The sequence below is a fragment of the Rhizobium sp. ERR 942 genome (assembly GCF_007828395.1).
Taxonomy (GTDB): Bacteria; Pseudomonadota; Alphaproteobacteria; order Rhizobiales; family Rhizobiaceae; genus Rhizobium; species Rhizobium dioscoreae.
In genome coordinates this window covers 1-54,815 of sequence record NZ_VIUA01000003.1, presented here as the reverse complement: position 1 = coordinate 54,815, position 54,815 = coordinate 1, and the positions used below count along the sequence as shown (strand labels likewise).

Sequence of the window (54,815 nt, the reverse complement as noted above, 5' to 3'; positions counted from 1 at the left end):
GCCGCTGCATGGGCATGAGCTTGGCGAGGGCGGCACGGCGCCCCGTTTCGTCCTCCGCTAGGATCATCTCGCGCATCACATGGATACGGTCGCCTTCGAAGAACATATGCTCAGTGCGGCAAAGGCCGATGCCTTCGGCACCGAAGGAACGGGCCGCGCGCGCATCGGCAGGTGTGTCGGCGTTGGTGCGCACCGTCATGCGGCGCGAGCGGTCCGCCCAGGCCATGATGCGCCCGAAATCACCTGACAATTCCGGCTGTATCATCGGCACTTCGCCCTTCAGGACCTGGCCGGTAGAGCCGTCTATCGTGACGATATCGCCCCTCTTCAAGGTGACGCCAATGCCGATCAGCTTCTCATTACGCATGTCGATGCGCATGGTTCCGGCGCCGACGACGCAAGGAATGCCCATGCCTCGGGCAACGACGGCCGCGTGACTGGTCATGCCGCCGCGCGTGGTCAGGATCGCCTCAGCGGCATGCATGCCGTGAATATCTTCGGGGCTCGTTTCGATCCGTACGAGAATGGCTTTGCGGCCTTCTTCCTCGGCAATGATCGCCTCTTCCGCGGTGAAGACGATTTCGCCCGTGGCAGCCCCCGGAGATGCGGGCAGGCCGGAGCCGATGACCTCGCGGTGGACGCGCGGGTCGATCGTCGGATGCAGAAGCTGGTCAAGCGACGTCGGATCGATGCGGGAAACAGCTTCGTCCTCCGTGATCAATCCTTCATCGACCATGTCGACGGCGATCTTCATCGCCGCCTTGGTGGTGCGCTTGGCATTGCGGGTCTGCAGCATCCAAAGCTTGCCGCGCTCGATGGTGAATTCCAGGTCCTGTACGTCGCGGTAATGTGCTTCCAGCTGCGCGCAAATGCTGCGGAACTCGGCAAAGGCTTCCGGCATCAGCTTTTCCATCGACGGCTTGTCATAGCCCGACGCGATCCGGGCGACTTCCGTGATGCTCTGAGGCGTTCGGATGCCGGCAACGACATCCTCACCCTGCGCATTGACGAGGAATTCGCCGTAAAGCTCCTTCTCGCCCGTCGAGGGATTTCGCGTGAAGGCGACGCCTGTCGCGGACGAATTGCCGAGATTGCCGAACACCATCGCCTGGATATTGACGGCGGTACCCCAGGCCTCTGGAATATTATGCAGATTGCGATAGGTGACGGCGCGCGCGTTCATCCAGCTGGCAAAAACGGCACCGACAGCGCCCCAGAGCTGAACTTCCGGCTCCTGTGGGAAGGCCTCGCCCAATTCTTCCTCGATGACTGCCTTGTAGATCGAGACGACATGCTGCCATTCGACGGCGGTCAGATCGGTATCGAACTCATGACCGAACCGGGCCTTCTCATCCTCCAGGATCTCTTCGAAGACCTCGTTGTCGAGACCCATGACGACATCGGCATACATCTGGATGAAGCGGCGGTAGCTGTCCCAGGCGAAACGAGCATCGCCGGCATCGTGGCCGAGCGCCTGCACTGTAGCGTCATTGAGCCCGAGATTGAGAACCGTATCCATCATGCCCGGCATAGAGGCGCGACCGCCGGAGCGCACGGATACCAGCAGCGGTCGTTCCGTATCGCCGAACTTGCGCCCGGTGATGGCCTCCATTCGCTGCAGACCTCGCATGACCTGCGGCTTCAGCTCTTCAGGGATTTTACGGCCGTTCTTGTAATAGAAGCTGCAGACATCGCTGACGATCGTCAGTCCCGGTGGAACCGGCAGGCCGAGATTGCACATTTCAGCAAGATTTGCGCCCTTGCCGCCGAGCCGCTCAAAATCGCCGGCGCCCCCCTCGGCCTTACCGTCGCCGAATGTGTAGACCCAATTCGTCATCGTCTCCGTCCAACTCCTCCGGTTGAACTTAATTCACTGCAGCACAAATGAAAATCGACAAATACGGCGAAATGTTGCGCTGCACAATAAATATGACCCGGAGGCTCCCGATTTCAATCGATTGATCGAAATCGAGAACCTTCCGGTCCATCCAGAGTGATTCGGCGGCTAAGCTTGCGGCTCGCGCTTGGCGAGAATCTTGTCGATGCGCATGCCGTCGAGATCGACGATCTCGAATAGCCAGCCGCCGAAGGAGAAGCTTTCGCCCACTTCTGGCAGATGGCCGAGCTGGTAAAGCGCAAAGCCTGCGAGCGTGTGGAAATTGACGTCCTCGTCGCTGAAGCGCAGCCCCAGCCGCGCGAAGGCGTCATAGACCGGCATCATGCCTTCCATCAGCAGCGATCCATCGGCCCGCTCGACGACATCGGGCGTTTCGTTTTCCATGTCGGGCAGATCGCCGGCAATCGCTTCCAGCAGGTCCGTCTGCGTGACGATTCCCTCCAGGCTGCCATATTCGTCGATAACCATGGCGAGGCGGACGGGCGCGCGCTTGAAGTTTTCAAGCACCTTGAAGACAGCCGTCGATTCATGAACGACCAGCGGCTGGCGGATGACGGCCATGGGGTTCAGCGGCTCGCCGTTCAGAAGCTGATCAAGCAAATCCTTCTTCAGGATCATGCCGATCGGCTCGTCGATCGATCCGCGGCCGACGAGAAGCTGCTCAAACCGACTTTCGCGGATGGTTTTCTGTATTTCCTCCGGTGGGTCTTCGGCATCGATCCATTCGACCTCGAGCCGCGGCGTCATGATGTCGGAGACATCGCGGTCACCGATATTGAAGACGCGTTCGACCAGATCCTGCTGCGCCTGTTCCAACAGACCAGCCTCCTGGCTTTCGGCGATCAGGAGCTTGATCTCGGCCGGCGAATGCAGCGAGCCCTCGCCGGCACCGGGACGCAGGCCGAAAAGGCGGAGCACGAGATTGCCGAGGCCGTTCAGCACGGTAATGGCCGGACGCAGCAAGAAGAGGAACAGGCCGAGCGGACGCACGACACCAAGCGCAGTGCCTTCGCTGCGCTGCAACGCCAGGCTCTTCGGCGCAAGTTCGCCAAGCACGATATGAAGCGCCGTGATGATGATGAAGGAAATGGCGACGGCGATGGCATGCGACCCAGCCGCAGCCCATGTTCCGGGCAGAAAATCGAGCAGCGGCTCGAGCAGATGAGCAAGAGCGGGTTCGCCGACCCAACCGAGGGCAAGCGAGGAAATGGTGATGCCGAGCTGCGTGGCGGCGAGATTGGCATCGAGATTATCGACCGCCTTCTGCAGCGCCTTGGCGTTCATGCGCCCTTCGGCAACGAGCTCCGTCACGCGGCTGCGGCGGACGGACACCAGAGAAAACTCCGCCGCAACGAAAAAGCCGTTGGCGGCGACGAGCAGCAATACGGCAAGTATTCCGAGGATATCGAAAATACCGCCAGTCGAGTCAGACATACTTCCCTTCCGGGCGGATCAACGCCCATGTTGTTGATTTAAAGACGACGCTAGCACGCTTTAGGGCTGTGCGGCAGACGACGGAGCAATTTCTTGTCGAAACGGGAACAGTTTTATCATCGCTCTCAAGCGATTTCGCGCAGCCGTTCGGCGGTCTGCAGGTCGACGGAGACAAGCTGCGAGACGCCCTGCTCCGCCATGGTGACGCCGAAGAGACGATCCATGCGGGCCATGGTGATGGGATTGTGGGTGATGACCACGAAGCGAGTCTCAGTAGAGGCCGCCATCTCGTCCATGAGGTTACAGTAGCGCTCGACATTGTGGTCATCGAGCGGCGCATCCACTTCGTCCAGAACGCAGATCGGCGCGGGATTGGTGAGGAACACCGCAAAGATCAGTGCCATGGCCGTCAGTGCCTGCTCGCCGCCGGAAAGCAGCGTCATGGTCTGCGGCTTCTTGCCGGGCGGCCGGGCAAGAATTTCGAGGCCTGCCTCCAGCGGATCGTCGGATTCGATCAGCTGCAGTTCGGCCGTGCCACCGCCGAAAAGATGGGTGAACAGCCGCTGGAACTGCGCATTGACGATGTCGAAGGCGACAATCAGGCGTTCGCGGCCCTCGCGGTTGAGGCTCTGGATCGCGCCGCGCAGCTTCCGGATGGCGTCGATGACGTCATCGCGTTCCTTGATCAGCGCCTGCAGCCGCTCCGTCAGCTCCTTGCTCTCCTCCTCGGCGCGCAGATTGACGGCACCGAGACGCTCGCGCTCGATCTTCAGCCGCTCCAGCTCGCGCTCGACTTCGCGGAGGTCAGGCACGTTTTGCGATACTGAAAGGCCGGTCAGGCGCATCGCCTCATGCGGCTCGACGTTCAGGGCTTGGCGGATGCGCAATTCGCTTTCCTGACGACGCTCACGCGCCGACACCAGCCGCTCCTCGACGCGGCCGCGCTTTTCCCGGCTTTCGGCGAGCTCGGAGAGTGCCGTCGCCGCATGGCGATCGGCTTCGCGCTGGATGCCTTCAGCTTCGGCAAGACGGTCTGCGGCCTGCCGGCGGGCATCCTCGGCCTTCTGCAGCTCGTTCATCAAGGCGCGGCGCTTGTCATCGAACTCATCGGGTGCCAGATCGAGCTCAGCCGCCTCTTCGCGCGCTTCCTCTTCACGGTCGCGCAGCGTCTGAATGTGCTCCTCGGCGCTGGCGGCGCGCTGATGCCAGGTGTCGCGCTCCTGCTGGATCGCCAGGATACGACGTTGCCGCGCCTCGTTTTCGCGGTTCAAGCCCTCATGGCGGGCGCGTGCTTCGGCCAGCACGCCCCGATCCGTTGCGACTTCGGCCTGCTGGTCGCGCAACTTCAGATCGATGGCGTCGAGATTCGGCGCGTCTTCCAGCTCGATGCGGGCATTTTCATCCTGCATGACAACGTCTTCCAGCTGCTCCTGCAGCCGGCTGACGGCCTCAATGATGACGTCACGGCGGCGGATGAGATCGCCGGAAGCGCGCTCTGCGGCAGCGAGCGCTTCGCGCGCCTCGGCCAGATGACGGGCAGCAAGACGGCTTGCGTCACGGGCGGTCGTGAGATGACCTTCTTCTGCGCGGATCGCATCGGCGGCTGCTGACAGGCGCTCCTCGGCCTCGGCTAGCACATCGCGCGCAAGCTCCGCTTCGGCTTCCAACTCAGAAAGACGGTTCTTCTGGGCAAGCCGCAGGGCAGCCGCACTCGGCGCATCCGCTCCGGTCACGTGACCGTCCCAGCGAAACACGGCGCCATCCCTGGTCACCAGCCGCTGTCCCGGCTTCAGCTCGGGCATCAGCCGCAGCGCGTCTTCCACCGAGACAATGCCGATCTGGCGCAGACGCCGCGTCAATGCCGCCGGCGCGCCGACATGGGTAATCAACGGCGCGGCACCTTCCGGCAAGGCCGGGTCGTTTGCACCGCTGCCATTATCCGACCAATAGACGGGTGCCTCGGAGCTGAGCGAGGATTCCAGATCATCGCCAAGGGCTGCGCCAAGCGCCGTTTCGAAGCCACGGTCGACACGCAGCTCTTCGGCGACAGGGGAAAAGGCACCGGACGTATCGCCCGCCGCCAGCATCTTGGAAATGGTCCGCGCCTCGGTTTCCAGCGCATTCAGACGCGCCCGCGCCTGCTCAACGGGGCCACGCGACAGCGCCTCGGTTTCACGCGCCTTGGCAAGAACGGCTTCGACACGCTGGATCTCGCTTTCCGCATCCGCAACGACGTTTTCCGCCGCCTCGACAATGTCGCGCTTTTCACTCGGGTCGGGCAGATCGGCCATCTTTTCGTCGATGGCGGCAAGCTCGCGGTTCGCTTCATCGGCCTGTCGCTCGAGCCGCATCTTGCGATCGGCCAGATCGCGGATGGCGCGCTCCAGCTGATTGCGAGCGGCGGCAGCTTCAGCACGTTCTGCGGTCAGAACAGTAAATATCCGCTCGCTGTCGGCGAGCTTGGTGGCCGCTTCCTCGAAGGCTAAGCGCGTTTCTTCGGCAAGCCTGCCGGAATCGGCAAGAATATCGGCGAGATCGGCTTCTTCCGCGTCGAGTTTTGCCAAAATAGCAGCGTTGTCGGCGACAAGCCGCTGCTCGCGGCTGATGTCCTCCGCCAGCTGTGCCAGCCGACGAATCAATTCATCCCGCCGGCGGAGGATGCGGTTGACATCTTCCTCCAGCTGGGAGCGGGCGATCTGCAGACGCTGCAAAGCGGCGGCGGCTTTCGCCTCTTCGTCGCGCAGTTCCGGCAGCTTGAAGCTGGCAATGCCCTGTGCCTTTGCCGCTTCCATCTGGATTTGCGCCTTTTCGGCGACGAGCACTGTTGCCTGGTTGAGCGCGCTGTCGGCTTCGGCTTCGGCTTCCTTGGCCTGCACCCAGTGGATATGCAGCAGCATGGCCTCGCGGGCGCGGATATCGGCCGAGAGCATCTTGAAGCGATTGGCCTGCCGCGCCTGCCGCTTCAGGCTCTCGATCTGGCTTTCGAGCTGCGATGTTACATCATCTAGGCGCTCAAGATTGCTTTCGGCCGCACGCAGACGAAGTTCGGCTTCATGACGGCGCGAATGCAGGCCGGAAATGCCGGCTGCTTCTTCAAGCAGCTGGCGCCTCGCCTGCGGCTTGGCTTGAATGAGTTCGCCAATACGCCCCTGCCCGACCATGGAAGGCGAACGGGCACCGGTGGAAGCATCGGCAAACAGCAGCTGCACATCCTTGGCGCGCGCTTCCTTGCCGTTGATACGATAGACCGAGCCCTGTTCGCGCTCGATGCGGCGCGTGACCTGGATTTCGTCGCTGTCATTGAAGGCGGCGGGCGCGGTGCGATCGCTATTGTCGAGGTAGAGGCCGACTTCGGCGGTGTTGCGGGCCGGGCGATTGCCGGATCCGGAGAAGATCACGTCATCCATGCCGGAGGCGCGCATGTTCTTGTAGGAATTCTCGCCCATGACCCAGCGCAGCGCTTCGACAAGATTGGACTTGCCGCAGCCATTCGGGCCGACGACACCGGTCAGGCCACGCTCAATGACGAATTCCGCCGGTTCGACGAAGGATTTGAAGCCGACAAGTCTCAGCCTGTTGAATTTCATCGGCTGATCTCCACCCCCCCCTTGAAGGCAGGGCTATCGCATATGGAGGCGGACGAGCACCATAAGCTCCTTCTCCCCTTGGGGAGAAGGTGGCCCGAAGGGTCGGATGAGGGGGCTATCGATTTGAATTCATGGATTTTCGTGCGTTTGGCAGGCACCCCCTCATCCGCCTGTCGGCACCTTCTCCCCGCTGGGGAGAAGGGGGACAGCGGCGATCTCCACTCATATGCGATAATCCTGCCCTTGAAGGAGAGGCTGGGACCCAAGGTCCGGGGCGGGGTAATCATGCGCTCACCCAGGAAATCACCCCCACCCGCGCGTTCCACGCGACCTCCCCCCTCGAGAGGGAGGTAATGGAAAACAGGCGTGCGATCTCGGCCGCCCGCCTGTGATGTAAAAAGGCGCGGATCAGAGCAGGCTGTCGATAAGCTTCGACATGGCAGCAACAGACATGTCCCCTGCATAGCGCTTGCCATTGATCAGGAAGGTCGGCGTCGCATTGACGCCGAAATCCTTGGCTGCGCGTTCCCGTACGGAATTGACATCATCCAGAAGCTTCTGGTTCGTCAAGCATTTCGTGAAGCTATCCTCAGTAAAACCAGCGAGTTTCGACATCTGGAGCAATGCGGCACGGCCGTCGACATCTGGAGAAGCCCAGGCGATCTGCTGCTTGAAGAGCATTTCGACCATCGGCATGTACTGTTCCTGCGGGGCGCAGCGGGCCAGCATGAAGGCTGCGGCAGCGCGCGGATCGAAGGGGAATTCGCGGATGATGAAGCGAACCTTGCCGGTATCGACATATTTCTGCTTGATCGTGTCGAAGGTCGTGACGGCAAAATGCGCGCAGTGCGGGCAGGTCAGCGACATGTATTCCACGATCTTGACCGGCGCATCTTCCTTGCCGAGTGCGATCTCCGGCAGCGGGCCGGGCTTCAGCACTTCATTCATGTCGACATTGCCGTCCGACGGCGGCACTTCATCTTCTGCAGTTGCGGCGGATGCGGTGCCTGCAACGGCAGAGAACGCCACGGAAAGAGCTGCAACGGCAGAACCGCCCAGCAGGTGGCGTTTGGTCAAGAGCATGTCGGACATCGGCATAGAGTCACCTGTCGTTGAAAGAGGTCTTCGAATGTTTCATGCGATATAACGGCAGCTTGCCGCTAACAAGGCACGGTTGGCCAACTTTCTTCAAAGAATTGTGACCGGGGAAAGACAAAAAGCTAAAATTGTCGCCATAATCGCAACAAGACAATTACCGTATCGAATAGGACGTGGTCGGGATTATTTTCGATAGACTTCGCGCCTGTTGCCGATTCGAACGATCAGTATCCGCACGGCGCTATCTTCTATATGCGCGATAATGCGATAATCCCCTACTCTGTATTTCCAGAAATCGCCGAGTTCCGAGCCCTTCAGCGCCTCTCCGATGGCACGCGGATCATCCAGCTTGGCAACACGGTCGTAAAGAAACTTCAAGATTCGGCGGGAAACCTCATGTCCAAGTTTGTCTAGTTCGCGCTCGGCGGCTCGTTGAAATTCAATCCGCCACGCCATAACGCGCCATCAGTTCGGCCAGCGAAACGGTGTCACTCTCACCACGGCGATGCTCTTCGAGGCGCCTTTCCGCCAGATAGATATCCTCAAGATCATCAAGATGCTCGAGAATTGCTTCGCGCGCATAGAAACTCTTGCTACGCCCCGTACGCTTGGCGAGCTCGTCGAGCCTTGCTTCAATTTCGGGCGGAAGCCTCAGGGCCAGCATAACATTCAACTCCAGTTGCTATACAAATATAGCAACTCGGGAGCGGATATCCAACCGGATTTCGAAATTCAGCTCCGCTATCTTCTAGCGCCGTTTCCAAGCCATGGCCGTTCCTAAACGCTGAACGGCGGCCCTGATCTTCTCATCTTCAATGCCGTCCATCATGTCAGCCAGCTTGCGGGCCGCCTCGCCCTTCAGTGGCGGCGGCGTGCGCGAACGCTTGGACGCGACCGAAACCGGCTTCTGCACGATGCGGATCTGGTTGACGGCATAGAAACCGAAGAAGCTGTTAATGCGCTGGATGAGTTCACCCTGGGCATGGGTCAGGAAGAGCGCGCGGGCGCCCTCGCAGGCGATCGTCAGCACGCCAGGCTGATAGCGGTCGTCCATGCCGGGACCGGTTCGCTTCGCCCACGCGATCTTCTCCGGCCGTGTGCAATCGGCAAAGTCCTCGCCGGCGATCTCGTCCCAGCAGCCGAGCAGCGTTGTATTGATACCTGCGCGCTTTGCCAGCACGGGATCGACAATGCCGTTGGTCAGCTCGGAAATCTGCTTTTCGCCTTTTCGGGGATAACTCATTTCAACTGGGTCTCTACACAGGCTTTATGCGTCCGGCACCTTGATCGCCCGACACAGCTTGGCCAAGTATAGAGCACTTCCCCTCGACGCGGCAAATCATGACGACGACTTTAGAATCCCCCACGGCCGCATCGCTGCTTGCCTGGTACGACCGCCATCATCGCGACCTGCCCTGGCGGGTTTCGCCGCCGATGGCAGCACGCGGCGTCAAGCCGGACCCCTATCGCGTCTGGCTGTCGGAAGTGATGCTGCAGCAGACGACCGTGCCGGCGGTCAAAGCCTATTTCGCGAAATTCCTGGAGCGCTGGCCGACTGTCAATGATCTCGCCGCCGCTGCGAATGAAGACGTCATGGCCGCCTGGGCGGGGCTCGGCTATTACGCGCGCGCCCGCAATCTGAAGAAATGCGCCGAAGCGGTTGCCGCAGACCATGCTGGCCGCTTTCCCGATACCGAGGAAGGGCTGCGAGCGCTTCCAGGCATCGGCGATTATACATCCGCCGCCGTCGCCGCCATCGCGTTCAATCGTCAGGCAGCCGTGATGGACGGTAATGTCGAGCGGGTCATTTCCCGCCTCTACGCGATTTCGGCGCCGCTGCCCGGCGCCAAGCCGCTGATGAAGCACAAGGTAGCCCTGCTGACACCTGCCGACCGACCGGGCGATTTTGCTCAGGCGATGATGGATCTCGGTGCGACGATCTGTACGCCGAAGCGTCCGGTCTGTTCGCTCTGTCCCTTCAACGGCGCCTGTCAGGCGCTGGCTGCACATGATCCCGAACGTTTCCCGGTCAAGGCAGCCAAGAAGGAAAAGCCGGTACGCCAGGGCGCGGTCTTCGTCGCCGTCAATGATGAGGGGGAAATCTTCCTGCGGCGGCGTGTGGAAAGTGGGTTGCTCGGCGGCATGACCGAGGTTCCGACGACCGGCTGGACGGCGCGGATCGACGGCGAGACCGGCATCGAGGCCGCGCCCTTCCCTGCCGACTGGCAGCCGGCAGGCACGGTGACGCATGTCTTCACGCATTTCGAATTGAGATTGTCGATCTGGCGTGCCAAGTCGGTGACGCAGAGTGACAACCATGACGGATGGTGGGCGCCGGTTACAAATCTTGAAGAGCAGGCACTCCCGACAGTCATGAAAAAAGCAATCGCTCAGGCTATTCCCAATGCGTTCGCAAAAATGCCTTTAGAGCAAAAATCAGGAATTCATTCATGACGACGGAAATACGGCACATCGTTTTCGATATTGGCAAGGTTCTCATCCACTATGATCCAAACCTTCCCTACAGCCGGATCATTCCGGACGATGCTGAGCGAGAATGGTTCTTCGCCAATGTCTGCACTCATGAATGGAACCTCGAGCAGGATCGCGGCCGCACCTGGAGCGATGCCGAGGCGCTGCTGATCGCCGATCATCCCGAACGGGAAGAGCAAATCCGCAGCTTTCGCAAATATTGGCACGAGATGGTTCCGCATGCCTATGAAGACAGCGTCGCTATTCTGGAACAGCTCATCGCGGAAGGCCGCGATGTCACCATGCTGACCAATTTCGCCTCTGACACGTTCCGCGAGGCACAGGAGCGCTATCCCTTCCTCAAGAAGCCGCGCGGCGTGACGGTTTCGGGCGATATCGGCCTGATCAAGCCGGATGTCGCGATTTATGATACCCACGCCAAGAGCTTCGGTCTTGACCCGGCCTCGACGATCTTCATCGACGATTCCTATCCGAACGTCGAAGGCGCGCGCGCTGCCGGCTGGCATGCTGTTCACTTCACCGGCGCCGAGAAGCTGCGCAGCGATCTCGCCGCCCATGGCATAAAGGTTTAAGCCGATGACCTTCGATCCCGCAGAACGCATTGAGCTGTTCCATGACGCGATCAACCGCCTCGACTATGAGGCGATCGAAAATTTCTTCGCCGAGGATGCGACCTATGTCTCCAACGGCGTCGGCAGCCTTGCCGGCCGCGCGGCGATCATGGAAGCCTTCCGCGGCTATTTCGACACCTATCCGGATCAGACCGCATCCAACTCGCTGGTGGAGACGCTGACCCCACTGTCCGGCCGTGCCGTCTGGTCTGTCCGCGCAACCAACAGCAAGACGGGCAAGCCGCTGATCCGCGAAGGCGAGGAAACGATTACCTTTAACGAGGACGGCCGCGTCGTGCGCGTCGATGTCACGGATTACCAGGACTTCTAAAATCTGAAGTTAAAGACGCGCAGGGCCTTGCCGGATAGATCGTCCGGCAAGGCCCTGCGCATTTCACCTTCTTCCCTGACTGGAGGTACACGGCGGAAGAAGGCGGATACGTTGGGGAAAATGGCTGAGGCTATTCAACCTTGGCCAGATCGCTGCGGATGATGGCTCTGAGTTCGTCGATCGGACGCAGGGAACGGCCGTCGTCGAAATGCCAGAACATCCACCCATTGCATGCATCAAGGCCCTGAACTTTCGCGCCAAGGCGATGAATGGAACCGGCCTCGCCGCCGGAAGCGACCGTGCCATCAGCCCGCACGATGGCACTATAGCGGCGCTTTGCATCGGTCAGCACCTGGCCGGGTTTGATGAGGCCGCTCTCGATGAGCGTATTGAAGGCGACGCGTACTTCCGCCTTCTTGCCGGTCATGACGGTCAGCTCGGCCTTGCCGAGCGGTTCGACGGCTGCAATGCGGGCGCTGGCCGCATCGATGTAATCCTGCTCGCGCTCGATGCCGACAAAGTGGCGGCCGAGGCGCTTGGCAACCGCGCCCGTCGTGCCCGATCCGAAGAAGGGATCGAGAATGATGTCGCCAGGCTTGGAAGACGCCATGATGACACGGGCCAGCAGCGCTTCCGGCTTCTGCGTCGGATGCACCTTCTTGCCGTCGTCGCCCTTCAGCCGCTCATTGCCGCTGCAGATCGGAAACAGCCAGTCGGAGCGCATCTGCACATCGTCGTTGGCGGCCTTCATCGCATCATAGTTGAAGGTATAGCCCTTCGCCTTGGCGTTCGGGCTCGCCCAGATCATCGTCTCATGCGCGTTCTGGAAGCGGCGACCCTTGAAATTCGGCATCGGGTTGGTCTTGCGCCAGACGATGTCGTTGAGGATCCAGAAGTTCAGATCCTGCAGCGTCGCGCCGACGCGGAAGATGTTGTGATAGGAGCCGATGACCCAGATCGTGCCCGTTGGCTTCAGCACGCGGCGGCAGGCGAGCAGCCAGGCGCGGGTGAAGGCGTCATAGGCTTCGAAAGAGGCGAACTGGTCCCATTCGTCATCGACTGCATCGACAAGCGACTGGTCCGGACGATGCAGCGTGCCGCCAAGCTGGAGGTTGTATGGTGGGTCGGCGAAGATGACGTCGACGGATTGATTGGGCAGTGCCTCAAGAGCGGCCACGCAATCGCCCTTGATGATCGTGTCGATCCAGGACCCCGGAACGGCTGAAGTCCTGAGGTCGGCAAGCGGGAAAACTGACGCCATGTGATACTCGCTGTTACACTTACTCGGTGCTCTTAACTGAGTGTTATGGTTACCTAACTTGGTTACCAAAGGCTAAAGCGGCGTCATATTTTCTGCATTCCCAACGAAACCGCCGGGAATGCAGGCCTCATCGAAAGGCGCTATCGCTTTGAAAGCCCTAGATATCGTGGACTGCGTGACTGTCGACGGGCGCTTCCGCCCGTTCCGTCATACCGTAATCGCGAAGCACCTGCGCGACACGCAAACGATAGTCGGCAAAGACTGTCTTGCGCCCCGCTTTCTGGGCGGCGCGATGGGCCTCGCGGTTTCGCCATTGGCGAACGGCGGCCTTGTCGCGCCAGAAGGACAGCGACAGGATCTTGCCCGGCTGGGTCAGGCTTTCGAAACGTTCGATGGAGACGAAACCGTCGATCGCTTCCAGTTCCGAACGCAGCCTTGCGGCAATATCGAGATAGTGCTGGCGTTCGTCGGGATGGGGAATAACTTCGAAAATGACTGCGATCATGGCGATATCCTCGGAGCATGCGGCAGCGAGACATTCTTCAGGAAAATGCGATCTTCCTGCAAGATGAAACGCTCGCGGCGGGCTAGATCAAGATTGGCCTGCGCCAGCGGATCGGCGGCGAGGCTCTTGCGATAGGCCTCATAGGTGGCGAGATTCTCGATGTTATAGACGCCATAGGCCGTCGTCAGCGAGCCCTCGTGCGGTGCGAAATAGCCGATCAGGTCCGCGCCATTGCGTGGGATGACCTGGCCCCAGGCTTTGCCATATTCCGCGAAGGCTTCCTGCTTGAACGGGTCGATCTGATAACGGATGAGACAGGTAATCATGGGTTTTCTCCTTTGCTGATGCCGCTGTTTTCGCACATTGCAGCACGGAGATGGTTCGGTTACGATCGAAGTATGAAAGAAGGTCCAGACATAGCACAGATCGGCTCGCTGATCGGCGATCCCGCGCGAGCGAACATTTTGACAGCGCTGATGGGCGGCCGGGCGTTGACGGCAACGGAACTGGCGGCGGCTGCCGGCGTGACGTTGCAGACCGCCAGCGCCCATCTTGCCAAACTTGAAGCGGGAGGCCTGCTGGCACAACGCAAGCAGGGCCGCCATCGCTATTTCACGCTGGCAGACGATCGCGTCGGCAAGCTGCTCGAGAGCATCATGGGTTTTGCCGCGACGCGCGGCCATCTGCGCCATCGCCCCGGCCCGAAGGAGCCGGCCTTGCGCAAGGCACGCATCTGCTACGACCATCTAGCCGGCGATTACGGCGTGCGCATGCTTGACAGCCTGATCGAGGCCGGGTCGATCTCCGCGGTGGGCGAAGGTCTGAGCCTGACGGCCGATGGCGAAAGGCATCTTGGAACGATCGGCATCGACGTCTCCGGATTGCGCTCGAGCCGCCGCCCGCTTTGCCGATCCTGCCTGGATTGGAGCGAGCGGCGCGCGCATCTTGCAGGCAGCCTCGGCAAGGCGCTGCTTTCGAATTTTCTCGACAAGGGTTGGGCGCGGCGAACCGAAAACAGCCGCTCGATCTTCTTCACGCCCGAGGGCGAGCGCCGCTTTTTGGCGCTCTTTCCACTTGAGTTGAGCGATGGCGCCCGGCAGTCAGAGGCCTCACAGCCAGAGCTGGATAACACGCCTTAAGCTGCCTTGATCAGGACACCGCTGAAATTGCTGGCAGCAATGCGGCTGCAGAGGTCGCCCCATTCGCAGCCGATGCAGGCATGACGGATTTCACCGCTGGCGAAATTGCGGCGAAGCTTAGAAAGCAGGATGGCATCAGGCACCAGCACCGTGCCTATGCCGATCTCTTCGCCCAGCAAGGCCGCGACATCTGCAAGGGCAGTTGCATCCCGCTCGATGACCGAAGCCTTGAAGCAGTGTGGCTCCTCCCCGTTCAGGAGCGGAGCGCAGATGTCATCGGGGCCGGAGACCAGTTTGATCTTCTCCCCTTCCGACAGCCGCTCGGCGATGCGGCGATAATTGTCGGTGAAGGCCGAGGTATAGCCTTCACCAACGAAGGTCAGCATGCAGAGCAGATGATGGGCGCGAAGCCTGACGGTCAATTCAGACGCGCCTTGCCGCTATAGACCTGAATGGTCTTCAGCACTGCGGCTGCAAGCGCGGACTTGAGGACGGCGCCGAGGATGAAGGGCGCCACGCCAAGCAGCCAGCCTTTTTCCGCACCGATCAGCGCTGCAAGCCATATGCCGCCGATCGCAAGGCAGAGAATGTTAGCCGAGAGATGCGCCAGAAAGCTGCGCACGACGCGGTTGCCGCTCCAACCTCGCTCGGCAAGCCAGCCGACGAGGGCTGCGATGATCGGGAAGGATGCGAGATAACCCGCCGTCGGACCCATGAAGGGCGCAATGCCGCCTGCACCACCGGCGAGCACCGGAAAGCCGATGGCAGCTTCGCCCAGCCAGGCGAGAACCGTAACTGCGCCAAGACGCCAGCCATAAAGAGCACCGATCATGGTAATCGCGAATGTCTGCATGGTGATCGGCACCGGTATCATCGGCACCGAGATTTGCGATGCGAGCGCCAGGATCAGTGTTCCGGCGAGAACGAACACAGTCTTGACAACAAGCGAACGCTGACCAAGGCGAAGCGGATCGAAAGCGACTTCATCGTGATGCTGCAACAGGGACATAGGCTCTCCTTTCAAAATTATAGATAATTTTCTAGTCTCATCTATTTTATGAGAGAGATTGCGAGCTCAGGCAAGTGGCGAGCATTGGATATTTTGAGTAAGCGCGAAATCCCATTGAAAAATAATAGTAATAAATCCGGAAAGCACGGCGAACCGCAGGTGAAATGCCGATCGGGATGCAGCAGCGGCAAAACGAAGAAACTCCGCGCGGAGCACAGCTCGCGAGGCACGCCCTACGAGGTATCTCAAAATTATCTATAATTTTTAGCCGACGATTGCGAAGGCGTCGCGTGTCGATCCCGCAGGTGTGCGCACCGGCGCGCGGCCGATCCATTGCACATGTTTCTGCAGAATAGTAGCCGCCTCGTCGGCCCGCCCTTGGCGCAGCGCCGCCAGAATGGCGCGGTGGTCATGATCCGTGCGTTTTTCCCAGCCGGATTGCCAGGCGGAGAAGAGAAAGCGGGCGCTCGCCGCATGCAAATCATCGATGGCGGCAAGAAGGCGCGCCATACCGCAAGGCGCCAGGATCAGGCGATGGAAACGGCGGTTTGCTTCCTCCCAGGCGTGGACATCACCGGCGGCATCGCCATCACGTGTCGCCTGCTCGGCCTCATCCAGAATGGCTGACGTCAGATGCGGGGCCGCATGCTTGAGCGCAAGGCCTTCAAGGGCTGCGCGCATCTCCGCAACTTCGCGGACCTCCTTGAGATCGAAGGTGGCGACGCGCACACCGCGACGCGGAAGGCTGATCGCCAGCCCCTGCGCCTCGAGCCGCCGGAACGCCTCGCGCACGGGCACATGGCTGGTGCCGAACTCCTCGGCGATGTGATCCTGCCGCAGGCGGGCATCGGGCGCGATCTCGCCGCGGATGATGCGGTCGGCAAGCACCCGGCTGATGCGGCTGGCAATGGTGTCGTCGCGCTCCTTGGCCATGGCCGATCCTTAAAGGCGGGCCAATCCGATGTCGAGGGCCGATATCGAGCGACAAGAAATCGTCATCACCTCTTTTGCGCATTTCGACCTTTTCGCTCACTGCAGCGCAGCCATGCCCGCCAATTGGTTGAGCTTTGCCGACATATCGTGTAAAGCCCGGCGGTCATTTTTCGGAGCATGTCCCGAAACATCAATGGTTTCCTGGAGCGTGCCGAACCCAGCCACATCAAAGGCAGCAATTTCATGAGCAATGGCTTCGACCTTATCATCTTCGACTGTGACGGCGTTCTGGTCGATTCGGAAATCATCGCGGCGCAGGTTGAATCGAAGCTGCTGACCGATGCGGGTTATCCGATCAGCACCGAGGAAATGGGCGAACGCTTCGCCGGCATGACCTGGCGCAACATCCTGTTCGAAGTCGAGCGCGAGGCCAGTATTCCCCTCTCCGCTTCGCTGCTCGACAAATCGGAAAAGCTGCTCGACCTGGCGCTTGCCAGCGACGTTCAGCCTATCCCTGGCGTTCCGCTGGCGCTGTCACGCCTGCCGATACCGCGCTGCATCTGCTCGAATTCCAGCTTCGCCCGCATCGAGATGATGCTGACGAAGGTCGGCTACCTCAAACTGTTTGCTCCGAATATCTTTTCCGCCAAGGATCTCGGCGCCGACCGCGTAAAGCCCAAGCCGGACATTTTCCTGCATGGCGCCAAGCAGATGAATGTCAGCCCAGCCAATACGATCGTCGTCGAAGATTCGGTCCACGGCGTTCAGGCGGCACGTGCCGCCGGCATGCGCGTCATCGGCTTCACCGGCGCATCGCACACCTATCCTTCGCACGCCGATCGGCTGACCGATGCCGGCGCCGAAACCGTCGTCAGCCGCATGGCCGACTTGCCGGGCGTGGTCATGGCGCTCGCCGAATGGGACGGCGTGCTCTGAGGCAATAGGCAATAGGCAATAGATGTTGCGGCCATAGTGCCGGCGGCAGTAAGGACAAGGTGATCTTTTCCTACTGCTCCAACCTTAGTGGCGCTTCTTGCGCGCTGGCTTCTCGCCCTTTGCCGGCTTCTGCGGGCCTTGATCGAAACCGATCTGGACGATGGTGAAGCCGCCCGAGCCACCAGCAACTTGAATATCGTCGTCGGTGAAGAGGAACTGCGCCGTGCTTTCGCCCGGCGGGATTTCCGCCATATACATGATGGTCTTGCTATAGAGCGCGTTGTCATTGTCCATGACCGCAACATGGATCGGCAGGGTTACCTTGCCGGAGCTGCCCATGGGACCGGCAACCAGGCGCCCCTGCGCCACGACGTGAATGCCGAGGCTTGTTCCATCGGTGGTGCACTGGCGGGTCGCCTGCGCCAGCGAAGCCTGATAGACCAGCTGGTTCGGATCGTCCTTGGCGCCCTTGGCGTAGGTGCGATAGACCGAATCCTCGTCGCGGATGACCGCCTGCGGGCACTTGCCGGCAACATAGGTCTGGCCGCCCGTAGGTGCGGCAGTCGTGGCTCCGGTTTGCGGCGCTACCGTTACATCCGTTGCCGGCTGTTTTTCACTGCTGCCGCCGATGCCGAGAGTGCTGCAACCCGTCAGGAATGCCAGAAGCGAAGCGGAGAAAAGACGACGCGAAACCTTGCCAAACACTATAATTCCACCCTCTCCATATATTTCATATAATCGGCCTGCAGCCTGTCAAACGGGCCTTTTATGACACTTGGCGATGGTCTATACCAGCGACGCAGCGAAAAATCGATTGGGTAGACACCGTTTTGGCTCACTTTTCGAGATCGACACATTGCCACAAACAGACGCCACATGGCGCCGATCCCACGCGCCTTGCGCAAACGCGAAAACCACGCGGCTGATCCGACGCAAAAAGACCGGCCGCCGTCGCTTCGTTCCTCTACCCTCTCAATCGATCACTCAGGCAATTTTGCGACCAAAGGAATTCTAGACCGTGGACTACATTTCAACGCGGGGAGAAGCCCCTGCCCTTGGCTTCTGCGACGCTCTTCTGGCCGGCCTTGCTCGTGACGGCGGGCTCTATGTTCCCCGTGAATGGCCGGTCCTGACGAAGAAGGAAATCCGCGCCTTTCGCGGCAAGAGCTATCAGGATGTCGCCTTCGCCGTCCTCTCGCCCTTTACCAATGGCGAGATCCCGGCAGATGTCTTCCGCGGCATGATCGATGATGCCTACGCTACGTTCCGGCATCCGGCAGTGGCGCCGCTCGTCCAGACCGGACCGAACAGCTTCGTCATGGAGCTTTTCCACGGCACCACGCTCGCCTTCAAGGATGTCGCCATGCAGCTGCTGGCGCGGCTGATGGACTATGCGCTGGAGAAGCGCGGCCAGCGGGCGACCATCGTCGGCGCGACCTCGGGCGATACCGGCGGCGCGGCAATCGACGCCTTTGCCGGACGCGAGCGCACCGATATCTTCATTCTCTTCCCGCATGGAAAAGTCTCGTCGGTACAGCAGCGGCAGATGACCACGTCGACGGCAGCGAATGTGCATGCGCTGGCCATCAAGGGCAATTTCGACGATTGCCAGAACCTCGTCAAAGCCATGTTCAACGATGCCCCCTTCCGCGACAAGGTGAGGCTCTCCGGCGTCAATTCCATCAACTGGGCGCGAATCATGGCGCAGGTGGTCTACTATTTCACCACCGCTGTTGCTCTCGGCGGCCCTGACCGAAAGATTTCCTTCACGGTGCCGACGGGCAATTTCGGCGACATTTTCGCCGGCTACGTCGCCAAGCGCATGGGCCTGCCGATCGAAAAGCTGGTCATCGCCACCAACGAGAACGATATTCTGGCGCGCATGCTGAAGTCAGGCCGCTATGAGATGCGCTCGGTAAAAGCCACCACCTCGCCGTCGATGGATATCCAGATCTCCTCCAATTTCGAGCGCCTGCTGTTCGAGGCCAACGGCCGGGATGCCTCCAAGGTGCGCGCTGCCATGGAAAGCCTGAAGCAGTCGAACGGATTTTCAGTCAGCGAAGAAGCCCTGAAGCTTATCAAGAAGGACTTCCGCGCCGGCCGCGCGAGCGAGAAGCAGGTGGCCGAAACGATCCGCAAAACCCTTGCCGACACAGGCTATCTGCTCGACCCGCATACGGCGATCGGCGTCTTCATTGCGGACAAGAACGAGCGCCCCAGCAGCCCTATGGTGACGCTTGCGACGGCCCACCCGGCAAAATTCCCCGCCGCAGTAAAATCCGCATCCGGTATTGACCCGGCGCTTCCGACGTGGCTTGCTGGTCTAATGACCAGGGAGGAGCGTTTCGACATTCTCGATCCGGAACTTAAAGCCGTTGAAAGCTTTATCGGCAAGCATGCCCGGACCGGCGAATAACAGACGCGGAAAGACAGGCGATGACAGTGGAGTGCACCCGGCTAGCGTCCGGGCTGACAGTAGCGACCCAATCGATGCCACACCTCGAAAGCGTGGCACTCGGCGTTTGGATCAAGTCGGGTTCGCGTAACGAAACCGAGGCAGAACACGGTATCGCGCATCTGCTCGAACATATGGCGTTCAAGGGCACAGCGCGGCGCTCCGCCCGGCAGATCGCCGAGGAAATCGAGAATGTCGGCGGCGAAGTCAACGCCGCCACCTCGACGGAAACCACGTCTTATTATGCCCGCGTGCTGAAGGATCATGTGCCGCTCGCCGTCGATATCCTTGCCGATATCCTAACGGAATCCGCTTTCGACGAGGAAGAGCTGGCGCGCGAAAAACAGGTCATCCTGCAGGAAATCAATGCCGCGAACGACACGCCCGACGATGTCGTCTTCGACAAGTTTTCCGAGGTCGCCTATCGCGGCCAGACGCTTGGGCGCGCCATTCTCGGCACACCGGAGACTGTCGTCTCCTTCTCGCCAGAACAGATCCGCCATTATCTCGGCCGCAACTACACGACCGACCGCATGTTCGTCGTGGCGGCCGGCGCAGTCGACCATGAAAGCTTCGTGCGGCAGGTCGAGGAGCGCTTCTCCAGTCTTCCGACGAAACCGTCCGCTCCACCCGTTATCGAGCCGGCGCGTTATATCGGCGGCAACATTCGCGAAACCCGCGATCTGATGGATGCGCAGATCCTGCTCGGCTTCGAAGGCCGCGCCTATCATACCCGCGATTTCTACTGCTCGCAGATCCTCGCCAATATCCTCGGCGGCGGCATGTCCTCGCGGCTATTCCAGGAAGTGCGCGAATTCCGCGGCCTCTGTTATTCGGTCTATGCCTTTCATTGGGGCTTCTCCGACACGGGCATCTTCGGCATCCATGCGGCGACCGGCGGCGAGAACCTGCCGGAACTGCTGCCCGTCATTGTCGACGAGCTGCATAAATCCTCGCATGACATTCAGCAGCAGGAAATCGAGCGCGCCCGCGCCCAGATCCGCGCGCAGCTGCTGATGGGCCAGGAAAGCCCGGCTGCCCGCGCCGGCCAGGTCGCACGACAGATGATGCTTTATGGCCGCCCCATCCCGAACCAGGAGATGCTGGAGCGCCTGGAAGGCATCACGATCGACCGCCTGACGGATCTTGCCGGTCGCTTGTTCTTCGATACAGTACCGACGCTTTCTGCGATCGGGCCGCTGGAGCAGCTCGCGCCGATGGAGGACATCGTAACCTCGCTGTCGGCGCCGGTCCCTGCCTCCAGAAGCGCAAGCGGCTAAGGGCACGCCGCGGGCCTATGGGTGCAATTCTCGGGGGAGTGCTTGGCGGCATGCAAAAATCTGTCTTTCGGTTTCTCTCACATCATACGGACGCGGTTGAACTCGAAAACGACAATTATTTGCTGCGTTTGCCGCGCTATTCCGATTTCAATCAATGGCATAAGCTTCGGGCGGAAAGCCGACGCTTTCTCGAACCCTGGGAGCCTACCTGGCGACATGACGAGCTGACTGAGGGCGCCTATCGGGCACGCATCATCCGCGGAAAGCAGGAATACAGCTCCGGCCAAGCCATACCGCTCTTCATTTTTCTCAGGGAAAACATGACGCTGGTTGGCGGCATCACGATCGGCTATATTCGCCGAGGTGCTGCGCAGAGCTGCATGATCGGATATTGGATGGGCGAGCGCTACTCCGGTCAGGGCCATATGTTCGCCGCACTTCAGTTGGTTATACCCTATATCTTTTCCGGACTTGAGTTGCACCGAATTGAAGCAGCCTGTATTCCGGATAACGAGCGTAGCATGCGGCTTTTGGAAAAAGCCGGTTTCCAGCGGGAAGGTCATTTGCGCGGTTATCTTAAAATCAACGGTCAGTGGCGCGACCATGTGATGTTTTCAAGGTTGGCATCCGACACCAACCCGAACCGAAGCTTCGACCAGCGATGATCGCCGGAATGATGCAGACGTGGCCAACGGCCCGCCGGCTTTGCGCCGTGATCGCAACGCTCGCGGCCGCCATGCTGCTGCTGATTGCCGGCATGGCTGATGCAGCCGAGCCCGTGAAGATCTCGCGCGACGATACTGCTCTCGATCTCACAGCGACAACCGAAATCTACACCAATCAGGGTGAAGCCTTCCAGGTTTCGACGGCGGCCGGCGCCGACGGTATCCGCCGCCGCATCGAGGTTCGCTCCTCTTCGCCCAATCATCAGGGCGACTGGGCGGTTTTCGCGCTCGCCAACGTTTCCGAAGAGCAGCTTGAGCGCGTCATCGTCGCGCCGCATTTCCGTCTCGTGAATTCAAAGGTCTTCTGGCCCGATCTCGGCTCGCAGCGCATCGTCGCGATCACGCCGAGCGAAGGTTTTGCGCTCGATCGTCAGCCGAGCGACGAGGCTGACGTCTTCCGTATCACGTTGAACCCAGGCGCCGTCGTCACCTTCGTTGCCGAACTTTCGTCACCGAACCTGCCGCAGCTCTATCTCTGGGAACCGAACGCCTACAAGGATACGGTCAACGCTTTCACGCTCTATCGCGGCATCGTGCTCGGCATTGCCGGCCTGCTGGCGGTGTTCCTGACCATTCTTTTCGTCGTCAAGGGCACGTCGATGCTGCCGGCGACGGCGGCACTTGCCTGGGCGGTGCTCGGCTATATCTGCGTCGATTTCGGCTTCCTCGGCAAGCTCATCAGCATCACGTCAAGCGACCAGCGAATATGGCGCGCCTGTGCGGAAGTGGCACTCGCGTCGAGCCTGGTGATCTTCCTCTTCACCTATCTCAATCTCAATCGCTGGCACGCCCATCTCGGTTATGTGACACTTGCCTGGGTGCTTGGCCTTGCCCTCCTCTTCGGCGTGGCGATCTACGATCCGTCGATTGCAGCCGGCATTGCGCGGCTGTCGCTGGCGCTGACGGCAACAGCCGGCCTGCTGCTCATCATCTATCTCGGCTTCAGCCGTTATGACCGCGCCATCCTGCTCGTGCCGGCCTGGGCGCTGATCCTCGTCTGGCTGTTCGGCGCCTGGATGACGGTCATGGGCAAGCTCGACAATGACATCATCCAGCCGGCACTCGGCGGCGGCCTCGTTCTCATCGTCCTGCTGATCGGCTTCACCGTCATGCAGCACGCCTTTGCCGGCGGCGCCTTCCAGCAGGGCCTGTTCTCGGATCTGGAGCGGCAGTCCCTGGCGCTGACGGGCTCCGGCGATACCGTATGGGACTGGGACGTGGCGCGCGACCGCGTAGTGACGACGCCCGATATCTCGGTGAAGCTCGGCCTCTCGCCCGGAACCATGCATGGCGCGGCGCGCAACTGGCTGCCGCGGCTGCATCCCGACGACCGCGACCGCTTCCGAGCGACGCTCGACGTCCTTCTGGAGCATCGGCGCGGCCGATTGAACCATGAATTCCGCATCCGCGCGGAGGATGGACATTTCCACTGGCTGTCGATCCGCGCCCGGCCGGTACTGGGGTCGAACGGCGAGATCATTCGCTGCGTCGGTACGATCGTCGACATTACCGAACAGAAGAATTCAGTCGAACGATTGCTCCACGACGCCGTGCACGACAATCTGACCGGGCTCCCGAACCGTCAGGTCTTCCTCGATCGCCTGCAAGCCGTTCTGACGCTGGCTTCCGATGGAAATCAATTGCGGCCGACGGTCATGGTCATCGACATCGATCGCTATAAACTCGTCAACGATACGCTTGGCTTTGCCGCAGGCGACAATATCCTAATCGCATTGACCCGTCGCCTTCGCCGCCTGATGAAGCCGCAGGATACGCTGGCGCGTCTTTCGGGCGACCAGTTCGGCCTCATCCTCGTTTCCGAACGCGATCCCGCCAAGGTCGCCGACTTCGCCGACGCGATCAGCAAGGCGATCATGGTGCCGATCAATTTCGCCAACCGCGAGATCATTTTGACGGCATCGGTCGGGTTGACCTCGTGGGTCGACCAGCAGGAAAATGCGGCCGGGATGCTGAGCGATGCGGAACTCGCCATGTATCGCGCCAAGCGCGCCGGCGGCAACCGCGTCGAACCTTTCCAACCCGCCTTCCGCAGCTTCGGCACCGACCGGCTGCAGCTCGAAACCGATCTGCGCCGCGCCGTCGAACGCAAGGAACTTTCGCTCGTCTATCAGCCGATCGTTCGGCTTGAGGATGCAGAAATCGCAGGTTTCGAGGCGCTGATGCGCTGGGAGCATCCGAAGCGCGGTAACATTCCGCCATCGGAATTCATCCCGATCGCGGAGGCTTCCGACATCATCGGTCCGCTCGGCATGTTCGCATTGGAGCAGGCAACGAACGACCTCAAGGCATGGCAACGACAGACTGGCGACTTGCCGCTGTTCGTCTCCATCAACCTTTCCAGCGTGCAGCTGCTCAACAACGAGCTTTACGACGATATCCGCGCCCTGCTCGCCAAGACCCATTGCGATCCAAGCCGCATCAAGCTGGAGCTGACGGAATCGCAGGTGATGGAGAATCCGGAACAGGCGCGGCTCGTGCTCGACAAGCTACGCGAAGCCGGCATCGGTTTGGCGCTCGATGATTTCGGCACCGGCTATTCCTCGCTCGCCTATCTCACCCGCTTCCCCTTCGATACGATCAAGCTCGACAAGGCGATGGTCCGCGACGATAGCGACAAGAAGGCGGTGCTGCTGCGTTCGGTCATTTCCATGGCGCGCGAACTCAATATGCGCGTCGTCGCCGAGGGCATCGAATCGGAAGAGGATGCGCTGGAGCTCGCCAAGATCGGCTGCAGCTACGGCCAGAGCTTCATCTTCGGTCCGCCGATGGGCTCGGATTCGGTGATCCGTCTGCTCAAGGAACGCTTTCCGCTGACGAAGCGCGCCTAAGGCCTTCGCGAATCGCCTTCGACGATGTGCGGCGCCTCATCAGGCGTTGTCGATCAATTCTCTTATGTAGTCGAGCTTCGCGACCACCGGCGGCGAGAGAATGAAGGGATAGGAATCCGGCTGCCCCATGCTGCGCTGGATGGAATTGATCGCTACGCTCAAAGGGATCCAGGCGCTGACGAGCTGCTCGGCGCTTTCTGCCTTGTAAGGATTGAAATCCACCTCGGCCGCCATGTCGTGATAGCGATGGGGATCGATCGCCAGGCCGAAGGAACGCGCCGTTTCCAGCGTATCGACGATGTGCAGATAATGCGCAAAGCATTCGGCGAAATCCTCCCAGGGATGGGAGCTGGCATAGGCGCTGATGAAACTTTCCTGCCAGCTTGCAGGCGGGCCATGGTCGTAATGGGCCTGGAGTGCGGCGCCATAATCGGCGCGCTCGTCGCCGAAGACGGCGCGAAAGGCATCGAATTGTCCACGATCGCGGACAAGCTTGTTCCAGATGAAATGACCGGTCTCGTGGCGGAAGTGGCCGAGCAAGGTGCGATAGGGCTCGTTCATCAAGGTGCGCGCCTGTTCGCGCGTCACATCGTCGGCCTCGGCGGCCCGAATGGCGATCAGTCCCTCCTCGTGACCGGTCATCGCCGGGACCACGGTATTGCCCTGCACCTCATCCTCCAGGAAATCGAAGACGAGCCCACCTTCGGGGTCCTGCTGCCGATCGGGATGCGGCAGGTTCCACCGCAAGAGCGAATAAAACAAATGCCGCTGCGCCTGGCTGATGCGCCGCCAGCGATCTATACCTTGTTGCGTGCCGGTGTTCGGCACGAGCCGATTGTGCCGACATGCAACGCAATAGGGCTGCGGATCGTCCGCATCAATGAGCCAATTGCAGATATCGAGTTCGGCATTCGCGCAGAAGCGAACATGCCGGGTCTGTTCGGAGACCGGGTACCAGTTCGTCTCAGTTTCTGCTTCCAGGGCATATATCGCCAAGCGATCCGGGACGAAACCGAGCTGATGACCACATCGAATGCATTGCCTGTTATCGAAATGAACAGGCTGTCCGCAATGATCGCACGTGAAAAGCCGCATGCTCCCCCTCGGAAAACTTATTGGCAGGCAATAAAGAGCCTGCCACGTTTCCGTAACAGGCTCCTCCTCCCAACATCGCCGCTTCGACGTCAATTCAGACGGAGCAGCGACCATGGATTGACAAACAAGCAGCCGGTCACATCCGGTCCACCGCTCCCTTGACCCTATCCTTGGCCTTGCCAACGGCGGTTTGCACCTTACCCTTGGCTTCCTGTGCAGCGCCCTTGGCGCGCATTTCCTTGTCATTCGTCGCCTTGCCGGCCATCTGCTTGGCCTTGCCGGCAATTTCATTCGCCTTACCGGACACCTTGTCGGTCGTGCTGCTCATGTCTGACGCCTCCTTGGCTGCGACAGCGGAATTGCCGTCGCTCTATCGGGAAAACGTCACGCACGCTATTTCGTTCCAAAACAACGCAAATCGGCTCAGCTATGACCGGCATGCGGTGACAGCATGACCGGATTGATACCCATGAGAGCCAGCGCACGATCATACTTGTTCTCGAGGCTGCGATCGAAGATCAATTCTTCGTTTGCAGGGCAGTTTAGCCAGCCATTGTTGCCAATCTCCGCCTCGAGCTGACCAGCGCCCCAGCCGGCATAGCCGAGCAACATCGTCGCGCGCTTCGGACCGCTTCCCTTGGAAATGGCCCTGACGATGTCGAGCGTCGCCGTCAGGCTGATATCGTCACTGACCGGAATGCTGCTGTCGCTGATGTAATCGTCGGAATGCAGGACGAAACCTCGGCCGCTTTCGACTGGACCGCCGGTCTGGATCGGGAAATCGCGCGCCATCTGCGGAAGCACGATAGCATCGTCGTCCTTGATCATTTCGAGATGCAAGAGGACGTCGGTGAATGTCAGCTTCTGAGCCCGGTTGATGACGAAGCCCATGGCACCGGCATCGGAATGGGCACAGATATAAACAACCGTGCGATGAAAGTTCCGATCCTCCATGCCGGGCATGGCGATCAGGAACTGACCGTCGAGAAAACCTCTTTCGCGTCTATTCTTCAGCGTCGATAGGGACATCGTGCCTCCTGACCGCAGTTCGCAACTGCGCCGCCTCATACCAAGATGGGGCAATGTCATAAATCAATCAACTGAAAATGATCATTTACCTCTTCGGTCGTGCTGGCTCCCGGCGACCCAATCCGCTAAATCCTTGTTCCATGATCGAAATAAGTACCGTTGCCCGCCTGTCGGCGCTTCTCACCACTTTGTTTTTCAGCACCGCGGCGGCTCATGCCGCAACGAGTGAGTGGATAGACAATCAGGGCGGCAGAATGCGTCTGATCGCACTGGCACCGGACGCAGAAGGGCATATCCGCGCCGCCTTGCAGATCGAGCCGGAGCCGGGCTGGATCACCTATTGGCGCGAGCCGGGTCAGGGCGGAATTCCGCCGCAAATAACGCCGGCAGCCGGCAGCGGCGTAACACTGGAAAGGGCGGACTATCCCGCGCCGAAGCCGATCCGCGTCGGCCCCATCCAGGAAATCGGCTACGACGCGCCGGTCACGTTTCCGCTCGATCTGCGCGTCACCGGCAAGGCGCCGGCAAAGCTTGAGCTGACGGCCTTCATCGGCCTCTGCAAGGATATCTGCATCCCTTTCCAGGCCGAATATTCCCTGCCGTTGCCGGCAGATGTGCAGCCAACCTCGCATGAACTGGCTTTGCTCGATGCGGCAAAGGCCGTGCTACCGCAGCCTCCCTCCCCGGATTTCGCCGTCCGGAGCCATAAGTTCTCCAACGACGGCAAGGGCCTTTCCCTGCATCTGACACTGCCGGAAGCGAGCGGAAATGCACCTGAGATCTATGTCACGGGGCCATCCGGCTATGTGTTCTTTCAGCAAGCGAATGCGAAGCGGGAGGGAATTTCCTTCTCGGCCGATATGGTAATCGGCAAACTACCGAAGGATTATGATCCGAAGGGCCAAAGCTGGGGTATTCTGGTCGTCGATGGCGATCGGGCGATGGAAACCACCCTTGCGCTCGAATAGGCCGGATCTATAGTTCTCTGAACCGTCTTCAAACCATCGGCGGCCGTTCGAGCGCCCCGAAACAACGACCCAAGGAGAGAGCCATGACTATCGCCATCGGCGACACGCTGCCTGCCGCCACCTTCAAGGAAAAGACCGCCGACGGCCCGGTCGAGATCAGCACCGAGCAGCTGTTTGCCGGCAAGCGCGTCGTCCTCTTCGCTGTTCCCGGTGCGTTTACGCCCACCTGCTCGCTCAATCACCTGCCGGGCTTCCTCGAAAACCGCGACGCCATTCTCGCCAAGGGCGTCGATGACATCGCCGTCGTTTCCATCAACGACTGGCACGTCATGGGCGCCTGGGCGCAATCGTCCGGTGGCCTCGGCAAGATCCACTTCCTCGCCGATTGGGACGGCTCCTTCACCAAGGCACTCGGTCTCGAGGCCGACCTTTCTGCCGGCGGGCTTGGCATTCGTTCCAAGCGTTATTCCATGCTGGTGGAAAACGGCGTGGTGAAGACGCTCAATATCGAGGAAAGCCCCGGTCAGGCCACGGTTTCGGGCGCCGCTGCCATGATGGAGCAGCTTTAGGATTTTGATGGAAGAAACAGGGCGCCTTGAAGAGGCGCCCTTTGTTTTACTCTTCCTCGTTGAAATGAGTATCGAAATCTCGATGTCCTTCGAATACATTCAAAACCTCGAAGGCATCGTCGACATAGCGGAAAAAGATCACGTACCCACGAAATGCGAAGCTACGCATGTCGTCCCTCAGTTCTGGCCGCAAACGGCCCATCTGACCGGGTAAGGCCGCAAGACTTGCGCATTTGCGGCGTAACTCCGCTGTGAAGTTCAAAGCGACCGTTGGGCTGCCGCTTTCACGGGTTATAAATGCAAGAATATCCAGGATGTTATCCTGGGCAGCGGCCGTATAACGAAGCCGCGGCACTCAAAGGCCTTCCTTCGCCAGCTCGGCAGCCTTGGCTTCCAAAGCGGCACCAAGCTCCTCGTCAGATATATCGCCCCCGCGATCGATCGATGCGTCCAGAGTACGCCGTAGCGCTGCGATTTTCGCCTCCCGCTCCTCTACGAGCCGGAGACCTTCGCGCACAACTTCGCTGGCGGAGCTGTAACGGCCCTCTTCAACGGTTTTCTCAACGAATTTTTCCCAGCGTTCACCGATAGAAACATTCATATGTCACCTCCCGCAGGCTCAATGAATCGTCGAATAACGGATAATGCGCTATATATAGCATCAACAGTGGTGAGCACCAATTGCCGGTAATCAAAACCCTCAATTCACTCTTTGCCTCTTTTTCGCCGCATTTCATCGGCTACAACACGTAATGTTATTACATAATGAAAGCCCTGAAATGCCTTTTGACCGTGATCCCTTCGCTTCGTCCCTCATGGGGCGCTCGGCTTTGATGCGCCTTGCCTATGTGGCGGTGGGCATTGCAGTGCTTTGGGCTGCTATCGGCTGGGCGGTGGCTTTGGCATGAATGATCTGATCCGCTTCAATAATCTCACCGTTACCTATGAACGTCACCCAGCCGTACACCATCTCTCTGGCGGCTTTGCTGCCGGCAGCCTGACGGCGATTGCCGGGCCGAACGGTGCCGGCAAGTCGACCTTGCTCAAGGCAATCGTCGGAGAGCTGCGGCCGGCGGAAGGGTCGATCGATCGTGGCAAGCTGACGCGCAACGATTTTGGCTATCTGCCCCAAGTGGCCGATATCGCCAGGCGCTTTCCGATTTCGGTTGCCGATACCGTCATGCTCGGTGCCTGGAAGAATGCCGGCGCCTTTGGGCGGTTCTCGCGGAAAGACGCCGAGCGGGCGCGCGAGGCGCTCGGCATCGTCGGGCTTTCGGGCTTCGAAAAAAGGCATATCGGCTCGCTTTCGGCCGGACAGTTCCAGCGCGTGCTGTTTGCGCGGCTGCTGCTGCAGGATGCTCGTGTCATCTTGCTGGACGAACCCTTCACGGCGATCGACCAGCGCACGACGCGCGATCTTCTCGACCTCGTGCTGCGATGGAACCGGGAGGGACGCACGGTCATCGCCGTACTGCACGATTTCGAGCAGGTGCGAAGCTATTTCCCCGAAACGCTGCTGATCGCCCGCAAACTCGTGGGATGGGGCAGGACGGAAGATGTCATGAGTCCAACGAACCTCATCAAAGCGCGCGCCATGGCCGAGCGCTGGGATGAGGAGGCCGCGACATGCCTCCCCGAAGAAGAGCACGACGAAGGCGGCCTCGTGAAGCGGGAGCCGGCCGAATGACCGTCTACGATATCTTCCTCGCACCCTTTGCGGACTATGGTTTCATGCGGCGCGCGCTGATTGCCTGCGTCTGCCTCGGCCTCGGCTCCGGCCCGATCGGCGTCTTCCTGATGCTCAGGCGCATGAGCCTGATGGGTGATGCCATGAGCCATGCCGTTCTGCCTGGCGCCGCTATCGGCTACCTCATTGCCGGCTCGCTGTCGCTGACCGCGATGGGGCTTGGCGGTCTGGTGGCCGGCCTTTCGGTGGCGCTGCTCTCCGGGCTCGTCAGCCGCGCAACCGTGCTGCAGGAGGATGCGAGCTTTGCCAGCTTCTATCTGACCTCGCTGGCGCTCGGCGTCCTCATCGTGTCACTACGCGGCTCCAACATCGATCTGCTGCATGTGCTCTTCGGCACTATTCTGGCAATCGATGCGCCGGCTCTCTACCAGATCGGTGCGATTACGACGGTGACGCTGCTGGCTCTCGCCGTCATCTACCGGCCGCTTGTCATGGAATGCTTCGATCCGGGCTTCCTGCGTGCCGTAGGCGGGCGCGGACCGCTCTATCACTTCCTGTTTCTGCTGCTGGTCGTGCTCAATCTCGTCGCGAGCTTTCAGGCGCTCGGTACGCTGATGGCCGTCGGGCTGATGATGCTGCCGGCGGCCGTGGCGCAGCTCTGGTCGCGCAGCCTACCCGCCATGATGATGATTGCGACGGGAACGGCGATAGTGGCAGGCTATCTCGGCCTCATCGCATCATACCATCTCGAATTTGCATCAGGCCCGACCATCATCATCACCGCCAGCCTGATCTACGGCTTCTCCATTCTCTTCGCACCTTCGGGCCTTGCCCGGCGGCTCTTCCCCCGTCCCCATCTCCGGGGCTAATCTGAACAAGGAGACCCACATGAACAAACAGAGACTGCTTCTCTCAGCCGCCGCGGCAGCCTTCGTCGCCTTCGGCGTCGCTGCACCAGCCTCCGCCGAGACACTCAATGTCGTTGCGTCCTTCACCGTGCTTGCCGATGTCGTCAAGCAGGTCGGCGGCAATCATGTGAAGGTGTCGAGCCTCGTCGGCCCGAATGGCGACCCCCATGAATTCGAGCCCTCGCCAGCCGATGCCAAGACGTTGAATGCCGCCAAGGTCGTCTTCGTCAGCGGCGAAGGCCTGGAAGGCTGGATGGACCGGCTGATTACCGCGTCCGGCTACAAGGGAACGCCCGTTGTCACCTCCGAAGGCGTCAACACCCGCACCATGGTCGACGATGGCAAGACCGTCACCGATCCGCATGTCTGGAATAGCCCGGTCAATGTGAAGGTCTGGGTCGCCAATATCGAAAAGGCTCTTTCCGCCGCCGATCCGGCTGACGCCGCCGACTTCAAGGCCAATGCCGAGCGCTATACGAAGGTGCTGACGGAGCTTGACGCCTATGCGCACGGCAAGTTCGACAAGATCCCGGACGATCGCCGCAAGGTGCTGACCAGCCATGACGCCTTTGGCTATTTCGGCCGCGAATACAAGGTCAACTTCCTCTCGCCGCTCGGCGTTTCGACGGAGACGGAAGCGTCGGCCGCCGACGTCGCCAAGCTGATCGAGCAGATCAAGACCGAGCATGTGAAGACCTATTTCTTCGAGAATTCGAACGATCCGCGCCTCGTCAAGCAGGTCGCCAAGGCAACCGGCGCCGAGCCGGGCGGCGAGCTCTATGTCGAATCGCTTTCAAAGGCCAACGGGCCGGCTTCGACTTACGAAAAAATGTTCCGTTATAACGTTGACCAGCTCGCCGCTGCGATGGCGAAATCGAGCTGATCGACCGGATCCGGTCGCAGGCTTACCCCGTCTGCGGCCGGATCCTGGCGGCTATTTCAAAGATTGAAATCAAAAACCATTAGGCCGGCCAGACCGCCGTCGGTGGAGGAAACGATGCGTTCGCCGACAGCCACATGTTCGGGATGGATGAGATAGGCATCACGCGCCTCCACACTCTCGAAGGTGACGGCAAATCCATCGGCGAAGCCGCCATGCAAGCCTTCGGGCGATACGTTTGGCCCATATTTCACATCGACAATGCCCGGAATGACCTTCTGCAAGGCGACGACAGAGTCGAAGAGCGCGGTCTTCTCATCCTGTGTCAGGGCGGCTTTTAGTCTAAGAAAAACGCAATGCAGGATCATAAAACAATCTCCCTGGAAGTCGGGGGCAGCATAGAGGGAAAGGACAGCCGGGCAAGGCACCAATTCGCGAACATTGCGTTCCGGCAGCGAGGCGAATGGCAAGGTGTTTAGAAGCATTGCTCATGCTGACAGATGAGCTTTGGCTGCCGCTGTGATCTCGCGCGTCAGCTCGGCAAGCCGGTCGGCTGCGAGACGATTCACCTGCCAATATAATGGAATGTCCAGCGGCGTGTCGGGGATCAGTTCCACCAAGCGCCCAGCCTCCAGATGCTCCCGCACAAGCTGAATGGGATTCATGCCCCATCCCATGCCTGTAAGGCTGGCATCGACGAAGCCCTGCGTCGACGGCAGCCAATGGCTCGGATAGGCAAAATCCTCTCCGAAAGTCTGGCGTAACCACCGGCTTTGAAGCCTGTCCTTCTGGTTGAAGGTCAGGGCCGGCGCATTCCGGATCGCTTGCGGGGTAACGCCCTGTGCAAAATGCCGGGCAACGAAATCCGGGCTTGCCGTCGCATGGTAGCGGAGGGCGCCGAGGGACATGCGCCGGCATCCCTGGATCGGCTTCTCCAGGCCGGTGACGGCGGCGATGACTCGGCCGCGCTGCAGCCATTCGGCAGTATGATCCTGGTCGTCGATGGCGATATTCAGCAGATAGGGGGAGCGTCTGGCAAAACCCGATATGGCTTCCACGAACCACGTCCCGAGGCTATCGGCATTCGTGGCGATGTGAAGCGTAACCCTTTGCTTGGGCTCCTCGGGATCGATAAGTGCCGGCAAACGTCCAAAAAGCTCGTCTTCGAGCATGCCGACATTCTCCATATGGCGGCAGAGCCATTCGCCCTTCTCCGTTGCGGTGCAGGGATTACCCCTGACGATCAGGACGATGCCCAGGCGTTCTTCCAGCTGCTTCACCCGCTGCGAGACGGCCGAAGGCGTGACATTGAGAAGGGCCGCCGCCTTTTCGAAGCTGCCTGTCTGGACGACCATGGAGACGGCACGGAGAGCAGAATAATCGAGCATGGATTAGTTTTTCTTAATCAGGATTAGCAACATTAACTAGCCTAAATCTTCTTGTGCCGATACCGGAAATGCTCATTGGTTTTGGAGCATTTCGGCTAGGATGAATTTTTCGATCTATATGACGGGCCTGATGATGGGGCTCAGCCTGATTGTCGCGATCGGCGCGCAAAATGCCTTCGTCTTGCGTCAGGGCCTCCGCAACGAGCATGTGTTAGCCGTATGCCTTGTATGCGCGCTCTCCGATGCAGCGCTCATCATCCTCGGGGTAACGAGCTTCCGCCAGATCTCGGCGCTGTTGCCCTGGCTCGATCCTGTCATGCGCTATGCCGGGGCAGCCTTCCTCATCTGGTACGGAGCCAGGAGCCTCTACTCCGCCTTTCGTTCGTCGGCGGTGCTGGCTGCCGGAGAAGCGAAATCATCGAGCTTCCGGCAGACGCTTGCCATGTGCCTGGCGCTCACCTGGCTCAACCCGCATGTCTATCTCGACACTGTCGCGCTGCTCGGCACGATCTCGACCCGATTTCCAGGTAACGAGGCTTCATTTGCGGCGGGGGCCATGACAGGCTCTTTCCTGTTCTTCTTTTCACTCGGCTTTGGCGCGCGGTGGCTGAGACCGATCTTCGCGAAGCCCGCCTCCTGGTGCGTTCTGGAAACGCTCATCGCGCTTACCATGTGGATGATCGCCACAAAGTTGCTGAGCGGAGTATGATTTTACAACATATTCCATCGACAGCTACACGGTACTCAGCATAGGACGATTTCAGGTTCTGTTTTTCGACCGCTACCGCTGCTCATGGCCTGACAGAGAAGGAAAACAATTGTGACGCTCTTTACCGGACTTTCGGCTTTTCCAATTACTCCGACCGACGCTTCCGGACGCGTGGATGTTGCAACTCTCGCCCACCTGCTTGAACGCATTCAACGGGCGGGCGCTGATTCCATCGGGTTGCTCGGCAGTACGGGCGGTTACGCCTTTCTGTCACGCGACGAGCGCCGGCGGGCAGTACAGGCGGCGATGACAAGTGTCGGCGGCAAGATCCCGGTCATCGTCGGTGTCGGAGCGCTACGGACCGACGAAGCGCAGGCATTGGCGCGTGATGCCAAGTCGGCCGGCGCGGATGGGCTACTGCTGGCCCCCGTATCCTATACTCCACTCACAGAGGAAGAGGTCTACCAGCACTTCGCAGCCGTCGCGGAGGCCGGCGAGCTGCCGCTCTGCATCTACAACAATCCCGGCACAACGAAATTCACATTCAGCAATCGACTGATTGTACGGCTGGCAAAGGTGGCGAACATCGTGGCGGTGAAGATGCCTCTGCCGCAAGATGGCGATTTCAAGGGAGAGATAGAGCGTCTGCGCCACGAAACGCCAAAGGATTTCTCCATCGGCTATAGCGGCGATTGGGGAGCCGCAGCCGGGCTACTGGCCGGCGCCGACGCTTGGTACAGCGTGATTGCCGGCCTCCTGCCCGCCGAGGCGCTGGCGCTCACGCGAGCTGCCCAAGCCGGCGACACCGCCGAAGCGGAGCGGCTTGATCAAAAGTTCCAGCCGCTATGGAGCCTGTTCAAGGAGTTCGGCAGCTTCCGCGTCATGTACGCGATTGCGGAAGCGCTCGATCTTTGCCTGATCGATCCGCCGCGCCCGATCCTGCCGCTCTCCGCAGCCGAAAAGCCGCGCGTGAGAAGCGCGCTCGATCACATCTTGGCGTGATCGAGCTCTATGTGACGCGGCTAGTCCGAGTTTATTGCCGACGAGCTACTTCCTCTTGAAAGGCTCCATGCCGTTGCGCGCCAGCTCGTCGGCCCGCTCGTTCTCCGGATGCCCGGCATGGCCCTTGACCCAGTGCAGCGTCACCTTGTGCCTGTTATAGGCCTCGTCCAGAGCCTGCCAGAGCTCGGCATTCTTCACCGGCTTCTTGTCGGCGGTCTTCCAGCCGTTCTTCTTCCAGCCGAAGATCCACTTTGTAATACCGTCCTTGACGTAGACGCTGTCGGTATAGAGATCGACCTCGCAGGGGCTTTTCAAGGCGCCGAGTGCCGAGATCGCGGCCATCAGCTCCATGCGATTGTTGGTCGTCTCTGCCTCGCCGCCGGAGAGTTCCTTTTCCACCTCGCCATAGCGAAGCACGGCGCCCCAGCCGCCGGGGCCGGGATTGCCGGAGCAGGCGCCGTCGGTAAAAATATCGACATGCTTCATGCCTTCAGCCCATATTCGGCGGCCGCGGCAATCTGGCGGTGGAAGCGCAGCTTGCGCAGATATTCGATCGGATCTTTCTTGGTGACGAGAGCGCCGGCGGGGGTCGTCAGCCAGTCGTAGAGACGTGTCAGGAAGAAGCGCAACGCCGAGCCGCGGGCCAGCGTCGGCAGGGCGGCGATTTCAGCCTCGCTCAACGGCCGCACGCTCTGATATCCCTCAAGCAGCGCCATTCCCTTGGTGATGTTGTAGGCGTGATCCTTCTCGAAGCACCAGGCATTGAGGCAAATCGAGACGTCATAGGCGAGCTGATCGTTGCAGGCGAAATAGAAATCGATCAAGCCGGACAGGGTGTCGCCGAGGAAGAAGACATTGTCCGGGAAAAGATCGGCATGGATGACGCCTTCGGGCAGATTCTTCGGCCAATGCTTTCCAAGGAAATCGAGTTCGCCGCGGATCTCACCCTGCAGGCCGGCCTCGACTTCGTCGGCGCGGGCCTCTGATTTTTCCCAGAGCGCTTGCCAGCCCTCAAGCGACAGCGCGTTCGGGCGGCGGATCTCGAAACCCTCACCGGCAATATGCATAGCGGCCAGCGCTTTGCCGACTTCGCGGCAGTGATGTGCCTCGGGCTTGCGCAGCCACATGCCCTCGAGGAAGGAGATCAGGGCGGCAGGACGCCCGGAGAGATGACCGAGCAAGGCGCCGTCACGGCGCGGCAAGGGCAGAGGGCAGGACAGGCCGCGGCTCGCCAGATGCTGCATCAGCCCCAGGAAGAACGGCAGATCGCCCTTGTCGACGCGCTTTTCATAGAGCGTCAGGATCAGCGGATCGCGGCTCGTATGCAGCAGGAAGTTCGAATTCTCGACGCCTTCGGCAATGCCCTTGTAGGAGAGCAATTCACCGACATCATATTCGGTCAGGAACCACTTCAAATCGTCTTCGGTAATATCGGTATAAACGGCCACGAAACAGTCCCGAACTTGAGCGCCTTAGGTCGGCTATTCGCCGTTGACGAAAGCCATGTCTGCTGTCGTCAGCTCTATACTGCGAAGCTCGCGATTGACGAGGAAATTCTCGGTTTCCTTCACAGTTTCAGCGAGTTCCACCACAGCATTATAGCGGGCGCGGAAAGCTTCGATGATCTCGTTGACGATGACTTCTGGCGCAGATGCACCAGCCGAGAGGCCAACGGTCTTGATATCGCCGATATCGTCCCAATCGATCTCGGCGGCGCGCTGCACGAGAACGGATTTCTTCGCCCCTGCCCTCAGCGCCACTTCGACGAGGCGCTTGGAATTCGACGAATTCGGCGCACCGACGACGATGAAGAGATCGCAGCCCGGCGCCGCCTCCTTTACCACTTCCTGGCGGTTGGTTGTGGCATAGCAGATCGAATCGGCGGCCGGTGCAGTGAGATTGGGGAAGCGCTCCTGCAGCCGCGCGATGACGCCGGCGGTATCGTCAACAGAGAGCGTCGTCTGCGTGACGAAGCCGAGATTGTCCGGGTCGGCCGGCTGGTACACGTCGGCATCCTCCACTGTCTCGATCAGAGACACGGCACCCTCCGGCAGCTGGCCCATGGTGCCGATCACTTCCGGGTGGCCGGCATGGCCGATCAGGACGACGTGGCGGCCAAGGCGATTGTGGCGCATGGCCTGCTTGTGCACCTTGGAGACAAGCGGACAGGTGGCATCGAGATAGAAGAGATTGCGCGCATCGGCATCGGCTGGCACGGATTTCGGCACGCCATGCGCCGAGAAGACGACGGGCTGGGCGCGATGCTCGGCCGGGATTTCATCTAGCTCCTCGACGAAGATGGCGCCCTTGGCTTCCAGACCTTCAACGACATAGCGATTGTGAACGATCTCGTGACGGACATACACAGGCGCGCCATAGGCCTTCAGCGCCAGAACGACGATCTGGATGGCGCGATCGACGCCGGCGCAGAAGCCGCGCGGCCCGCAAAGCCGGATGGTCAGGTCAGGTTTGGAAACGGCTATGTTCATATCTCTTCCGAAATGCGACAGAGGCTCGAGCCATAGATAGGGCTGTCCTGCCGCCTGCTTTATTGAGTCCGCATGATCTTATTCAAAAACCGCTGCGCACTTTTTGGGATCATGCTCTAGCGGAATATTCCATCGAAATGAAGCTATTCTATTGCATGTCTCTATTGTGGGGCCTCTACTGTGAGGGCGCGTCCGGATGGCGTTTGCGCCACCAGGATATGGCGACGATCGCTGCCAGCGCCACCGCTAAGCCATACCAGGTCACCGCATATTGCAGGTGATTGTTCGGCAGATCGATGATGGTGACGCCGCCGATGGGCAAACCTGCCGGATTGGACGTCTTGTCGGCGTCGATGAAGAAGGGCAGCACCTTGTCCTTCGGCAGGCCGACGCTGGCAGCCATGGCATCCAGATCCTTCCAGAAGAAGATGTTCTTGCCGAGATCATTGTCCGGCATGCCGTCTGGCCGCTCGGCAAGTTTGGCGCGGGCAAGACCGGTGACAGTCTGTTCGCCCGTCAATTCACCCTGTTTGCGCTTTTCGGGGTCCTTCGCCTCTGTAGGAACGAAGCCTCGATTGACGAAGAGAAAGCGACCGTCGCCCAGCTGCAGCGGCGTATAGATGTGATAGCCGGGATCGCCATCGTAGGTGGCGAGGAAATGCCGCTCCTTGTCGTTGAGGTAATGGCCGGTGGCGGTTACGACGCGATATTCGATATCGCCGCCGGATGCCGCCATCGTCTCGATCGCCGACAAGGGCATAGCCGGTGCGTCCTTGCGGGCCGCGATGTCGGCCAGCAGGCGCTCTTTCCATTGCAGCCGCTCGACCTGCCATGTTCCAAGCCCGATGAGGATGACGAGCGCCGCGAGAAGAAGCAGTGCCTTGGCGATCTGCCACAAGGGATTGGCGCGACGCACAGGCACTGCGGACTCAGTCACGATGGACGCGCCCTTCGGCGGCGTTGTTGCGATATTGCAGGGCGATCAGGATGCCCTTGCACCAGCGTAAAGATAGAAGCGAAAGGATGATCGTCAGCGGCGCGAACAACACGATATAGACCCAGATCGGCGGCGCATAGTTGATCTGCATCCACAGGACCGAGCCGATAATGATGAAGCCGACGATCAGGATGACGAAGACCGCCGGGCCATCGCCCGCATCCGCGAAGGCGTAATCGAGATCGCAGGCCGCACAGCGTGGTTTCAGCGACAATAATCCATCGAAGAGCTTGCCTTGGCCGCAACGCGGGCAACATCCCTGTATGCCGACCTTAAAGGGATCGACGGGCGCAAAGAGGGCGCTGTCGCTGTGGGATGCCTCGTTTGGCGTCTTGTCTTGCTCTGAGCTCAAAGTTCTGTCTCGATAAGCCTAAAATAGCGGGCGATCACATGAACCTCGCCCCTATCATTATAACTAACTGCGAAGCATGCATCCGTCCAATCGAAAAGCTCTCAGCTCCTCCTCATCAGCCTCAAAACAAGCAAAGGGGATCGAATTCATGCCATTCAGCGAAAGCCGGCCGGCTGGCCAGATCGTCATTCTCAACGGTGCGCCGCGATCCGGAAAAAGCAGCATCGTCGAGGCGATACAGGCCGATTTTGAAGGCGTGTGGGTGAATCTCGGCGTCGACGCCTATGTGCGGCATATCACGCCTCCACGCTACCGTCCGGGCATCGGCTTGCGTCCCGGTGGCGAGCGGCCTGATCTCGAGCCGCTGGTTGCGCGCCTTTATGCCGCACTCTATGCCTCGATCGCCGCACATAGCCGCATGGGATTGAATGTCGTCGCCGAATTCGGTCATCATGACAGCTATTCGCGACCGTTGGGCATTCTCGCTGATTGCGCCCGGCTGCTGACGGGGCTGCCCGTTCTGTTCGTCGGCGTGCGCTGCCCACTCGATGTCGTGATGGGGCGGCGGCTGGCCGAAGGGCCGGAAAGACGAGACACTTACGTCAAGCTCGAGGCTGGCATGCCTGTCCCTGCGCCGGTCATTGCCTGGCAGGAACAGGTACATCGGCCCGGAATCTATGATCTGGAGGTCGATACGTCGGTGAAAAGCCCCAAGGCATGCGCCGAGCAAATCCGGCAGTTGCTCGCTGAAGGTCTGCCTCATCCGACGGCATTCGAGAGGATTGCCTCAAGGGATTGAGGCCAAAAAATAAAAGGCGGTCGTCCAGCGCCCGCCTTTTGTTTTCAGAGATCGATACCGATCAGCCCGCCGCAAGCGGTGCGCCCCAGCTGCCCCAGACATAGATGCAGAAGAACAGAAACAGCCAGACGACGTCGACGAAATGCCAGTACCAGGCGGCCGCTTCGAAGCCGAAATGCTGCTTGGGCGTGAAGTCACCCCTGATGGCGCGAACGAGGCAGACCAGCAGGAAGATCGTGCCGACCAGAACGTGGAAGCCGTGGAAGCCGGTCGCCATGAAGAAGGTGGCGCCATAGATTGAGTTTCTGAACTCGAACGGCGCATGGGCATATTCATAGGCCTGGACGCAGGAGAACAAAGCGCCGAGCAGAACGGTGAGCGTCAGGCCCTGGATCAGGCCCTTCCGGTCGCCATGCAGCAACGCATGGTGAGCCCAGGTGACGGTCGTGCCCGACAGCAGCAGGATGATGGTGTTGTAGATCGGCAGGTGCCAGGGGTCGAGAACCTCAACGCCTTTCGGCGGGAACTGGCCGCCAAGGAAGGCCGTGCGCGACGCCTGGATCGCCTCGTTCGGGAACAGGCTGACATCGAAATAGGCCCAGAACCAGGCGACGAAGAACATCACTTCGGAAGCGATGAACATGATCATGCCGTAGCGCAGATGCAGCGACACGACGCGGGTATGCGCGCCCTCATGCGCCTCCTTGATCGTGTCGGCCCACCAGCCGTACATGACGTAGAGGATCACGGCGAGGCCGATGAAGAACAGCCAGGGCTGCGCGAAATTGATCCCGAACAGATGCACCGCGCCGCCATTCAGGTAGCGCATGAAGCAGACGCCGCCGAAGGTGATCACGAAGGCCCCAAGGGCCGCAATGATCGGCCACGGGCTGGGATCGATAATGTGATAATCGTGTTTTCTCTGATGCGCCTCGGCCATATCAGCAATCCCCGAATAACTTTTTCCCATATTGCTTCCGGTCAAACCGAGAAGCACTCTCCATCAAAGTTTCTTTTCCACCGGCTTCGTACTGCCGTCATTGGAAGCCACGGGCTTTACGCCTTCCCGTGGGTAATAGGTATAGGACAGTGTCAGCGCATTGATCGTCTTGGTTTCCACAGCCTTGGTGATCTCAGGATCGACATAGAAAACCACCGACATCTCGCGCTTTTCGCCGGGCGCAAGATCCGTCTCGTTGAAACAGAAACACTGGACCTTGTTGAAATAGACCCCGGCTTCCAGCGGCGTGACATTGAAGATCGCCTGGCCGCGCTCCATCTTGTCCGACTTGTTTTCGATCTGGAACTTGACCTCGACCGTCTCGCCGATCTTCGGGTTCACCGACTTCTGCAGCGGCTTGAAATCCCACGGCAGGCCCGGCGCGACATTGGCGTCGAACGAAACCTGGATCTGCTTGTCGAGGATGACGTTCGAGACCTGCTCCACGCGCTGCGTCGTGCCGTTATAGCCCGTCACCTGGCAGAACATGCGATAGAGCGGCACGGCAGCGGCGCACATGGCGCTCATGCCGACGACGAAGCTCAGGCACATGGCAACGATCATGCCGTTGTTACGGCCGCCGCTTCTCGTGCTCTTTGTGACCTCCCCCTCCATGACGCCTCCTCAAACGTGTCCGGAACCGACTTTGATGATGGTGATTGCGTAAAACAGCACCACCAGACCGGCAAGCACCAGCCCGAGCGCGATATTGCGCCCTCGCCGCGATTTCTTCTGCGCCTCGGTCAGCTTGACGAGTTCGATCATAGCCAGCCTCCGGCACCGCCCGACATCAGCACAGCAACGAGCCGGTCGATCAGCAGCGCGGAAAAGATCGCGAAAAGATAGAAAATGGAGAAGCCGAAGAGCTTCTTTGCCGGCACCATCTTCATGTCGCCATCGACCATGCGCCAGACGGCGATGGAACAGTGCACGAAGATCACGCCGAGGATCGCGGCAACAACGCCATAGCCAAGGCTCGCAAAGCCCATGAAGGCCGGCACGACGCCGACGATCGCGGTCAACACCGCATAGACAACGATCTGATTCTTGGTTGTCTGGATGCCTGAGACATTCGGCAGCATCGGCACGTCGACGGCCTCGTAATCACCCATCTTGAAGAGCGCCAACGCCCAGAAATGGGCCGGCGTCCAAAGGAAAATGATGAGGAAGAGCACGATGCTCTCGACCGGCACGCTGCCGGTGACGCAGGCCCAGCCGATCACGGGCGGGAAAGCGCCGGCTGCGCCGCCGATGACGATGTTTTGCGGCGTCGAGCGCTTCAGCCACATCGTGTAGACGACGGCATAGAAGAAAATGGTGAAGGCAAGAATGCCGGCGGAAAGCCAATTGACCGCAAGACCGAGGATCGTCACCGAGAAGCCTGACAGCACCAGGCCGAAGGCCAGGGCTTCCGACGGATTGATACGGCCTGAAGGTATCGGCCGGCTCTTGGTGCGGGTCATGACGACATCGATATCGGCGTCGTACCACATATTCAAAGCACCGGATGCACCGGCACCGACCGCAATGCAGAGGATAGCAATGAAGCCGAGAACGGGGTTGATATGACCGGGGGCCAGCACCAGGCCGGTGAAGGCAGTGAAGACGACCAGCGACATCACGCGCGGCTTCAGAAGCTCGAAATAATCGCGCGCACCCGCTTCCGACAGGCCGGTTTCGCCTTGCTTTGCGAGCGCTTCGTGATTGTCGATGACCGTCATTCTCTCTTCCAATTATCCGTTGAGCCGGACGCCGCTGATCACGGCGTCCGGAAATGAGCTACTTGATGCGCGGCAGCTCTTCCCACTGGTGGTGCGGCGGCGGCGACGACAGCTGCCATTCCAGCGTGGTCGCACCATCGCCCCACGGATTATCGCCTGCGACGCGCTTCTTTACGAAGGCATCTATAACGCCCCAGAAGAAGAAGCAAAGGCCTACGGCTGCGACATAGGAGCCGATGGAGGATACGAAGTTCCAGCCGGCATAGGCATCCGGATAGTCGATATAGCGGCGCGGCATGCCCGCACGGCCCAGGAAGTGCTGCGGGAAGAACACCATGTTGACACCGATGAAGGTGATCCAGAAGTGCCAGTTGCCGATCCGCTCATTGTACATGTAGCCGGTCATCTTCGGGAACCAGTAGTACCAGGCGGCGAAGATGGCAAAGACGGCGCCGAGCGACAGAACGTAGTGGAAGTGAGCCACCACGTAATAGGTCGCATGCAGTTCGCGGTCGAGGCCGGCATTGGCGAGCTGGACGCCAGTGACGCCGCCGAGCGTGAACAGGAAGATGAAGCCGAGCGCCCAGATCATCGGCGTGCGGAACTGGATCGAACCGCCCCACATGGTCGCGATCCACGAGAAGACCTTCACGCCTGTCGGAACCGCGATGACCATCGTCGCGAAGACGAAGTAGCGCTGGGTGTCGAGCGAGAGGCCGGTCACGTACATGTGGTGGGCCCAGACGACGAAGCCGACGGCGCCGATCGCGACCATGGCGTAGGCCATGCCGAGATAGCCGAAGATCGGCTTGCGCGAGAAGGTCGAGATGATGTGGCTGATCATGCCGAAACCGGGCAGGATCAGGATGTAGACTTCCGGATGGCCGAAGAACCAGAAGAGGTGCTGATAGAGCAGCGGGTCGCCGCCGCCTTCCGGCGCGAAGAAGGTCGTGCCGAAGTTGCGGTCCGTCAGAACCATGGTGATGGCGCCGGCCAGAACAGGGAGCGACAGCAGCAGCAGGAAGGCGGTGATCAGAACCGACCAGGCAAACAGCGGCATCTTGTGCAGCGTCATGCCGGGAGCGCGCATGTTCAGGATCGTGGTGATGAAGTTGATCGCACCAAGAATCGATGAGGCACCGGCAATGTGCAGCGCGAAGATGACCAGATCGATCGCCGGGCCGGGATGGCCGACCGTGCCGGACAAGGGCACATACATCGTCCAGCCACCGCCTGCGCCGTAGGCGCCTGCCGGGCCTTCGACGAACATCGAGAGGATGAGCAGCAGGAAGGCCGGAACGAGCAGCCAGAACGAAATGTTGTTCAGGCGCGGGAACGCCATATCGGGCGCGCCGATCATGATCGGCACCATCCAGTTGGCAAAGCCGCCGATCATCGCCGGCATGACCATGAAGAAGATCATGATCAGCGCGTGGGCGGTGACGAAGACGTTGTACATCTGCTTGCCGCCATCAATGGCAGCATCGCCCGAAAAGCCGTAGACCATCGACGCCAGACCGCTGAAGATCTGGATGCCGGGCTCCTGCAATTCCATGCGAATGGCAACGGAGAGGAGGAAGCCGATCACACCCGCGAAGATCGCGAAGATCAGATAGAGCGTGCCGATGTCCTTGTGATTCGTCGAAAACAGCCAACGTTCGGCGAAGGTCTGCTTGTGTGCGTGATGATCGTCATGCGCGTGAGCGTCGTGAAGCTCATTCGAGTGATCGTCGTGTGCCTTGGATCCAGCCATTGTTCCTACCCTCTTACTTCGCCGTGTTTTCCGCGACCTTGACGGTCGTCGGCTGATCGACGGCGGCCATCAGAGCCTTGTTCGCCTTGCCGACGTCGGTTGCAGCAGCGGCAAGCCACTGCTTGTACTGATCATCGGAGACGACGCGGATGGCGATCGGCATGAAAGAGTGATCCTTGCCGCAGAGCTCGGAACACTGTCCATAATACAGGCCTTCGCGGTCGGCATTGAACCAGGTTTCGTTCAGACGGCCCGGAATGGCATCGATCCTGATGCCGAAGGCGGGCATGGCGAAGGAATGGATGACGTCGGCCGGTGCGGCGGTGACAAGAAGGCGAACGTTCTTGCCGACAGGCACGACCATTTCATTGTCGACAGCAAGCAGCCGCGGATATTTCGACTTGTCGTCCTTGCCGGCGGCGGTGCGATCCTGCTCCTTCAGCATGAAGGAATCGAAGGCAACAGGCGTCGCGCCGCTGCCCTCATATTCATAATTCCACTGCCATTGCGTCGCTGTCGCCTTGACGGTGACATCCGTCTTCTCCGGGAAGGTCAGCTGATCGGTCAGTAGATTGAAGGAGGGAATGGCCAGGAAGAGAAGAATGAGGACCGGTCCGATGGTCCAGATGACTTCGATCAGCGTGTTGTGACTCGTCTTCGACGGAACCGGGTTCTTGGAGGCCCGGAACTTGACCATGACCACCACCAGGAGGGCCAGAACAAGCAGCGTGATCGGAATGATAAACCAAAGCGTGTATGCCTCAAACCAGCGGATTTGATGCATGTTGCCGGTTGCCGCCTGCTGCATACCGGTTTCCCAAGGTCTCGGCTGATCGGCGTAGCTACCTGTCGCAAAAAGCAGACAGATCATAGCTGCCAGAGCCGCGTAAGCTCTCTTAATCACGATGTCTCTCCCTCCAGCGTTTGATCCCAGATCTTCCTCAAACGCAGTATCCCTACAATCCATTGCGCTTCAAACCACAGTTTGGGGTACTCCGCAACAACTCAAGACATTTGTTAGTGCGGCATTTTTGCGCGAATATCCCCCCATGCTTGTCCCGGACATGGCAAGCATTTCATCATCATACGAAAAATTGCATCGCGGTCCATGGCGCCGCCGGGACAAAATGGAGTAGACGTCGTATTTCCGCCGTAGTCGGTTGGAATCCAGCAGCCGGGGCTTTTCATTTGCCGGCCTGGGCTTCAACAATAGCGGCACTGATTCGAATCTAGAGGTTTCCATGGGTTTTCGTTCCCTCGCCCGGCTTTTGCTTGTTACCGGCAGCGTCGCTGCCGCAGTTGCCGCACCCGCATGGGCGCAACAGGCACAGCAGACTCAGCCGCCGGCGCAGCAGACCCAGCAGTTGCAGCCGGACCAGCCGGGCCAACAGCAGCCGCATACGCAGCAGGTGCCAACGAGCCAGGTTCCGCAACCGCCGGGTACGGTTCGCTCCAGCCATGGCGCATGGTCCGTCGTCTGCGACAAGCCGGCAGGCGCGGCAACCGAGCAATGCGCGCTGATGCAGAACGTGATTGCGGAGGATCGTCCCGAAATCGGTTTGTCCGTCGTCGTGCTGAAGACGGCTGACCGCAAATCCAAGATCCTGCGCGTGCTGGCGCCGCTCGGCGTGCTGCTGCCCAACGGTCTCGGCCTCAATATCGATGGTAAGGATATCGGCCGCGCCTATTTCGTGCGCTGCTTCTCCGACGGCTGCTACGCCGAAGTCGTGCTGGAGGATCAATTGCTGAAGACGCTGCGCAGCGGCGCCACGGCAACTTTCATCGTCTTCCAGTCACCGGAAGAAGGGATCGGCATCCCTGTGGACTTGAAGGGCTTCGCGGACGGCTACGACGCCCTTCCCTGACCGGATGGGCTTGCTCTTGCGCGGTGCGAAGCCTACATCGGCTCTGAACGGAGCACCTGACCCATGAATACCGATCTCCTTACCCTTTTCGATGCCGATGAAGCCAAGCTGCGCGGCATCGTGGCCGAGGCGCTGTCCGGCGCCGACGACGGCGAACTCTTCGTCGAGCATGTCCAGGCGGAATCGCTGACCTTCGACAATGGCCGTATGAAGGGCGGCAGCTTCAACACCGAGCAGGGCTTCGGCCTTCGCGCCGTTGCCGGCGAAGCGGTGGGCTATGCCCATGCGGGCGACCTGTCCGAAGCCGCCCTGAAGCGCGCCGCCGATGCGGTACGTGCGGTGACATCGGGCTATGCCGGCTCCTATGCAGCAGCGCCACAGCGTACCAACAAGGTGCTCTATGGCGACGAGAACCCGATCGGCACGCCGAGCTTCGAGGAAAAGGCAAAGCTCCTGCAGCGGATCGACAGCTATCTGCGCGACAAGAACGACAAGGTGCGCCAGGTGACGGCATCCATCGCCGCAAGCTGGCAGGTGGTCGACATTTTGCGCGCCGACGGTCATCGCGTCCGCGATGTCAGGCCGATGACGCGCGTCAATATCTCTGTCATCGTGGGTGACGGCGACCGGCAGGAATCCGGCTCCTTCGGCACGGGCGGCCGCATCGGCTTCGGCGATTTCGTCACAGAAGACAATTGGCATTACGGCGCCGACGAGGCGCTTCGCCAGGCGCTCGTCAATCTCGAGGCAATCGAGGCACCCGCCGGCACGATGGATGTCGTGCTCGGCTCCGGCTGGCCGGGCGTCATGCTGCACGAAGCCGTCGGACACGGGCTGGAAGGCGATTTCAACCGCAAGAAGACATCGGCTTTCGCGGGGCTGCTCGGCCAGATGGTCGCCGCTCCCGGCGTTACCGTCGTCGATGACGGCACGATCGAGAACCGCCGTGGTTCGATCACCGTCGACGACGAAGGCACGCCTTCGGCCTACAACGTGCTGATCGAAAACGGCAAACTGGTCGGCTATATGCAGGACCGACAGAATGCCCGGCTGATGGGCATGAAGGCGACCGGCAACGGCCGCCGCCAGGGCTATGCCCATACGCCGATGCCGCGCATGACCAACACCTATATGCTTGGCGGCGACAAGACGCCGGACGAAATCATCGCTTCGGTGAAGAAGGGCATCTACGCCGTTTCCTTCGGCGGCGGTCAGGTGGATATCACCTCAGGCAAATTCGTCTTCGGCTGCACCGAAGCCTACCTCATCGAGGATGGCAAGGTCGGCGCTCCTATCAAGGGAGCCATGCTGATCGGCAACGGGCCGGATGCGATGAAGCGCGTTTCGATGATCGGCAACGACATGAAACTCGATACCGGCATCGGCAATTGCGGCAAAGCCGGCCAATGGGTTCCCGTCGGCGTCGGTCAGCCGCATCTGCGCATGGACCAGATCACGGTGGGCGGCACCAAGGCTTAACCGCCCCGGCCTGCTACGCCTGAGGGCGAAAGAGCCACTTGCGCTCGACGGCAGCCGGCAGATCGAGGCCGTTGCGATGCGCGAATAGAAGAATATGGCCGAGCACATCGGCCGTTTCATCGGCAAGCGCCGTCGCAAGATCCGCGTCGCTCATGCCCTTGCGCCGCCCGCGGCCGGTGACCTTGTTCCAGATCTGGACCAACTCGCCCATTTCTTCCTGGAGTTTCAACACGAACCAGTCGTCGTCGCGCTCCATGCCGTTGTCGGCGGCGTAGCGTGCCGAAGCCGTTTCGAATTGCTCCATCAGATCTTTCAGCATCGAAATCGTTCCCTTTATGTTCCATTCATCAATGAACGATTCCCGCAAAAAAGTCGAGCCGGCGGAGATTTGCTCCGCCGGCTCGCTTCTATCCAATCAAGATTATGTTCAGCCCTTGCTCGGCAGGAGCATGCAATCGAAGTCCTTGCGCTTCAGAGCGGAGCAGGCCGAACTTGCATCGTCGCGGCTTGCAAAGCCGGTGAAGCGGGCGCGATAGACCGTGCTGGCGCCCTTGCCGACGGCTTCGGTATAGGGCGAGGCATTGGCGAGCGCATTGCCGGCCTTGGACTTCGCTTCCGAGAGCAAATCCTTGGCAGCCTGAGCGGTTGGCGTCGCCGCGATCTGCACCTGCCAGCTTCCGGATACCATCGGCTTGCTGGCGGCTGCCGCCTGCTTGTTGTCGACGAGGATCTCGTCCATCGCAGCCGGGCGATCCATCGGCACGGTGACGTTCGAGGCGGCGGCGAATGCCATTGGGACAACCTCGGTACGCTTGCGCGCCGGCGCAGGTGTCGTCGTGGCAGTGGTTTGGGCATCGACATCGACGGCAACATCGTCCGATGCAGACGCCACTTCAACCTGCTTCTCCATCTTGCCGCCGACGCTCGCCATGAGACGCGATGTCACGACGGAGGCTGCCTTGGGCACATAGCGGTCCAGCAGCGACGCCATCATCGCGTCGCGACCGCGCGCCGTGGCGCCGCCCATGACGACGCCGATCACGCGACGATTGCCCTGACGCACGGCGCTGACGAGGTTGAAGCCGGAGGCATTCGTATAGCCGGTCTTGATACCGTCCATGCCCTCATAGCGATACATCAGGTTGTTATGGCCGCGCACGTAGTGGCCGCGGTAGTTGAAGCTCGTCTGCGAGAAGAGCCGGTACTCCTGGGGATAGTTGTTGATGAGCGCGACGGCGAGCGTCGACATATCTCGCGCCGTCGTCCACTGCTGCATGTTCGGAAGACCGGATGCATTCAGGAAGGTGGTGCGGCGCATGCCGAGTTCGCGTGCTTTCTGCGTCATCATCCGCGCAAAACCGCTCTCGCTGCCGCCGAGCGCTTCCGCCATGGCGGTTGCGGCATCGTTGGCGGACTTGATGATCATGCCATCGACGGCTTCGCGGACAGTCACCGTACCGCCGGGCTTGAGGCCCAGCTTGGTTGGCGGCTTGGCGGCGGCGAAACGCGAAACCGGGATCCGGGTATTCCAGCTCAGCTTGCCGCGATGGATCGCCTCGAAGGTCATGTATAGGGTCATCATCTTGGTCAGCGATGCCGGATGGTTGAGGTCATCCGCATTGCTCGATGCCAGCACTTTGCCGGTCTTCGCATCCATGATGAAATAGGCGCTGCCGGCGAAGCTCGCTACAGGAGCGCTCAACAGCAAGACGGCCACAGACAAAGCCATCAGAAGTCGTTTCATAATTGTCCCCAACCGAAAGAATGCCAACACACCGCATCAATCCCTGTATGATTTTGCGACAAAAAGCCTGATACCGGTGCGATATTGAGGCAACAGCCTCGATAGTTCTTCAATTTTGCCTTTCCTGGTAAAATAAGCATTAACGCATTGGAAATTATGACGAAGATTCAGTAAGGTTTAACGGGGATGCGCTACAGCGTTGACATTGGTCAACCGGGTCGAGCCGCATGGAACAGGGCATCAAGGTCCGCCTCAAGCGCACGATGATCTCAAGCGGGCTTGAGGCTGCCGCGCTTTTGAAGGGTGCGGGACTGATGCGCGATGTTGCCGGCCTCGGCACGATCTTCACCCTTCATCACGTCCGCCCTGCCCTTCCCTGCCGTTTTGCGCCCAATGCGCATCTGGAGGTCTCACCCGATTTTCTCGATCGCGCCATCGCTCGGCTCAAGCAAGACGGTTACAAGTTCATTGCACTCGACGCTCTTCCATCCCGGGCAAAAGAGGCCGGCAAGCCGCCCTTCGTCGCCGTGACGCTCGACGACGGCAATCGGGACAATCTTGAACACGCCCTGCCAATCTTCGCACGCCACGATGTGCCCTTCACAATCTTCGTTACCCAGGGGCTTTCAGAGCGGAGCCATACTTTATGGTGGGAGACGCTGGGCGAACTGCTTGGCCGGCTTGATCGCCTGACATTCGATTTCGGGTCGGGAGAAGAGTTTCTGCCGCTCGGCAAAGACAGCAAGAAGCATGCCGCATTTGCCCGCTTCGCCGCCTTTGTCCACAGTCATGAGGAAAGTGAAGCTGTCGGCCGGATCGATGAGCTTGCCCGGCGTCATGGTCTGGAACCGCTCGATATCGTCCGTGCATCTATCATGGATCGGGATGAATTGCGGCAGCTCGCCCGCCATCCCCTTGCCTCGCTCGGCGCCCATACGGTGAGCCATCGGGCCTTGGCAAGGCTCCCCGAAGCGGAGGCTGTCGCGGAGATGGCGCTTTCGGCCGATTATGTCGCCGACATCACCGGAAAGCGGCCAACCACGATCGCCTACCCCTATGGCACGAACGAGGCAGTCTCGGCGCGCGAGGGACGGCTTGCGGCTGAACTCGGCTTCTCCGTCGGCGTCACCACCCGCCCCGGCACGATCACGACAGCAAACGGCAACTCGCCACTATTGCTGCCGCGGCTATCGCTGAACGGCCATTACCAGAAGCCCCGCTATGCGTCGGCGCTTGCATCCGGCATCCCCATGCGGCTGATGGGGCGCCGGGAAACAGCATAGGATTTACGGATACATCCGCACCTTTTGCCAGGCACCCTCCGGTACATCACGGCGAAATTCGATGCGATCGTGCAGGCGGAATTGGCGATCGTGCCAGAATTCAATCGACAGCGGCCGGATGCGGAAGCCGGACCAGTAAGGCGGGCGCGGAATATCGCCGATCGCGTAACGGGCGGTATATTCGGCGACGGCCTTTTCCAGCGCGAAGCGGCCTTCCAGTGGTCGCGACTGCTTTGAGGCCCAAGCACCGATGCGGCTGCCGCGAGGCCTTGTCTTATAATATTCGTCGGCTTCCTTATCGCTCACCACTTCAACCAGGCCACGCAGGCGCACCTGGCGACGCAACGACTTCCAGTGGAAGCACATGGCCGCTTTCTTCTGGGAAAGAATTTCTTGGCCTTTCTGGCTCTCGAAATTTGTATAGAATACGAATCCGTCGCTATCGAAACCTTTCAGAAGAACCATGCGGACATTTGGCAGGCCATCCTTATCCACCGTTGCCAGCGCTACCGCATTCGGATCGTTCGGTTCGGTGGTCTCCGCCTCACGCAGCCAGGACGCAAAGAGACTGAAAGGTTCATTCTGCTCGGTGAAGTCACCGCTTGTTAACTCGTTTTCCGACATATTAATTCAAAAGCTCCGCAATTCCTAATAACCGCCGGCCCCTCTGGCTGGCCAAGAAGTTCGGGTGGAAGTCATAGCAAAGTCGATCGTTCATACAAAGCGCAAGCTTGCAAAAGGCGTGACGATGGCTGTCGCCCTAGTCTCCCTTTTCACCCTTGGCGGCTGCGTCGGCGGCGGCATGGACTATCTGAGCTCGGCCAAAGTGGATCGCAGCGTATCGACGGGCACCGTGCCGACGGCCCCCGTAACGACGGACAGCATCTCCGACGAGACCACGGTGCGCAATGCCGTTACCTCGGCGGATCTCCACAAACTCAACGGCCAGCCCATACCCTGGGCAAACACCTCAACCGGCAGTGCCGGTGTCATCGACACGATTGTCGAAAGCAATGCGTCCGGCGTGGTCTGCCGCCAATTCCGCACCAGCCGGCACTCTTATCAGGGCGTTGCCAATTTCTCGGGCAGGACTTGCCTTGTCGGCCTTGGCGAATGGCAGTTGCTCAGCTTCCAGCAGGCGGGCTGAGCGCCTTTCTCCCTTTTCGTCCCGCCCTCAAATCAGTTCACGCTGATAGGCATTCTATTATCATCGGCGATCCGGCTCCGACTGCAAATCCCAAGCATCGGCCGTTAGCGATCGGCTAACCATGCCTTGAAATGCAGGCCTTCAGGTTCCATCCGCCGTAACGCCTGATTAGCAACTTTTCCCGCAGGATCGGCTCATCGGCGCATCAGCCTTGCCTCCCATGACAGGAAGCAGGATGGCGAAGCGCTAACTGGTTCTTTGCGTGGGGTGCTGCGATGGGGCTCGGCACACCCATGAATGATGGCGGGAAAGATGCGCGATCCGTATAAGGTGCTAGGCGTTCGGAGAGATGCGGGGGCGGAGGAAATCAAATCCGCCTGGCGCAGTCTGGCGAAGACCGCCCATCCCGATCACAATCTGGGCGATCCGACCGCGTCGGAACGGTTTGCCGAAATTGGCCGGGCTTACGAGACGCTGAAGGATCCGCAAAAGCGCAGCCGCTACGACCAGATCGCACGTATGGCCGAGGCAAAGGGTCAGAGCCAGGAACAGACGATCATGCAGCAGCGGCAGGCGGCTCGCGAGGCTGCCGAGCGGGCCAAGGCCGCGCGCGCCAATGCCGACAAGATCATGGAAGAGCTCGCGCGGGCCAACGCCCGCAAAGCAGCAGCCTCCGCTGCATCCAGCCAACAGGGCAAAGCCACCGAATCTCCGGAAGACATGGTCGAACGCATTTTCGGAGTGAAGACCGGCCAGGCGCAGCAGGCACAGGCCACGGCGGCAACAGGCGTAAAGCAGGCGGAAAAGCCGCAGGAGCAACCCGATACCGCGGCACCGGAAGAGCCGCAGGTGGAAGAGGAGCAGCTTGCCACGGTTTCAGCAGCTGCCGGCTCGCGCTCCGCCTTCGGCATCCTCGGCTCTCTGGTACGACGCATCACGGGCGGCAGTGCGCCCGAAAAGCCGCCGGAGAAAACCCCGGAGGTCGCCGCCGAAGCTACGGTAACGCTCGACGACATGCTGAAGAGCCGCTGGATTGCCGTTCCGCTGCCCGACAACCGGGAGGCGCGCTTCCAGGCGACGACTGATATTTCCAATGGCCAGGTGCTTCACCTCAAGGGCCAGGGACTGAAACTGCAGGGCATGTTGCGCGGCGATGTCGCCGTCACCGTTCACCTATCGACCGACGGACGCTTCACACTCGACGGCAGCAATGTGCGTACAATATTACCCATTACGATAGAGAATGCCGTTCTCGGTTGCGAAACCACGGTCGAGGGATTGAACGGACCGGTCAGGATCACGGTGCCGGCCTGGTCCGGTTCGGATCAGGTCGTGCGCATTTCCGGCGAGGGATTGCCCGACGGCAATGGCGGAAAAGGCGATCTCATCGTTGAATTGCGGCTGATGCTGTGGGAAAAACCCGACGATAAGGTCACGGATCTCATGCGCAGCATGCGCGAGGGGCTTTTCCTGTGAAATTTTGGTGACAACAGCACCCTTTGTTACGATCCCTAACAGTTGATGATCTTTACGATGCTTGAACAGGGGAACGGCCTATGCCATAGGCAGGGTCATTCGAAAGTTCAAGGGAGCAGAATATGGCTCAATCCACTGGCCTCATGGCAGGCAAACGCGGCGTCATCCTCGGCGTAGCAAACAACCGTTCGATAGCGTGGGGTATTGCCAAGGCCTGTTCGGATGCCGGAGCCGAAATCGCATTGACGTGGCAGGGCGATGCCCTGAAGAAGCGCGTCGAGCCGCTTGCTCAGGAACTCGGCGCATTTATGGCTGGCCATTGCGACGTAACCGAGCCGGCAACGATCGATGTCGTTATGGACACGCTTGAGGCGAAATGGGGCAAGATCGATTTCGTCGTGCATGCCATCGCGTTTTCCGACAAGGACGAGCTGACCGGCCGTTACCTCGATACCAGCCGCGACAACTTCACGAAGACGATGGATATCTCCGTCTATTCCTTCACGGCGGTTGCACAGCGCGCCGAGCGAATCATGAATGACGGCGGCTCGATGATCACTCTCACCTATTACGGTGCGGAAAAGGTCATGCCGCACTACAACGTCATGGGTGTCGCGAAGGCTGCTTTGGAAGCCAGCGTGCGCTACCTCGCAGTCGACCTCGGCAGCCGCGGTATTCGCGTCAACGCGATCTCGGCAGGCCCGATCAAGACGCTCGCTGCGTCCGGTATCGGCGACTTCCGCTACATCCTGAAGTGGAATGAGTACAACGCGCCGCTGAAGCGGACTGTCACGATCGACGAAGTCGGCAATTCCGCCCTCTATCTGCTGTCCGATCTGTCGACGGCCGTGACCGGCGAAATCCATCACGTCGATTCGGGCTATCATACGGTCGGCATGAAGGCCGTGGACGCGCCCGACATTTCCGTCGCGAAGGACTGACCAACAGGAAGCTGACCGTGTCGCCCATCCTCTATGTGATACGTCACGGTCAGACCGACTGGAATGCCGAGCGTCGCCTGCAGGGGCAGAAAGACATCGATCTCAACGCCATCGGCCGCGAACAGGCGCGGCAGAACGGCATCGATCTCGCCGAAATCCTCGCATTCGAAAACCGGCCCTTCGATTTCGTCGCCAGCCCCTTGCGGCGCACGCGCGAAACCATGGAAATCGCCAGAGATGCCATGGGCCTGCCGCCCAAGGACTATGCGACCGACGACAGGCTCGTCGAACTGTCCTTCGGAGCCTGGGAAGGCTTTACACTCAAGGAATTGAAGGCAACAGCGCCCGACCGGCTCGCGGAGCGCAAGGCGAATAAATGGGACTTCATCCCGCCTGGCGAAGATGCCGAAAGCTATGAAATCCTCTCCTGGCGCGTCGGCTCATGGCTGGCATCCGTCGACCGCCCGACGGTCTGCGTCACGCATGGCGGCGTCATCCGTACGCTGTTCCGTCTGATCGGCGATGTCGAAAAGGAAGAGGCGGCGGAAATCCCGATCCATCAGGACCAGATCCTGAAGGTCGATCCGCAGATGAAGATCATCGGTTGGATGTAGACGGTTCCCGATTAAAGTATCCGTTTCAATCAAGCGGGTTTTGGTGTCCATTTTTGCTGTTTTCGCAGGAGTGCGTTTGCAAGGACAACGAGCTTTCGCATGATAGCGGTGATGGCGACTTTGGGCGGTTTCCCAGCTTTTCTGAGCGTGTCGTATTTGGCCTTGAGATCAGGATTGAAGCGAGTGGCGACAAGGGCCGGCATGTAAAGAGCCTGCCGGACGATGGCGCGGCCACCAACGATGAAGGCGCGGCCGGTCCACACTCCGGACTGCCTGTCGCTCGGCGCGAGGCCCGCAAGCTTGCCGGCTGCCTTCTCATCGAGTTTCCCCAGTTCCGGCATTTCGATGAGAAGGGTAAAGGCTGTGATCTTCGACAG

The 54,815-nt window shown here is 60.1% G+C and carries 60 protein-coding genes (1 of these 60 running past the window's edge); 24 read left to right on the top strand and 36 right to left on the bottom strand.

The window, feature by feature from the left end:
* The 7 genes from ppdK to FBZ97_RS12825 all read right to left on the bottom strand — a co-directional run.
* Positions 1-1,837, bottom strand: partial view of a pyruvate, phosphate dikinase gene (gene ppdK, locus FBZ97_RS12855; protein ID WP_145320857.1) — the 5' portion only. It extends 830 nt beyond the left edge of the window; the window shows 1,837 of its 2,667 coding nt (coding positions 1-1,837); it begins with the start codon at positions 1,835-1,837; its stop codon lies off the left edge, out of view.
* Between the two features lie 168 nt (positions 1,838-2,005).
* Positions 2,006-3,331, bottom strand: coding sequence for a hemolysin family protein (locus FBZ97_RS12850; protein ID WP_145320859.1), 1,326 nt, complete (start codon positions 3,329-3,331; stop codon positions 2,006-2,008).
* Positions 3,332-3,456: 125 nt separating this feature from the next.
* A complete protein-coding gene (gene smc, locus FBZ97_RS12845; RefSeq protein WP_145320861.1) occupies positions 3,457-6,918 on the bottom strand; it encodes a chromosome segregation protein SMC in 3,462 nt (1,153 codons plus the stop codon).
* 408 nt (positions 6,919-7,326) lie between these two features.
* Complete coding sequence (locus FBZ97_RS12840; RefSeq protein WP_069613791.1) at positions 7,327-8,016, bottom strand: DsbA family protein; 690 nt, start codon at positions 8,014-8,016, stop codon at positions 7,327-7,329.
* A 183-nt stretch (positions 8,017-8,199) separates the two neighbouring features.
* The gene (locus FBZ97_RS12835; RefSeq protein WP_145320863.1) at positions 8,200-8,472 is read right to left on the bottom strand and encodes a type II toxin-antitoxin system RelE/ParE family toxin; all 273 of its coding nucleotides are present in this window, start codon (positions 8,470-8,472) and stop codon (positions 8,200-8,202) included.
* The gene (locus FBZ97_RS12830; RefSeq protein ID WP_145320865.1) at positions 8,456-8,680 is read right to left on the bottom strand and encodes a DUF6290 family protein; all 225 of its coding nucleotides are present in this window, start codon (positions 8,678-8,680) and stop codon (positions 8,456-8,458) included. Before FBZ97_RS12830 ends, FBZ97_RS12835 begins: the two co-directional genes overlap by 17 nt.
* A gap of 84 nt (positions 8,681-8,764) precedes the next feature.
* Positions 8,765-9,259, bottom strand: coding sequence for a DUF721 domain-containing protein (locus tag FBZ97_RS12825; RefSeq protein ID WP_095434185.1), 495 nt, complete (start codon positions 9,257-9,259; stop codon positions 8,765-8,767).
* A gap of 95 nt (positions 9,260-9,354) precedes the next feature.
* Here FBZ97_RS12825 and mutY point away from each other — a divergent pair, with 95 nt between their 5' ends.
* The 3 genes from mutY to FBZ97_RS12810 are packed head-to-tail and all read left to right on the top strand — an operon-like array spanning position 9,355 to position 11,451.
* Positions 9,355-10,470, top strand: a complete 1,116-nt coding sequence (gene mutY, locus FBZ97_RS12820; protein WP_145320867.1) for an A/G-specific adenine glycosylase — start codon at positions 9,355-9,357, stop codon at positions 10,468-10,470.
* Positions 10,467-11,081, top strand: a complete 615-nt coding sequence (locus tag FBZ97_RS12815) for an HAD family phosphatase (RefSeq protein ID WP_145320869.1) — start codon at positions 10,467-10,469, stop codon at positions 11,079-11,081. Before mutY ends, FBZ97_RS12815 begins: the two co-directional genes overlap by 4 nt.
* Before the next feature lie 4 nt (positions 11,082-11,085).
* Positions 11,086-11,451, top strand: a complete 366-nt coding sequence (locus tag FBZ97_RS12810; RefSeq protein ID WP_113331945.1) for a nuclear transport factor 2 family protein — start codon at positions 11,086-11,088, stop codon at positions 11,449-11,451.
* A 130-nt stretch (positions 11,452-11,581) separates the two neighbouring features.
* On the opposite strand, the gene FBZ97_RS12805 is transcribed toward FBZ97_RS12810, so the two are convergent.
* The 3 genes from FBZ97_RS12805 to FBZ97_RS12795 all read right to left on the bottom strand — a co-directional run bounded on the left by FBZ97_RS12805 (position 11,582) and on the right by FBZ97_RS12795 (position 13,543).
* Positions 11,582-12,712, bottom strand: a complete 1,131-nt coding sequence (locus FBZ97_RS12805) for a site-specific DNA-methyltransferase (protein ID WP_113353930.1) — start codon at positions 12,710-12,712, stop codon at positions 11,582-11,584.
* A 157-nt stretch (positions 12,713-12,869) separates the two neighbouring features.
* Positions 12,870-13,217, bottom strand: a complete 348-nt coding sequence (locus FBZ97_RS12800; protein WP_145320871.1) for an antibiotic biosynthesis monooxygenase — start codon at positions 13,215-13,217, stop codon at positions 12,870-12,872.
* The gene (locus FBZ97_RS12795) at positions 13,214-13,543 is read right to left on the bottom strand and encodes an NIPSNAP family protein (protein ID WP_145320873.1); all 330 of its coding nucleotides are present in this window, start codon (positions 13,541-13,543) and stop codon (positions 13,214-13,216) included. Before FBZ97_RS12795 ends, FBZ97_RS12800 begins: the two co-directional genes overlap by 4 nt.
* Positions 13,544-13,615: 72 nt before the next feature.
* Between FBZ97_RS12795 and FBZ97_RS12790 the strand changes: the two genes are divergently transcribed.
* Entirely contained in the window at positions 13,616-14,356 is a 741-nt protein-coding gene (locus FBZ97_RS12790; protein ID WP_145320875.1) for a helix-turn-helix transcriptional regulator, read from the top strand.
* Here FBZ97_RS12790 and FBZ97_RS12785 read toward each other — a convergent pair.
* The 3 genes from FBZ97_RS12785 to FBZ97_RS12775 all read right to left on the bottom strand — a co-directional run bounded on the left by FBZ97_RS12785 (position 14,353) and on the right by FBZ97_RS12775 (position 16,298).
* Positions 14,353-14,778 carry a DUF1284 domain-containing protein gene (locus FBZ97_RS12785; RefSeq protein WP_113331949.1) on the bottom strand — a complete coding sequence of 142 codons (426 nt, stop codon included), beginning with the start codon at positions 14,776-14,778 and terminating at the stop codon, positions 14,353-14,355. The two genes, FBZ97_RS12790 and FBZ97_RS12785, sit on opposite strands and share 4 nt — an antisense overlap.
* Positions 14,775-15,365 (bottom strand): biotin transporter BioY, encoded by a 591-nt coding sequence (locus FBZ97_RS12780; protein ID WP_145320877.1) that lies wholly within the window; start codon positions 15,363-15,365, stop codon positions 14,775-14,777. The genes FBZ97_RS12785 and FBZ97_RS12780 overlap by 4 nt, the downstream gene beginning before the upstream one ends.
* A 264-nt stretch (positions 15,366-15,629) precedes the next feature.
* Positions 15,630-16,298, bottom strand: a complete 669-nt coding sequence (locus FBZ97_RS12775; RefSeq protein ID WP_145320878.1) for a GntR family transcriptional regulator — start codon at positions 16,296-16,298, stop codon at positions 15,630-15,632.
* Between the two features lie 243 nt (positions 16,299-16,541).
* On the opposite strand from FBZ97_RS12775, the gene FBZ97_RS12770 reads away from it, so the two are divergent.
* Positions 16,542-17,234 (top strand): HAD family phosphatase, encoded by a 693-nt coding sequence (locus FBZ97_RS12770; protein ID WP_113331986.1) that lies wholly within the window; start codon positions 16,542-16,544, stop codon positions 17,232-17,234.
* A gap of 84 nt (positions 17,235-17,318) precedes the next feature.
* Here FBZ97_RS12770 and FBZ97_RS12765 read toward each other — a convergent pair whose 3' ends face one another.
* A complete protein-coding gene (locus FBZ97_RS12765) occupies positions 17,319-17,939 on the bottom strand; it encodes a hypothetical protein (protein WP_145320880.1) in 621 nt (206 codons plus the stop codon).
* A gap of 313 nt (positions 17,940-18,252) precedes the next feature.
* Here FBZ97_RS12765 and thrC point away from each other — a divergent pair, with 313 nt between their 5' ends.
* The 4 genes from thrC to FBZ97_RS12745 are packed head-to-tail and all read left to right on the top strand — an operon-like array spanning position 18,253 to position 24,543.
* The gene (thrC, locus tag FBZ97_RS12760; RefSeq protein ID WP_145320882.1) at positions 18,253-19,650 is read left to right on the top strand and encodes a threonine synthase; all 1,398 of its coding nucleotides are present in this window, start codon (positions 18,253-18,255) and stop codon (positions 19,648-19,650) included.
* 20 nt (positions 19,651-19,670) lie between these two features.
* The gene (locus tag FBZ97_RS12755) at positions 19,671-20,969 is read left to right on the top strand and encodes a pitrilysin family protein (RefSeq protein WP_113353923.1); all 1,299 of its coding nucleotides are present in this window, start codon (positions 19,671-19,673) and stop codon (positions 20,967-20,969) included.
* Positions 20,970-21,019: 50 nt separating this feature from the next.
* Positions 21,020-21,634 (top strand): GNAT family protein, encoded by a 615-nt coding sequence (locus tag FBZ97_RS12750; protein ID WP_145320978.1) that lies wholly within the window; start codon positions 21,020-21,022, stop codon positions 21,632-21,634.
* Between the two features lie 8 nt (positions 21,635-21,642).
* A complete protein-coding gene (locus FBZ97_RS12745) occupies positions 21,643-24,543 on the top strand; it encodes an EAL domain-containing protein (protein ID WP_113354079.1) in 2,901 nt (966 codons plus the stop codon).
* A 39-nt stretch (positions 24,544-24,582) separates the two neighbouring features.
* On the opposite strand, the gene FBZ97_RS12740 is transcribed toward FBZ97_RS12745, so the two are convergent.
* The 3 genes from FBZ97_RS12740 to FBZ97_RS12730 form a co-directional block, all read right to left on the bottom strand.
* The gene (locus FBZ97_RS12740) at positions 24,583-25,638 is read right to left on the bottom strand and encodes a putative zinc-binding metallopeptidase (protein WP_145320884.1); all 1,056 of its coding nucleotides are present in this window, start codon (positions 25,636-25,638) and stop codon (positions 24,583-24,585) included.
* 136 nt (positions 25,639-25,774) lie between these two features.
* Positions 25,775-25,966: a CsbD family protein gene (locus tag FBZ97_RS12735; protein WP_145320886.1), complete on the bottom strand. Its 192-nt coding sequence runs from the start codon at positions 25,964-25,966 to the stop codon at positions 25,775-25,777.
* Positions 25,967-26,061: 95 nt separating this feature from the next.
* Complete coding sequence (locus FBZ97_RS12730) at positions 26,062-26,667, bottom strand: YqgE/AlgH family protein (RefSeq protein WP_069613770.1); 606 nt, start codon at positions 26,665-26,667, stop codon at positions 26,062-26,064.
* A 140-nt stretch (positions 26,668-26,807) separates the two neighbouring features.
* On the opposite strand from FBZ97_RS12730, the gene FBZ97_RS12725 reads away from it, so the two are divergent.
* Both FBZ97_RS12725 and FBZ97_RS12720 read left to right on the top strand, forming a co-directional pair.
* Positions 26,808-27,635, top strand: a complete 828-nt coding sequence (locus FBZ97_RS12725) for a protein-disulfide reductase DsbD domain-containing protein (RefSeq protein ID WP_113331956.1) — start codon at positions 26,808-26,810, stop codon at positions 27,633-27,635.
* Between the two features lie 83 nt (positions 27,636-27,718).
* Positions 27,719-28,204, top strand: a complete 486-nt coding sequence (locus FBZ97_RS12720; protein ID WP_145320887.1) for a peroxiredoxin — start codon at positions 27,719-27,721, stop codon at positions 28,202-28,204.
* 46 nt (positions 28,205-28,250) lie between these two features.
* On the opposite strand, the gene FBZ97_RS12715 is transcribed toward FBZ97_RS12720, so the two are convergent.
* Positions 28,251-28,559: a type II toxin-antitoxin system RelE/ParE family toxin gene (locus FBZ97_RS12715; protein WP_145320889.1), complete on the bottom strand. Its 309-nt coding sequence runs from the start codon at positions 28,557-28,559 to the stop codon at positions 28,251-28,253.
* Positions 28,560-28,805 carry a type II toxin-antitoxin system ParD family antitoxin gene (locus FBZ97_RS12710; protein WP_113331959.1) on the bottom strand — a complete coding sequence of 82 codons (246 nt, stop codon included), beginning with the start codon at positions 28,803-28,805 and terminating at the stop codon, positions 28,560-28,562.
* Positions 28,806-29,108: 303 nt separating this feature from the next.
* Between FBZ97_RS12710 and FBZ97_RS12705 the strand changes: the two genes are divergently transcribed.
* From FBZ97_RS12705 to FBZ97_RS12695, 3 genes are read left to right on the top strand one after another with little or no spacing between them, the layout of a single operon-like run.
* Complete coding sequence (locus FBZ97_RS12705; protein WP_145320891.1) at positions 29,109-29,891, top strand: ABC transporter ATP-binding protein; 783 nt, start codon at positions 29,109-29,111, stop codon at positions 29,889-29,891.
* On the top strand, positions 29,888-30,760 hold the full coding sequence (locus FBZ97_RS12700) for a metal ABC transporter permease (RefSeq protein WP_145320893.1): 873 nt from the start codon (positions 29,888-29,890) through the stop codon (positions 30,758-30,760). Before FBZ97_RS12705 ends, FBZ97_RS12700 begins: the two co-directional genes overlap by 4 nt.
* Before the next feature lie 19 nt (positions 30,761-30,779).
* Complete coding sequence (locus tag FBZ97_RS12695) at positions 30,780-31,682, top strand: zinc ABC transporter substrate-binding protein (protein WP_113353915.1); 903 nt, start codon at positions 30,780-30,782, stop codon at positions 31,680-31,682.
* A gap of 56 nt (positions 31,683-31,738) precedes the next feature.
* Here FBZ97_RS12695 and FBZ97_RS12690 read toward each other — a convergent pair whose 3' ends face one another.
* Both FBZ97_RS12690 and FBZ97_RS12685 read right to left on the bottom strand, forming a co-directional pair.
* Positions 31,739-32,047, bottom strand: coding sequence for a Dabb family protein (locus tag FBZ97_RS12690; protein WP_145320895.1), 309 nt, complete (start codon positions 32,045-32,047; stop codon positions 31,739-31,741).
* A 120-nt stretch (positions 32,048-32,167) separates the two neighbouring features.
* The gene (locus FBZ97_RS12685; RefSeq protein ID WP_145320897.1) at positions 32,168-33,067 is read right to left on the bottom strand and encodes a LysR family transcriptional regulator ArgP; all 900 of its coding nucleotides are present in this window, start codon (positions 33,065-33,067) and stop codon (positions 32,168-32,170) included.
* Positions 33,068-33,167: 100 nt separating this feature from the next.
* On the opposite strand from FBZ97_RS12685, the gene FBZ97_RS12680 reads away from it, so the two are divergent.
* Complete coding sequence (locus FBZ97_RS12680; RefSeq protein WP_145320899.1) at positions 33,168-33,776, top strand: LysE/ArgO family amino acid transporter; 609 nt, start codon at positions 33,168-33,170, stop codon at positions 33,774-33,776.
* A gap of 111 nt (positions 33,777-33,887) precedes the next feature.
* Positions 33,888-34,778 carry a dihydrodipicolinate synthase family protein gene (locus tag FBZ97_RS12675; protein ID WP_145320901.1) on the top strand — a complete coding sequence of 297 codons (891 nt, stop codon included), beginning with the start codon at positions 33,888-33,890 and terminating at the stop codon, positions 34,776-34,778.
* 45 nt (positions 34,779-34,823) lie between these two features.
* Here FBZ97_RS12675 and rnhA read toward each other — a convergent pair whose 3' ends face one another.
* The 5 genes from rnhA to FBZ97_RS12650 all read right to left on the bottom strand — a co-directional run bounded on the left by rnhA (position 34,824) and on the right by FBZ97_RS12650 (position 38,616).
* Positions 34,824-35,264, bottom strand: a complete 441-nt coding sequence (gene rnhA / locus FBZ97_RS12670; protein WP_145320903.1) for a ribonuclease HI — start codon at positions 35,262-35,264, stop codon at positions 34,824-34,826.
* On the bottom strand, positions 35,261-36,226 hold the full coding sequence (locus FBZ97_RS12665) for a homoserine kinase (protein WP_145320905.1): 966 nt from the start codon (positions 36,224-36,226) through the stop codon (positions 35,261-35,263). Before FBZ97_RS12665 ends, rnhA begins: the two co-directional genes overlap by 4 nt.
* A gap of 33 nt (positions 36,227-36,259) precedes the next feature.
* Positions 36,260-37,267, bottom strand: a complete 1,008-nt coding sequence (gene ispH / locus FBZ97_RS12660) for a 4-hydroxy-3-methylbut-2-enyl diphosphate reductase (RefSeq protein WP_145320907.1) — start codon at positions 37,265-37,267, stop codon at positions 36,260-36,262.
* A 175-nt stretch (positions 37,268-37,442) separates the two neighbouring features.
* A complete protein-coding gene (locus FBZ97_RS12655; protein WP_145320909.1) occupies positions 37,443-38,204 on the bottom strand; it encodes an SURF1 family protein in 762 nt (253 codons plus the stop codon).
* Positions 38,197-38,616: a DUF983 domain-containing protein gene (locus FBZ97_RS12650; protein ID WP_069613871.1), complete on the bottom strand. Its 420-nt coding sequence runs from the start codon at positions 38,614-38,616 to the stop codon at positions 38,197-38,199. The genes FBZ97_RS12655 and FBZ97_RS12650 overlap by 8 nt, the downstream gene beginning before the upstream one ends.
* A 148-nt stretch (positions 38,617-38,764) precedes the next feature.
* Here FBZ97_RS12650 and FBZ97_RS12645 point away from each other — a divergent pair, with 148 nt between their 5' ends.
* Positions 38,765-39,415, top strand: a complete 651-nt coding sequence (locus FBZ97_RS12645) for a chloramphenicol phosphotransferase (protein ID WP_113353908.1) — start codon at positions 38,765-38,767, stop codon at positions 39,413-39,415.
* Between the two features lie 61 nt (positions 39,416-39,476).
* Here the strand turns inward: FBZ97_RS12645 and FBZ97_RS12640 are convergent, their stop codons facing one another.
* The 6 genes from FBZ97_RS12640 to coxB all read right to left on the bottom strand — a co-directional run bounded on the left by FBZ97_RS12640 (position 39,477) and on the right by coxB (position 44,793).
* The gene (locus FBZ97_RS12640) at positions 39,477-40,355 is read right to left on the bottom strand and encodes a cytochrome c oxidase subunit 3 (protein WP_145320911.1); all 879 of its coding nucleotides are present in this window, start codon (positions 40,353-40,355) and stop codon (positions 39,477-39,479) included.
* A 63-nt stretch (positions 40,356-40,418) separates the two neighbouring features.
* Positions 40,419-41,030, bottom strand: a complete 612-nt coding sequence (locus FBZ97_RS12635) for a cytochrome c oxidase assembly protein (protein WP_113331972.1) — start codon at positions 41,028-41,030, stop codon at positions 40,419-40,421.
* 9 nt (positions 41,031-41,039) lie between these two features.
* On the bottom strand, positions 41,040-41,180 hold the full coding sequence (locus FBZ97_RS12630) for a hypothetical protein (protein ID WP_015339051.1): 141 nt from the start codon (positions 41,178-41,180) through the stop codon (positions 41,040-41,042).
* Entirely contained in the window at positions 41,177-42,136 is a 960-nt protein-coding gene (locus tag FBZ97_RS12625) for a heme o synthase (RefSeq protein ID WP_145320913.1), read from the bottom strand. The genes FBZ97_RS12630 and FBZ97_RS12625 overlap by 4 nt, the downstream gene beginning before the upstream one ends.
* A 58-nt stretch (positions 42,137-42,194) precedes the next feature.
* A complete protein-coding gene (ctaD, locus tag FBZ97_RS12620) occupies positions 42,195-43,889 on the bottom strand; it encodes a cytochrome c oxidase subunit I (protein WP_113353906.1) in 1,695 nt (564 codons plus the stop codon).
* Between the two features lie 13 nt (positions 43,890-43,902).
* Positions 43,903-44,793 (bottom strand): cytochrome c oxidase subunit II, encoded by an 891-nt coding sequence (gene coxB / locus FBZ97_RS12615; RefSeq protein ID WP_145320915.1) that lies wholly within the window; start codon positions 44,791-44,793, stop codon positions 43,903-43,905.
* Positions 44,794-45,130: 337 nt separating this feature from the next.
* Between coxB and FBZ97_RS12610 the strand changes: the two genes are divergently transcribed.
* Positions 45,131-45,754: an invasion associated locus B family protein gene (locus FBZ97_RS12610; RefSeq protein WP_095436197.1), complete on the top strand. Its 624-nt coding sequence runs from the start codon at positions 45,131-45,133 to the stop codon at positions 45,752-45,754.
* 63 nt (positions 45,755-45,817) lie between these two features.
* On the top strand, positions 45,818-47,233 hold the full coding sequence (tldD, locus tag FBZ97_RS12605; protein WP_145320917.1) for a metalloprotease TldD: 1,416 nt from the start codon (positions 45,818-45,820) through the stop codon (positions 47,231-47,233).
* 13 nt (positions 47,234-47,246) lie between these two features.
* On the opposite strand, the gene FBZ97_RS12600 is transcribed toward tldD, so the two are convergent.
* Together FBZ97_RS12600 and FBZ97_RS12595 are read right to left on the bottom strand one after the other, a co-directional pair.
* Positions 47,247-47,552 (bottom strand): pyrophosphatase, encoded by a 306-nt coding sequence (locus FBZ97_RS12600; protein ID WP_113331988.1) that lies wholly within the window; start codon positions 47,550-47,552, stop codon positions 47,247-47,249.
* Between the two features lie 108 nt (positions 47,553-47,660).
* Complete coding sequence (locus FBZ97_RS12595; protein ID WP_145320919.1) at positions 47,661-48,977, bottom strand: D-alanyl-D-alanine carboxypeptidase family protein; 1,317 nt, start codon at positions 48,975-48,977, stop codon at positions 47,661-47,663.
* A 227-nt stretch (positions 48,978-49,204) separates the two neighbouring features.
* Here FBZ97_RS12595 and FBZ97_RS12590 point away from each other — a divergent pair, with 227 nt between their 5' ends.
* The gene (locus tag FBZ97_RS12590) at positions 49,205-50,260 is read left to right on the top strand and encodes a polysaccharide deacetylase family protein (RefSeq protein ID WP_145320921.1); all 1,056 of its coding nucleotides are present in this window, start codon (positions 49,205-49,207) and stop codon (positions 50,258-50,260) included.
* Positions 50,261-50,263: 3 nt separating this feature from the next.
* Here the strand turns inward: FBZ97_RS12590 and pdxH are convergent, their stop codons facing one another.
* A complete protein-coding gene (gene pdxH, locus FBZ97_RS12585) occupies positions 50,264-50,884 on the bottom strand; it encodes a pyridoxamine 5'-phosphate oxidase (protein ID WP_112605952.1) in 621 nt (206 codons plus the stop codon).
* Positions 50,885-51,008: 124 nt separating this feature from the next.
* Between pdxH and FBZ97_RS12580 the strand changes: the two genes are divergently transcribed.
* The 4 genes from FBZ97_RS12580 (at position 51,009) to FBZ97_RS12565 (ending at position 54,438) form a co-directional block, all read left to right on the top strand.
* Positions 51,009-51,407 carry an RT0821/Lpp0805 family surface protein gene (locus tag FBZ97_RS12580; RefSeq protein ID WP_229002100.1) on the top strand — a complete coding sequence of 133 codons (399 nt, stop codon included), beginning with the start codon at positions 51,009-51,011 and terminating at the stop codon, positions 51,405-51,407.
* A gap of 312 nt (positions 51,408-51,719) precedes the next feature.
* Positions 51,720-52,883 carry a DnaJ domain-containing protein gene (locus tag FBZ97_RS12575; protein WP_145320923.1) on the top strand — a complete coding sequence of 388 codons (1,164 nt, stop codon included), beginning with the start codon at positions 51,720-51,722 and terminating at the stop codon, positions 52,881-52,883.
* Between the two features lie 122 nt (positions 52,884-53,005).
* Positions 53,006-53,824, top strand: coding sequence for an enoyl-ACP reductase FabI (fabI, locus tag FBZ97_RS12570; RefSeq protein WP_145320925.1), 819 nt, complete (start codon positions 53,006-53,008; stop codon positions 53,822-53,824).
* Between the two features lie 17 nt (positions 53,825-53,841).
* Positions 53,842-54,438, top strand: coding sequence for a histidine phosphatase family protein (locus FBZ97_RS12565; RefSeq protein WP_069613740.1), 597 nt, complete (start codon positions 53,842-53,844; stop codon positions 54,436-54,438).
* Between the two features lie 29 nt (positions 54,439-54,467).
* Here the strand turns inward: FBZ97_RS12565 and FBZ97_RS12560 are convergent.
* On the bottom strand, positions 54,468-54,815 hold a 348-nt coding region (locus FBZ97_RS12560; protein WP_145320926.1), incomplete at its 5' end, for a transposase.

Excerpts from the sequence above, each read along its gene's own strand:
- FBZ97_RS12640 (WP_145320911.1), bottom strand. The coding sequence starts at position 40,355 with ATGGCCGAGGCGCATCAGAGAAAACACGATTATCACATTATCGATCCC.
- FBZ97_RS12800 (WP_145320871.1), bottom strand. The coding sequence starts at position 13,217 with ATGATCGCAGTCATTTTCGAAGTTATTCCCCATCCCGACGAACGCCAG.
- FBZ97_RS12690 (WP_145320895.1), bottom strand. The coding sequence starts at position 32,047 with ATGATCCTGCATTGCGTTTTTCTTAGACTAAAAGCCGCCCTGACACAG.
- FBZ97_RS12630 (WP_015339051.1), bottom strand. The coding sequence starts at position 41,180 with ATGATCGAACTCGTCAAGCTGACCGAGGCGCAGAAGAAATCGCGGCGA.
- FBZ97_RS12850 (WP_145320859.1), bottom strand. The coding sequence starts at position 3,331 with ATGTCTGACTCGACTGGCGGTATTTTCGATATCCTCGGAATACTTGCC.
- FBZ97_RS12780 (WP_145320877.1), bottom strand. The coding sequence starts at position 15,365 with ATGTCCCTGTTGCAGCATCACGATGAAGTCGCTTTCGATCCGCTTCGC.
- FBZ97_RS12720 (WP_145320887.1), top strand. The coding sequence starts at position 27,719 with ATGACTATCGCCATCGGCGACACGCTGCCTGCCGCCACCTTCAAGGAA.
- FBZ97_RS12575 (WP_145320923.1), top strand. The coding sequence starts at position 51,720 with ATGCGCGATCCGTATAAGGTGCTAGGCGTTCGGAGAGATGCGGGGGCG.
- tldD (WP_145320917.1), top strand. The coding sequence starts at position 45,818 with ATGAATACCGATCTCCTTACCCTTTTCGATGCCGATGAAGCCAAGCTG.
- FBZ97_RS12730 (WP_069613770.1), bottom strand. The coding sequence starts at position 26,667 with ATGTCCCTATCGACGCTGAAGAATAGACGCGAAAGAGGTTTTCTCGAC.
- FBZ97_RS12840 (WP_069613791.1), bottom strand. The coding sequence starts at position 8,016 with ATGCCGATGTCCGACATGCTCTTGACCAAACGCCACCTGCTGGGCGGT.
- FBZ97_RS12725 (WP_113331956.1), top strand. The coding sequence starts at position 26,808 with ATGATCGAAATAAGTACCGTTGCCCGCCTGTCGGCGCTTCTCACCACT.
- FBZ97_RS12750 (WP_145320978.1), top strand. The coding sequence starts at position 21,020 with ATGCAAAAATCTGTCTTTCGGTTTCTCTCACATCATACGGACGCGGTT.
- pdxH (WP_112605952.1), bottom strand. The coding sequence starts at position 50,884 with ATGTCGGAAAACGAGTTAACAAGCGGTGACTTCACCGAGCAGAATGAA.
- FBZ97_RS12790 (WP_145320875.1), top strand. The coding sequence starts at position 13,616 with ATGAAAGAAGGTCCAGACATAGCACAGATCGGCTCGCTGATCGGCGAT.
- smc (WP_145320861.1), bottom strand. The coding sequence starts at position 6,918 with ATGAAATTCAACAGGCTGAGACTTGTCGGCTTCAAATCCTTCGTCGAA.
- FBZ97_RS12805 (WP_113353930.1), bottom strand. The coding sequence starts at position 12,712 with ATGGCGTCAGTTTTCCCGCTTGCCGACCTCAGGACTTCAGCCGTTCCG.
- FBZ97_RS12830 (WP_145320865.1), bottom strand. The coding sequence starts at position 8,680 with ATGCTGGCCCTGAGGCTTCCGCCCGAAATTGAAGCAAGGCTCGACGAG.
- FBZ97_RS12825 (WP_095434185.1), bottom strand. The coding sequence starts at position 9,259 with ATGAGTTATCCCCGAAAAGGCGAAAAGCAGATTTCCGAGCTGACCAAC.
- FBZ97_RS12700 (WP_145320893.1), top strand. The coding sequence starts at position 29,888 with ATGACCGTCTACGATATCTTCCTCGCACCCTTTGCGGACTATGGTTTC.
- FBZ97_RS12710 (WP_113331959.1), bottom strand. The coding sequence starts at position 28,805 with ATGAATGTTTCTATCGGTGAACGCTGGGAAAAATTCGTTGAGAAAACC.
- rnhA (WP_145320903.1), bottom strand. The coding sequence starts at position 35,264 with ATGAAGCATGTCGATATTTTTACCGACGGCGCCTGCTCCGGCAATCCC.
- FBZ97_RS12600 (WP_113331988.1), bottom strand. The coding sequence starts at position 47,552 with ATGCTGAAAGATCTGATGGAGCAATTCGAAACGGCTTCGGCACGCTAC.
- FBZ97_RS12695 (WP_113353915.1), top strand. The coding sequence starts at position 30,780 with ATGAACAAACAGAGACTGCTTCTCTCAGCCGCCGCGGCAGCCTTCGTC.
- FBZ97_RS12775 (WP_145320878.1), bottom strand. The coding sequence starts at position 16,298 with ATGGCCAAGGAGCGCGACGACACCATTGCCAGCCGCATCAGCCGGGTG.
- FBZ97_RS12755 (WP_113353923.1), top strand. The coding sequence starts at position 19,671 with ATGACAGTGGAGTGCACCCGGCTAGCGTCCGGGCTGACAGTAGCGACC.
- FBZ97_RS12580 (WP_229002100.1), top strand. The coding sequence starts at position 51,009 with ATGGCTGTCGCCCTAGTCTCCCTTTTCACCCTTGGCGGCTGCGTCGGC.
- FBZ97_RS12705 (WP_145320891.1), top strand. The coding sequence starts at position 29,109 with ATGAATGATCTGATCCGCTTCAATAATCTCACCGTTACCTATGAACGT.
- FBZ97_RS12770 (WP_113331986.1), top strand. The coding sequence starts at position 16,542 with ATGAGCAATGGCTTCGACCTTATCATCTTCGACTGTGACGGCGTTCTG.
- FBZ97_RS12795 (WP_145320873.1), bottom strand. The coding sequence starts at position 13,543 with ATGATTACCTGTCTCATCCGTTATCAGATCGACCCGTTCAAGCAGGAA.
- FBZ97_RS12810 (WP_113331945.1), top strand. The coding sequence starts at position 11,086 with ATGACCTTCGATCCCGCAGAACGCATTGAGCTGTTCCATGACGCGATC.
- FBZ97_RS12735 (WP_145320886.1), bottom strand. The coding sequence starts at position 25,966 with ATGAGCAGCACGACCGACAAGGTGTCCGGTAAGGCGAATGAAATTGCC.
- ispH (WP_145320907.1), bottom strand. The coding sequence starts at position 37,267 with ATGAACATAGCCGTTTCCAAACCTGACCTGACCATCCGGCTTTGCGGG.
- FBZ97_RS12815 (WP_145320869.1), top strand. The coding sequence starts at position 10,467 with ATGACGACGGAAATACGGCACATCGTTTTCGATATTGGCAAGGTTCTC.
- FBZ97_RS12595 (WP_145320919.1), bottom strand. The coding sequence starts at position 48,977 with ATGAAACGACTTCTGATGGCTTTGTCTGTGGCCGTCTTGCTGTTGAGC.
- FBZ97_RS12835 (WP_145320863.1), bottom strand. The coding sequence starts at position 8,472 with ATGGCGTGGCGGATTGAATTTCAACGAGCCGCCGAGCGCGAACTAGAC.
- fabI (WP_145320925.1), top strand. The coding sequence starts at position 53,006 with ATGGCTCAATCCACTGGCCTCATGGCAGGCAAACGCGGCGTCATCCTC.
- FBZ97_RS12645 (WP_113353908.1), top strand. The coding sequence starts at position 38,765 with ATGCCATTCAGCGAAAGCCGGCCGGCTGGCCAGATCGTCATTCTCAAC.
- FBZ97_RS12740 (WP_145320884.1), bottom strand. The coding sequence starts at position 25,638 with ATGCGGCTTTTCACGTGCGATCATTGCGGACAGCCTGTTCATTTCGAT.
- FBZ97_RS12745 (WP_113354079.1), top strand. The coding sequence starts at position 21,643 with ATGATGCAGACGTGGCCAACGGCCCGCCGGCTTTGCGCCGTGATCGCA.
- FBZ97_RS12610 (WP_095436197.1), top strand. The coding sequence starts at position 45,131 with ATGGGTTTTCGTTCCCTCGCCCGGCTTTTGCTTGTTACCGGCAGCGTC.
- FBZ97_RS12590 (WP_145320921.1), top strand. The coding sequence starts at position 49,205 with ATGGAACAGGGCATCAAGGTCCGCCTCAAGCGCACGATGATCTCAAGC.
- FBZ97_RS12685 (WP_145320897.1), bottom strand. The coding sequence starts at position 33,067 with ATGCTCGATTATTCTGCTCTCCGTGCCGTCTCCATGGTCGTCCAGACA.
- FBZ97_RS12635 (WP_113331972.1), bottom strand. The coding sequence starts at position 41,030 with ATGGAGGGGGAGGTCACAAAGAGCACGAGAAGCGGCGGCCGTAACAAC.
- FBZ97_RS12625 (WP_145320913.1), bottom strand. The coding sequence starts at position 42,136 with ATGACGGTCATCGACAATCACGAAGCGCTCGCAAAGCAAGGCGAAACC.
- ctaD (WP_113353906.1), bottom strand. The coding sequence starts at position 43,889 with ATGGCTGGATCCAAGGCACACGACGATCACTCGAATGAGCTTCACGAC.
- FBZ97_RS12680 (WP_145320899.1), top strand. The coding sequence starts at position 33,168 with ATGAATTTTTCGATCTATATGACGGGCCTGATGATGGGGCTCAGCCTG.